The organism is Pseudothauera rhizosphaerae, from assembly GCF_004801305.1.
Taxonomy (GTDB): domain Bacteria; phylum Pseudomonadota; class Gammaproteobacteria; order Burkholderiales; family Rhodocyclaceae; genus Pseudothauera; species Pseudothauera rhizosphaerae.
Genome location: NZ_SSOD01000006.1, coordinates 115,344 through 170,324 on the forward strand (window position 1 = coordinate 115,344; position 54,981 = coordinate 170,324).

The 54,981-nt window shown below is 68.7% G+C and carries 56 protein-coding genes and 2 tRNA genes (2 of these 58 running past the window's edge); 19 read left to right on the forward strand and 39 right to left on the reverse strand.

The features are described 5' to 3' along the window. Positions 1-294: the 3' portion of an outer membrane lipoprotein-sorting protein gene (locus tag E6O51_RS09325; RefSeq protein ID WP_136384717.1), read on the forward strand. The gene continues 477 nt to the left of window position 1, outside the view; only the last 294 of its 771 coding nucleotides appear in the window; its start codon lies off the left edge, out of view; the stop codon is at positions 292-294. A 101-nt stretch (positions 295-395) separates the two neighbouring features. Here the strand turns inward: E6O51_RS09325 and E6O51_RS09330 are convergent, their stop codons facing one another. Next, positions 396-1,403: an NAD-dependent epimerase gene (locus tag E6O51_RS09330; RefSeq protein ID WP_136384718.1), complete on the reverse strand. Its 1,008-nt coding sequence runs from the start codon at positions 1,401-1,403 to the stop codon at positions 396-398. A gap of 82 nt (positions 1,404-1,485) precedes the next feature. Here E6O51_RS09330 and E6O51_RS09335 point away from each other — a divergent pair, with 82 nt between their 5' ends. From E6O51_RS09335 to E6O51_RS09345, 3 genes are read left to right on the forward strand one after another with little or no spacing between them, the layout of a single operon-like run. Next, positions 1,486-3,207 (forward strand): Na/Pi cotransporter family protein, encoded by a 1,722-nt coding sequence (locus E6O51_RS09335; protein WP_269140101.1) that lies wholly within the window; start codon positions 1,486-1,488, stop codon positions 3,205-3,207. A gap of 55 nt (positions 3,208-3,262) precedes the next feature. Continuing rightward, positions 3,263-3,751: a D-glycero-beta-D-manno-heptose 1-phosphate adenylyltransferase gene (gene rfaE2, locus E6O51_RS09340; RefSeq protein ID WP_136384719.1), complete on the forward strand. Its 489-nt coding sequence runs from the start codon at positions 3,263-3,265 to the stop codon at positions 3,749-3,751. Positions 3,752-3,793: 42 nt separating this feature from the next. Continuing rightward, a complete protein-coding gene (locus E6O51_RS09345) occupies positions 3,794-4,114 on the forward strand; it encodes a GNAT family N-acetyltransferase (RefSeq protein ID WP_136384720.1) in 321 nt (106 codons plus the stop codon). On the opposite strand, the gene E6O51_RS09350 is transcribed toward E6O51_RS09345, so the two are convergent. Genes E6O51_RS09350 through E6O51_RS09365 form a run of 4 tightly spaced genes read right to left on the reverse strand, consistent with a single transcriptional unit; the run spans position 4,097 to position 10,456 of the window. Beyond that, positions 4,097-6,814, reverse strand: coding sequence for a PAS domain S-box protein (locus E6O51_RS09350; RefSeq protein ID WP_136384721.1), 2,718 nt, complete (start codon positions 6,812-6,814; stop codon positions 4,097-4,099). The genes E6O51_RS09345 and E6O51_RS09350 overlap by 18 nt on opposite strands. Beyond that, on the reverse strand, positions 6,811-7,950 hold the full coding sequence (locus E6O51_RS09355; RefSeq protein ID WP_168735238.1) for an ABC transporter substrate-binding protein: 1,140 nt from the start codon (positions 7,948-7,950) through the stop codon (positions 6,811-6,813). The genes E6O51_RS09350 and E6O51_RS09355 overlap by 4 nt, the downstream gene beginning before the upstream one ends. Further along, entirely contained in the window at positions 7,928-10,147 is a 2,220-nt protein-coding gene (locus E6O51_RS09360; RefSeq protein ID WP_136384723.1) for a GGDEF/EAL domain-containing response regulator, read from the reverse strand. Before E6O51_RS09360 ends, E6O51_RS09355 begins: the two co-directional genes overlap by 23 nt. A 39-nt stretch (positions 10,148-10,186) precedes the next feature. Further along, on the reverse strand, positions 10,187-10,456 hold the full coding sequence (locus tag E6O51_RS09365; RefSeq protein ID WP_136384724.1) for a hypothetical protein: 270 nt from the start codon (positions 10,454-10,456) through the stop codon (positions 10,187-10,189). Between the two features lie 151 nt (positions 10,457-10,607). Here E6O51_RS09365 and recQ point away from each other — a divergent pair, with 151 nt between their 5' ends. After that, positions 10,608-12,434: a DNA helicase RecQ gene (gene recQ, locus E6O51_RS09370; protein WP_230976747.1), complete on the forward strand. Its 1,827-nt coding sequence runs from the start codon at positions 10,608-10,610 to the stop codon at positions 12,432-12,434. 103 nt (positions 12,435-12,537) lie between these two features. Here recQ and E6O51_RS09375 read toward each other — a convergent pair whose 3' ends face one another. After that, a complete protein-coding gene (locus E6O51_RS09375; protein WP_136384726.1) occupies positions 12,538-12,879 on the reverse strand; it encodes an FKBP-type peptidyl-prolyl cis-trans isomerase in 342 nt (113 codons plus the stop codon). 254 nt (positions 12,880-13,133) lie between these two features. On the opposite strand from E6O51_RS09375, the gene E6O51_RS09380 reads away from it, so the two are divergent. The 3 genes from E6O51_RS09380 (at position 13,134) to E6O51_RS21845 (ending at position 15,992) form a co-directional block, all read left to right on the forward strand. Further along, positions 13,134-15,047: a type IIL restriction-modification enzyme MmeI gene (locus E6O51_RS09380; protein ID WP_230976748.1), complete on the forward strand. Its 1,914-nt coding sequence runs from the start codon at positions 13,134-13,136 to the stop codon at positions 15,045-15,047. Positions 15,048-15,067: 20 nt separating this feature from the next. Then, the gene (locus E6O51_RS22245) at positions 15,068-15,742 is read left to right on the forward strand and encodes a hypothetical protein (protein ID WP_230976749.1); all 675 of its coding nucleotides are present in this window, start codon (positions 15,068-15,070) and stop codon (positions 15,740-15,742) included. Positions 15,743-15,827: 85 nt separating this feature from the next. Further along, positions 15,828-15,992: a hypothetical protein gene (locus tag E6O51_RS21845; protein WP_168735239.1), complete on the forward strand. Its 165-nt coding sequence runs from the start codon at positions 15,828-15,830 to the stop codon at positions 15,990-15,992. A gap of 88 nt (positions 15,993-16,080) precedes the next feature. On the opposite strand, the gene E6O51_RS09385 is transcribed toward E6O51_RS21845, so the two are convergent. The 3 genes from E6O51_RS09385 to E6O51_RS09395 form a co-directional block, all read right to left on the reverse strand. Further along, positions 16,081-16,395 carry a type II toxin-antitoxin system RelE/ParE family toxin gene (locus E6O51_RS09385; protein ID WP_136384727.1) on the reverse strand — a complete coding sequence of 105 codons (315 nt, stop codon included), beginning with the start codon at positions 16,393-16,395 and terminating at the stop codon, positions 16,081-16,083. A gap of 4 nt (positions 16,396-16,399) precedes the next feature. Continuing rightward, on the reverse strand, positions 16,400-16,663 hold the full coding sequence (locus E6O51_RS09390; RefSeq protein WP_136384728.1) for a ribbon-helix-helix domain-containing protein: 264 nt from the start codon (positions 16,661-16,663) through the stop codon (positions 16,400-16,402). Between the two features lie 171 nt (positions 16,664-16,834). Further along, a complete protein-coding gene (locus E6O51_RS09395) occupies positions 16,835-17,482 on the reverse strand; it encodes a hypothetical protein (RefSeq protein ID WP_136384729.1) in 648 nt (215 codons plus the stop codon). 187 nt (positions 17,483-17,669) lie between these two features. On the opposite strand from E6O51_RS09395, the gene E6O51_RS09400 reads away from it, so the two are divergent. Continuing rightward, entirely contained in the window at positions 17,670-17,882 is a 213-nt protein-coding gene (locus tag E6O51_RS09400; protein ID WP_136384730.1) for an AbrB/MazE/SpoVT family DNA-binding domain-containing protein, read from the forward strand. Continuing rightward, positions 17,882-18,271 carry a type II toxin-antitoxin system VapC family toxin gene (locus E6O51_RS09405; RefSeq protein WP_136384731.1) on the forward strand — a complete coding sequence of 130 codons (390 nt, stop codon included), beginning with the start codon at positions 17,882-17,884 and terminating at the stop codon, positions 18,269-18,271. Before E6O51_RS09400 ends, E6O51_RS09405 begins: the two co-directional genes overlap by 1 nt. Before the next feature lie 202 nt (positions 18,272-18,473). Here E6O51_RS09405 and E6O51_RS09410 read toward each other — a convergent pair whose 3' ends face one another. Beyond that, positions 18,474-19,226, reverse strand: a complete 753-nt coding sequence (locus E6O51_RS09410) for a hypothetical protein (protein ID WP_136384732.1) — start codon at positions 19,224-19,226, stop codon at positions 18,474-18,476. Positions 19,227-19,378: 152 nt separating this feature from the next. Continuing rightward, complete coding sequence (locus E6O51_RS09415) at positions 19,379-19,666, reverse strand: helix-turn-helix domain-containing protein (protein WP_136384733.1); 288 nt, start codon at positions 19,664-19,666, stop codon at positions 19,379-19,381. Positions 19,667-19,844: 178 nt separating this feature from the next. Here E6O51_RS09415 and E6O51_RS09420 point away from each other — a divergent pair. The 4 genes from E6O51_RS09420 (at position 19,845) to E6O51_RS09440 (ending at position 24,074) form a co-directional block, all read left to right on the forward strand. Then, a tRNA-Met gene (locus E6O51_RS09420) sits at positions 19,845-19,919 on the forward strand. A gap of 675 nt (positions 19,920-20,594) precedes the next feature. Next, positions 20,595-20,670, forward strand: a tRNA-Phe gene (locus E6O51_RS09430). 159 nt (positions 20,671-20,829) lie between these two features. Next, positions 20,830-22,416 carry a TROVE domain-containing protein gene (locus E6O51_RS09435; RefSeq protein WP_136384735.1) on the forward strand — a complete coding sequence of 529 codons (1,587 nt, stop codon included), beginning with the start codon at positions 20,830-20,832 and terminating at the stop codon, positions 22,414-22,416. Positions 22,417-22,877: 461 nt separating this feature from the next. After that, the gene (locus tag E6O51_RS09440; RefSeq protein WP_136384736.1) at positions 22,878-24,074 is read left to right on the forward strand and encodes an RtcB family protein; all 1,197 of its coding nucleotides are present in this window, start codon (positions 22,878-22,880) and stop codon (positions 24,072-24,074) included. Between the two features lie 42 nt (positions 24,075-24,116). Here the strand turns inward: E6O51_RS09440 and msrA are convergent, their stop codons facing one another. The 5 genes from msrA to E6O51_RS09465 form a co-directional block, all read right to left on the reverse strand. After that, positions 24,117-24,677, reverse strand: a complete 561-nt coding sequence (msrA, locus tag E6O51_RS09445) for a peptide-methionine (S)-S-oxide reductase MsrA (RefSeq protein WP_136384737.1) — start codon at positions 24,675-24,677, stop codon at positions 24,117-24,119. Positions 24,678-24,747: 70 nt separating this feature from the next. Further along, positions 24,748-28,692, reverse strand: coding sequence for a translocation/assembly module TamB domain-containing protein (locus E6O51_RS09450; RefSeq protein ID WP_230976750.1), 3,945 nt, complete (start codon positions 28,690-28,692; stop codon positions 24,748-24,750). A gap of 6 nt (positions 28,693-28,698) precedes the next feature. After that, on the reverse strand, positions 28,699-29,487 hold the full coding sequence (gene trpC, locus E6O51_RS09455) for an indole-3-glycerol phosphate synthase TrpC (protein WP_136384738.1): 789 nt from the start codon (positions 29,485-29,487) through the stop codon (positions 28,699-28,701). Next, positions 29,484-30,524 (reverse strand): anthranilate phosphoribosyltransferase, encoded by a 1,041-nt coding sequence (trpD, locus tag E6O51_RS09460; protein WP_136384739.1) that lies wholly within the window; start codon positions 30,522-30,524, stop codon positions 29,484-29,486. The genes trpC and trpD overlap by 4 nt, the downstream gene beginning before the upstream one ends. Next, entirely contained in the window at positions 30,521-31,102 is a 582-nt protein-coding gene (locus E6O51_RS09465; RefSeq protein ID WP_136384740.1) for an aminodeoxychorismate/anthranilate synthase component II, read from the reverse strand. Before E6O51_RS09465 ends, trpD begins: the two co-directional genes overlap by 4 nt. Positions 31,103-31,365: 263 nt before the next feature. Here E6O51_RS09465 and E6O51_RS09470 point away from each other — a divergent pair, with 263 nt between their 5' ends. The 3 genes from E6O51_RS09470 (at position 31,366) to E6O51_RS09480 (ending at position 32,356) form a co-directional block, all read left to right on the forward strand. Next, on the forward strand, positions 31,366-31,581 hold the full coding sequence (locus E6O51_RS09470) for a helix-turn-helix domain-containing protein (protein ID WP_168735240.1): 216 nt from the start codon (positions 31,366-31,368) through the stop codon (positions 31,579-31,581). Positions 31,582-31,657: 76 nt separating this feature from the next. Next, entirely contained in the window at positions 31,658-31,972 is a 315-nt protein-coding gene (locus tag E6O51_RS09475; protein ID WP_136384742.1) for a S24/S26 family peptidase, read from the forward strand. 156 nt (positions 31,973-32,128) lie between these two features. Then, positions 32,129-32,356 (forward strand): hypothetical protein, encoded by a 228-nt coding sequence (locus E6O51_RS09480; RefSeq protein WP_136384743.1) that lies wholly within the window; start codon positions 32,129-32,131, stop codon positions 32,354-32,356. 26 nt (positions 32,357-32,382) lie between these two features. Here E6O51_RS09480 and E6O51_RS09485 read toward each other — a convergent pair whose 3' ends face one another. The 12 genes from E6O51_RS09485 to E6O51_RS09540 all read right to left on the reverse strand — a co-directional run bounded on the left by E6O51_RS09485 (position 32,383) and on the right by E6O51_RS09540 (position 45,721). Beyond that, the gene (locus E6O51_RS09485; RefSeq protein ID WP_136384744.1) at positions 32,383-33,201 is read right to left on the reverse strand and encodes a BKACE family enzyme; all 819 of its coding nucleotides are present in this window, start codon (positions 33,199-33,201) and stop codon (positions 32,383-32,385) included. Further along, on the reverse strand, positions 33,198-34,562 hold the full coding sequence (locus E6O51_RS09490; protein WP_136384745.1) for an aspartate aminotransferase family protein: 1,365 nt from the start codon (positions 34,560-34,562) through the stop codon (positions 33,198-33,200). The genes E6O51_RS09485 and E6O51_RS09490 overlap by 4 nt, the downstream gene beginning before the upstream one ends. Positions 34,563-34,603: 41 nt before the next feature. Continuing rightward, the gene (trpE, locus tag E6O51_RS09495; RefSeq protein WP_136384746.1) at positions 34,604-36,079 is read right to left on the reverse strand and encodes an anthranilate synthase component I; all 1,476 of its coding nucleotides are present in this window, start codon (positions 36,077-36,079) and stop codon (positions 34,604-34,606) included. Positions 36,080-36,333: 254 nt separating this feature from the next. Next, complete coding sequence (locus E6O51_RS09500) at positions 36,334-37,011, reverse strand: phosphoglycolate phosphatase (protein WP_136384747.1); 678 nt, start codon at positions 37,009-37,011, stop codon at positions 36,334-36,336. Further along, the gene (rpe, locus tag E6O51_RS09505; RefSeq protein WP_136384748.1) at positions 37,008-37,706 is read right to left on the reverse strand and encodes a ribulose-phosphate 3-epimerase; all 699 of its coding nucleotides are present in this window, start codon (positions 37,704-37,706) and stop codon (positions 37,008-37,010) included. Before rpe ends, E6O51_RS09500 begins: the two co-directional genes overlap by 4 nt. Before the next feature lie 56 nt (positions 37,707-37,762). Further along, entirely contained in the window at positions 37,763-40,120 is a 2,358-nt protein-coding gene (locus tag E6O51_RS09510) for a GspE/PulE family protein (RefSeq protein ID WP_136384749.1), read from the reverse strand. 93 nt (positions 40,121-40,213) lie between these two features. Beyond that, positions 40,214-40,981, reverse strand: coding sequence for a 3',5'-cyclic-nucleotide phosphodiesterase (locus E6O51_RS09515; protein ID WP_136384750.1), 768 nt, complete (start codon positions 40,979-40,981; stop codon positions 40,214-40,216). A 130-nt stretch (positions 40,982-41,111) separates the two neighbouring features. Beyond that, positions 41,112-41,834, reverse strand: a complete 723-nt coding sequence (locus tag E6O51_RS09520) for an FHA domain-containing protein (RefSeq protein WP_136384751.1) — start codon at positions 41,832-41,834, stop codon at positions 41,112-41,114. 65 nt (positions 41,835-41,899) lie between these two features. Then, the gene (locus tag E6O51_RS09525; RefSeq protein ID WP_230976751.1) at positions 41,900-42,649 is read right to left on the reverse strand and encodes a Stp1/IreP family PP2C-type Ser/Thr phosphatase; all 750 of its coding nucleotides are present in this window, start codon (positions 42,647-42,649) and stop codon (positions 41,900-41,902) included. 180 nt (positions 42,650-42,829) lie between these two features. Further along, positions 42,830-43,723 carry a succinate--CoA ligase subunit alpha gene (gene sucD / locus E6O51_RS09530; protein WP_136384753.1) on the reverse strand — a complete coding sequence of 298 codons (894 nt, stop codon included), beginning with the start codon at positions 43,721-43,723 and terminating at the stop codon, positions 42,830-42,832. A 13-nt stretch (positions 43,724-43,736) separates the two neighbouring features. After that, positions 43,737-44,897, reverse strand: a complete 1,161-nt coding sequence (gene sucC / locus E6O51_RS09535) for an ADP-forming succinate--CoA ligase subunit beta (protein WP_136384754.1) — start codon at positions 44,895-44,897, stop codon at positions 43,737-43,739. A 269-nt stretch (positions 44,898-45,166) separates the two neighbouring features. Then, a complete protein-coding gene (locus E6O51_RS09540; RefSeq protein WP_136384755.1) occupies positions 45,167-45,721 on the reverse strand; it encodes a DUF2889 domain-containing protein in 555 nt (184 codons plus the stop codon). Between the two features lie 208 nt (positions 45,722-45,929). Here E6O51_RS09540 and E6O51_RS09545 point away from each other — a divergent pair, with 208 nt between their 5' ends. Continuing rightward, positions 45,930-47,858, forward strand: a complete 1,929-nt coding sequence (locus tag E6O51_RS09545) for a type IV pilus assembly protein FimV (protein ID WP_136384756.1) — start codon at positions 45,930-45,932, stop codon at positions 47,856-47,858. A 2-nt stretch (positions 47,859-47,860) separates the two neighbouring features. Here the strand turns inward: E6O51_RS09545 and E6O51_RS09550 are convergent, their stop codons facing one another. After that, positions 47,861-48,607, reverse strand: a complete 747-nt coding sequence (locus E6O51_RS09550; protein ID WP_136384757.1) for a Nif3-like dinuclear metal center hexameric protein — start codon at positions 48,605-48,607, stop codon at positions 47,861-47,863. A gap of 73 nt (positions 48,608-48,680) precedes the next feature. On the opposite strand from E6O51_RS09550, the gene E6O51_RS09555 reads away from it, so the two are divergent. Continuing rightward, complete coding sequence (locus E6O51_RS09555) at positions 48,681-49,853, forward strand: Do family serine endopeptidase (protein ID WP_136384758.1); 1,173 nt, start codon at positions 48,681-48,683, stop codon at positions 49,851-49,853. A gap of 75 nt (positions 49,854-49,928) precedes the next feature. Here the strand turns inward: E6O51_RS09555 and tatC are convergent, their stop codons facing one another. The 10 genes from tatC to hisB form a co-directional block, all read right to left on the reverse strand. Continuing rightward, complete coding sequence (gene tatC / locus E6O51_RS09560; protein WP_136384759.1) at positions 49,929-50,708, reverse strand: twin-arginine translocase subunit TatC; 780 nt, start codon at positions 50,706-50,708, stop codon at positions 49,929-49,931. Further along, positions 50,705-51,199, reverse strand: a complete 495-nt coding sequence (tatB, locus tag E6O51_RS09565; RefSeq protein ID WP_136384760.1) for a Sec-independent protein translocase protein TatB — start codon at positions 51,197-51,199, stop codon at positions 50,705-50,707. The genes tatC and tatB overlap by 4 nt, the downstream gene beginning before the upstream one ends. 77 nt (positions 51,200-51,276) lie before the next feature. Further along, the gene (gene tatA, locus E6O51_RS09570) at positions 51,277-51,510 is read right to left on the reverse strand and encodes a Sec-independent protein translocase subunit TatA (protein WP_136384761.1); all 234 of its coding nucleotides are present in this window, start codon (positions 51,508-51,510) and stop codon (positions 51,277-51,279) included. A gap of 10 nt (positions 51,511-51,520) precedes the next feature. Continuing rightward, positions 51,521-51,868 carry a histidine triad nucleotide-binding protein gene (locus tag E6O51_RS09575; RefSeq protein ID WP_136384762.1) on the reverse strand — a complete coding sequence of 116 codons (348 nt, stop codon included), beginning with the start codon at positions 51,866-51,868 and terminating at the stop codon, positions 51,521-51,523. A gap of 10 nt (positions 51,869-51,878) precedes the next feature. Next, positions 51,879-52,205 carry a phosphoribosyl-ATP diphosphatase gene (locus E6O51_RS09580; protein ID WP_136384763.1) on the reverse strand — a complete coding sequence of 109 codons (327 nt, stop codon included), beginning with the start codon at positions 52,203-52,205 and terminating at the stop codon, positions 51,879-51,881. Continuing rightward, the gene (gene hisI / locus E6O51_RS09585) at positions 52,202-52,600 is read right to left on the reverse strand and encodes a phosphoribosyl-AMP cyclohydrolase (RefSeq protein WP_136384764.1); all 399 of its coding nucleotides are present in this window, start codon (positions 52,598-52,600) and stop codon (positions 52,202-52,204) included. Before hisI ends, E6O51_RS09580 begins: the two co-directional genes overlap by 4 nt. Next, positions 52,597-53,355, reverse strand: coding sequence for an imidazole glycerol phosphate synthase subunit HisF (gene hisF / locus E6O51_RS09590; protein WP_136384765.1), 759 nt, complete (start codon positions 53,353-53,355; stop codon positions 52,597-52,599). Before hisF ends, hisI begins: the two co-directional genes overlap by 4 nt. Further along, entirely contained in the window at positions 53,355-54,101 is a 747-nt protein-coding gene (gene hisA / locus E6O51_RS09595; protein ID WP_136384766.1) for a 1-(5-phosphoribosyl)-5-[(5-phosphoribosylamino)methylideneamino]imidazole-4-carboxamide isomerase, read from the reverse strand. The genes hisF and hisA overlap by 1 nt, the downstream gene beginning before the upstream one ends. Before the next feature lie 56 nt (positions 54,102-54,157). Continuing rightward, on the reverse strand, positions 54,158-54,796 hold the full coding sequence (gene hisH / locus E6O51_RS09600) for an imidazole glycerol phosphate synthase subunit HisH (RefSeq protein WP_136384767.1): 639 nt from the start codon (positions 54,794-54,796) through the stop codon (positions 54,158-54,160). A 54-nt stretch (positions 54,797-54,850) separates the two neighbouring features. Then, positions 54,851-54,981, reverse strand: the end of a protein-coding gene (gene hisB / locus E6O51_RS09605; protein WP_136384768.1) for an imidazoleglycerol-phosphate dehydratase HisB. It continues 457 nt past the right edge of the window; the window shows 131 of its 588 coding nt (coding positions 458-588); its start codon lies beyond the right edge, outside the window — the gene reads right to left on this strand; it ends in the stop codon at positions 54,851-54,853.

Genomic DNA, 54,981 nt, shown 5'->3' on the forward strand with positions numbered 1-54,981 from the left:
CTGGATCTGGCCGCCGCCGATCGCGGCGTGACCTACGCGCGGGTCAAGTACTGGGTCCGGGAGGACAACGCCTGGCCGGTCAAGGCGGAGTTCTACGCCCTCTCCGGGCGCCTGCTGAAGACCTGCCGCTACCTGGATTTCCGCGAGATGGCCGGCCGCGTGCGCCCCACCCGCCTGGTCATGGAAGACGCGCTGAAGGCCGGCGAAACCTCGGAACTGACCTACGAGGCGATGAACCTGCGCGACCTGCCCGAACGCATGTTCACGCGCGAATACCTGCGCCGGCTGGGCTGACGCCCCTGCGGGGGTACTGTAGGAGCGGGCTTGCCCGCGATACGGCGGTTCCAGCTACAAATGACGCCGCATTCGCGGGCAAGCCCGCTCCTACCGACGGCTCAAGCGCCGTAATACGCCCGATACCACGCAACGAAGCGCGCCACCCCCTCGCTCACCGGGGTGGCCGGCGCGAAGCCCGTCCATGCGTTCAGTTCCGCAGTGTCGGCATAGGTCGCCGGCACGTCGCCGTCCTGCAGGGGCAGGAAGTTCTTTTCCGCCTTGCGCCCGATGGCCGTCTCGATGGCCTCGATGAAGGCCATCAGCTCCACCGGATCGTGGTTGCCGATGTTGAACACCCGGTAGGGGGCGTTGCTGCGGCCCGGATCGGGGCGGTCGGCATCGAAGCCGGCATCCGCCTCGGCCACGTGGTCCAGCGTGCGGAGCACCCCTTCGACGATGTCGTCGATGTAGGTGAAGTCGCGCCGCATGCGGCCGTGGTTGAACACGTCGATGGGCCGCCCTTCCAGCATCGCGCGGGTGAACAGGAACAGCGCCATGTCCGGCCGGCCCCACGGCCCATACACGGTGAAGAAGCGCAGGCCCGTGGTGGGCAGGCCGTAGAGGTGGCTGTAGGTGTGGGCCATCAGCTCGTTGGCCTTCTTGGTGGCGGCATACAGGCTCACCGGGTGATCCACGCTGTCGTGCTCGGAGAAGGGCATCTTCGTGTTGCCGCCGTACACGCTGGAACTGCTGGCATACACCAGGTGGCCCACCTTGCCGTGGCGGCAGCCTTCCAGGATGTTCATGAAGCCCACCAGGTTGCTGTCCACGTAGGCGTGGGGGTTCTGCAGCGAGTAGCGCACCCCGGCCTGGGCGGCCAGGTGGATCACACGGTCGAAGCCCTCTTCGGCGAACAGGCGTTCCATGCCGGCGCGGTCGGCCACGTCCAGCTTCACGAAACGAAAGGCCGGATGCGGGGTCAGGCGCGCCAGGCGGTCTTCCTTCAGGCGCGGATCGTAGTAGTCGTTGAGGTTGTCCAGGCCGACCACCTCGTCGCCGCGGGCGAGCAGGCGTTCGGAGGTGTGCATGCCGATGAAGCCGGCGGCGCCGGTGACGAGGACTTTCATGCGCGTCGATCTCGCGTGCGGGAACAGGCGCCGATTATCGCATGCCGCACTTTGCGCAACGCGGCGCGCGTATTACGCTTCCGTGAAAAACCGCGCGTCGGCGCACCACGAGGAGACGCCCCTGGAAGCCACCGAACCCTCGCTGTACACCGTGATCGCCGGTACCTTCGGCGGCATCGGCCTGTTCCTGCTCGGCATGCACCTGCTCACCGACGGGCTCAAGCTCGCCGCCGGGCGCGCGCTGGAAGGACTGCTGGAGCGCTTCACCTCCACCCGCCTGCGCGGGCTGGGCGCGGGCATCCTGATCACCGCGCTGGTGCAATCCTCCACGGCGGTCACGCTGGCCTGCATCGGCTTCGTCAATACCGGCCTGCTGTCCTTGCGCAACGGCCTGTGGGTGATCTTCGGCTCCAATCTGGGTACCACCACCAACGCCTGGCTGGTGGCCTGGCTGGGCTTCGGCTTCAAGATCAGCGCCTTCGCGCTGCCCTTCGTCGGCATCGGCGCCACGCTGATGCTGGCCGCGCCGGGCATGCGCACGCGCGCGCTGGGCCGCGCGCTGGCCGGCTTCGGCGTGCTGTTCCTCGGCATCGACGTGCTCAAGGACACCTTCTCCGCCTTCGGCGAGGAGATGAACGTCGAGGACTACCTCGCCGGCGGCCTGCTCGGCCAGTTGCTGCTGGTGCTCATCGGCACGCTGATGACCATCCTGATGCAGGCCTCCGGCGCGGTCATCGCCATCGTCATCACCGCCGCCTCGGGCGGCCTGCTGTCCATCGAGGCGGCCTGTGCGCTGGTCATCGGCACCAACATCGGCACCACCTTCACCGCCATCCTGGCGGCCATCGGCGCCACCTCCAACGCACGCCGGCTGGCCGCCTCGCACGTGTTCTTCAACCTGATCACCGGCGTGGTGGCGCTGCTCATGCTGCCCATGCTGATCGCCCTGCTCGGCCTGATCCGCGACTGGTTCGGCAACGCGAGCGACCCGGCCACCACCATCGCGCTGTTCCACACCGCCTTCAGCGTGCTCGGCGTGCTGCTGATGGTCCCGCTCAGCAACTGGCTGCTGCGCACACTGGAAGGCCACTTCAAGAGCCGCGAGGAAGAAGTCGCCCGCCCGCAGTATCTGGACGCAAACTCCGCGGCGGTTCCCGACCTCGCCCTGCGCGCGCTGCGCATGGAGCTGAACCGCAGCCAGGCGATGGCCACCGCCTGCCTGCGCGGCGCGGCCGCCGAGCAGGCGGGCGAAGCCGCCATCCGCCGGCAGCGCGACACCCTGCAGACCTTGTCGGCCGCCATCGCCGGCTACACCGGCAAGCTCAACACCGAGCACCTGCCGCCGGTGCTGGTGGACCATCTCGCGCGCAGCCTGCGCGTGCTGCAGTACCAGGAGAACGCCGCGGAAAGCAGCCTGCAGGCCGCCGACCAGGCCGCCAGCCTGAGCCCGCTGACCCCCACGCTGCACGGCGCGCTCACCGCCTTCGCCACCGCCGCGGACGCCCTGGCCGACGCGGCGGACACCAGCCGCGCGGAGTTCGGCGGCGAACAGGTCAACCAGCGCCTGCGCGAGACCGAGGAAGATTATGCCCGTCTCAAGGAAGCCCTGCTGGCGGCCGGCGCCCATGCCCAGATGAGCATCCGCGACATGCAGGACCACCTGCGCCACGCCAGCCTGCTGCGCCGCGCCGCGCAGCAGACGGCCAAGGCGGCGCACTACCTCGCCGCCCTGGACGCCGGCGTGGCGCCGCCGCCGGACGGCGCCGCCGACACCGACCAGGCCGCGGTGGCCGAGGCCGCGTGAAGCCTGTCGGGACCGCCTGCTACAATCCTCGCCCGCCCCCTTCCCCGCCGCGCCGATGGACTACCCCCGCCCCGCCTTCGAAGACAAGATCTGCCCGCCCGCGGCGCTCGCCGGGCGCGCCGGCTCGCTGGCGCGTCCGCTGGTGTTCACCAACGGCTGCTTCGACATCCTGCACCGCGGCCACGTCACCTATCTGGCCCAGGCGCGCGCGCTGGGCGCGGCCATGGTGGTGGCGCTCAACACCGACGCCTCCGTGCGCCGCCAGGGCAAGGGCGACGACCGCCCGGTCAACCCGCTGGAAGACCGCCTGGCGGTCATGGCCGCGCTCGAATGCGTGGATCTGGTGACCTGGTTCGACGAGGACACGCCGCTGGCGCGCATCCTCGAATGCCGTCCGGAGGTGCTGGTCAAGGGCGGCGACTGGGCGCCGGAGCGCATCGTCGGCACCGCCGAGGTGCGCGGCTGGGGCGGCAGCGTGCATTCCATCCCCTTCCTCCACGAACGCTCGACCACCGACCTGATCCGCCGCATCCGCAGCCTGTAGGAAGCTGCACCGGACTCGCCCGCATACCGCAAGGAGCCACCCATGGCCGACATCGAAATCACCCGCGAGGACTCGCCCACCAGGGGCCGCTGCGTGGGGCGCATCGCCGGCATCGAAGGCGAGGCCGAACTGACCTTCAGCAAGGCCGGCCCGGAACTGCTGATCGCCGACCATACCGGGGTGCCCGACACCATGCGCGAAACCGGCGCGGGCACCCGGCTCGCCCAGCGGCTGGTGGATGACGCCCGCGCGGGCGGCTACAGGATTCTCGCCCTGTGCCCCTTCGTGCGTGCGCAAACCCAGCGCCATCCCGAGGCTGGACGTGGTGCGGATCCCCTGAGGCGCCTACGGGGCGGTTGGTGAATCCGCCTGCGTCCGCGGTGCGCTGCGAGGGATGCGCAGGCGCATGCAGGTGCCCTTGCCGGGCGTGCTGTCCACGGCGATGCTGCCGCCGAGCAGGCCGGTGACCAGGTTGTGCACGATGTGCAGCCCCAGCCCGCTGCCGCCCTGCCCCAGGCGGGTGGTGAAGAAGGGATCGAAGATGCGGCGCAGGTTCTCGGGGGGGATGCCGCAGCCGTCGTCGCACACCTCTATCGCCACCGCCTCCGCGCCCGCGGCGCGGCCGCGCACGGTCACCGTGCCGCTGTCCCGCCCCGCGAAGCCATGCACGAGGGCGTTGTTCACCAGGTTGGCGAGCGCCTGGCCGAGGGGGCCGGGGTAGCTGTCGAGCAGCAGGCCGGGCTCCACGTCGGTTTCCAGTTGCCACGGCTGGCGCCGGAACGACGGGCGCAGGGTCAGCGCGATCTCGTCCACCACCTCGGCCAGTTCGAATTCGCGGCGCTGGGAACTGGCCTGGTCCACCGCCACCTGGCGGAAGCTCGCCACCAGCTCGGCGGCGCGCTGCAGGTTGCGCTCGATGATCTCGGTGCCGGCCTCGGTGTCGGCCAGGTACTGCTCCAGCGCCGAGCGCTTGAGCCCGGATTCCAGTTCGCGGCGCAGGCCGCGGGTATGGTCTGCCACCGTGTTGGCCGCCATCAGGCCGTTGCCCAGGGGCGTGGACAGCTCGTGCGCCACGCCCGCCACCAGCGCGCCGAGGGCGGCCATCTTCTCCGCCCGCAGCAGCTCTTCCTGGGCGCGGCGCAGGTGGTCCAGCGCGGCGGCCAGTTCCCCGTTGGAGCGCTCCAGTTCCGCGGTGCGCTCGGCCACGCGGCTCTCCAGCGTCTCGTTGAGTTCGCGCAGGCGGTCGATGGCCTCGCGCCGCCCGGTGACGTCCACGTCCATGCACACGAAGTAGCGGCCGCCCTCGCGCGCGGGGATGGAGAAGGTCGTGAACAGGATGTAGCGCGTCTCCCCGCTGCGCGTGCGCACCGGTACTTCCTGCGGCCCTTCGGCGACGCCGTCCGCAGCCACGCGGCCGAACATGGCCCGGAACTCGCGCATCTGCTCGGGCGAAAACAGCAGCTCGTCGAGGCTGCGGCCCAGCGCCTCCTCGGCCGTATAGCCGTACAGCAATGTGGAGCCCGGATTCCAGTACAGCACGCGGCCGCCCGCGTCGTACCACTGGATGGCCACGGTGGTGGCGGCTTCCAGCGTGGCGCGCAGGCGCTCCTCGCTGCGGGCGAGGGCCTCGCCTGCCTGCCAGCGGTCGGTGATGTCGCGGCCGATGGCGCCGTAGCGCCGCGCCCCGCCCTCGTCGCTCCCCGCATGCAGCGTCCACGCCACGCGGCAGGTCCTGCCCGCGCTGTCCACCATGGGGCATTCGAAGGCGACGCTGGCGGCCCCGGCCGCGAGCTTGTCGTACAGATCGCGCTGCCAGTCGTCCTCGTCGAAGCTCAGCCAGCGCTTCATGGGCTGGCCGGCCACCTCGTCCTCGGCGATGCCGAGCAGGCGGCACAGGGCCGGGTTGGCATAGGTGAGGTGCCAGTCGGCGTCCAGGCGCACGACCAGTTCGGTGGTGTTCTCCACCAGTTCCCGGTAGGCGGCCTGGCTCGCCGTGGCCTCGGCCTCGCGGGCGTGCACCGCGCTGCCCATGCGGGCGACCGCCGCCGCCAGGCCGTTGATCTCGGCCACCCGCGACGGCCGCCATGGCAGTTCATAGCGGCCCTCGCCGATGTCCCCCGCGAAGGCAGACAGGCGGGCGAACTGGCGACCGAAGTAGCGCGCCTGGATGGCCGAGCCCGCCAGAGCGAGCAGCACGGCGATCACCAGCGCGCCCACCATCAGCAGGCTGGCGCTGCGCGCCGGCTGATAGGCCAGCGCCTGCGGCCGCATCACCAGCACCCGCCAGTCCAGGTGGGGCACCGTGGCGATGGTGGCGAGCATCGCTTCGCCCTCGAAGCTCAGGTGTACCACCTCGCCGGAGAAGGGCTCCGGCATGCGGACGAAGTCCAGGTCGCCGAAATCCTGCTGGCGCCCGCGCAGTTCGTCGCGCGAATCGGCCAGCGCCCGCCCGCGGCGGTCGAGCAGCAGGGTGCGCAGGCCGCTGTCGTCGGACGTCGCCGTCATGCGGTCGATCAGGCGGGTGAAGGCCAGTTCGCCGATCAGCGTGTACTGCCCGGCGCGGCGTGCCACGGCCACGGTGAAGCCGCCCTCCACGGTGGACAGGAAGGTGTCGGTCCAGTGCAGGCCGTCGGCGGCACGGGCGCTGCGCCACAGGGGATGGGCCGACAGGTCGGTGCCGAGCAGATCGCTGCGCAGCGCCCGGCGCGGGGGCGGCAGGCCGACCGCGATCACCCGGCCGTCGCCATCGACCAGGTAGAGGGAGGAGAAGCTGCCCGGCTGTTCGAGGAAGCCGTCCAGCATGGCGTAGAAGAGCTGCGGGTCCAGGGCGCGTTCGACGGCCAGCATGCGCGCCATGCCTTCGAGGGCAAAGGCCGGCCCGGCCAGATGGGCCTGGACCTGGCCGGCGATCGCCTCCCCCAGCTCGGTCTGGCGCCGTTCCAGTTCGCGCACGGTCTGCGGCATCAGCCAGTAGATCACCAGCGGATAGACGACGACGAAGGTGACCAGCGCCACCAGCGCGGAGCGCAGGAACAGCAGGCGGGACAGGGGCCAGGGCTTCATCGTCCGCCCCCCGGCCGGTAGGGAACGAAGCGCCCGTCGCGCACCACGGTGAAGCGGACCGGCCGGCTCGCATCGCCGTAGCGGTCGAAGACGACGGGCTGCTGCACGCCGTCGAAGCCGCGGGCCAGCAGACGCGCCTTCAGCGGACCCTCGCCCTGCTCCGCCAGCGCGGCGATCGCTACGCTGGCCGCGTCGTAGCCGGCCACGCTGGCAAAACCGGGCGCGGCGCCGAAGCGCTGCTCGTAGGCGGAGCGGAAGGCCCGGAAGCGCTCCGTGTCGTCCTCCCGGTCGAAATACTGGGGCGCGAACAAGCCTTCTACCGCCCGGCCACCGAGTTCGACCAGGCGCTCGGTGGCCGCCCAGTCCGCCACCAGTGCACCCACCCGCCCGTCCTGGCGGCGCAGGATCTGCACCACGCGCGCCGCATCCACCGCACCTGCCACCACGACCAGTGCATCGGGGCCGGCCTCCAGCAGGCGGGCGACACGTGCCAGCAGGCTGTCGTCCACGGCGGAACTGAAGCCCTCCTGCGCCACCACGGCACCGCCGGCGGCCACCAGCGCAAGGCGGAACTGCGCCGCCCAGTCGGCGGTGTAGGCCAGGTTGCCTTCGTCGATGATCAGCGCCGCCCGCCGCACGCCCTGCTCGCGGGCGAGAAAATCCGCCGCCGCGCGGGCGTACTCGGTGGTGGCCGAGATGACGCGGAAGAAGTTGTCGTCGCGCCCGGAGAAGCGCGAACCGGTCACCGTGGGCGAGATCAGCACCACCCCGGCCGCGTCGGCGAGGGGAATCAGCACCTCGGCCATGGCGCTCGTCATCGGCCCCACGACGACCTGCACGCCGGCGGCGATCAGTTCGCTCATGGCCTGGCGGGCGGTGTCGGCATCCTGGGCGTCGTCGCGCACGATCAGTTCGATCGGCCGCCCATGCACGCCGCCGGCCCGGTTCGCCCGTTCCACCGCGAGCTGGGCGCCGTCCTTGCCTTCACCGCCCAGGTCCGCCACCCGCCCGGACAGGCCGCCCACGAAGCCGATGCGCACCGGCTCGGGCGGCGCGCAGGCGGCCAGCGCCAGCAGCGCGCACGCGGCCGCCAGCCGGCCGCGCCAGTACGCTTCAGGCGCTGCCGGCCGCGGCATGGGCATCCAGCCAGGCGTGCCAGTCCTCGGCCGGCATCGGGCGGGCGAACAGATAGCCCTGCCCGAGCTGGCAGCCCAGTTCGCGCAGACGTTCGACCTGGGCCGCTTCCTCGATGCCCTCGGCGATCAGTTCGATGCCCAGCCGCCGCCCCAGTCCGCACACCAGCGAGGCGATCTCGCCCCCGCGCCCGGCGTGGCCGAGTTCGTGCACGAAGGCGCGGTCGATCTTGAGCCGGTCCACGTTCATGCGCTGCAACTGGCCGAGGGAGGAATAGCCGGTGCCGAAGTCGTCGATGGCCAGTTCCAGCCCCATGGCGCGGATGTGCTCGAACAGTTCGATCATGCGCGCCGCCTCGCCCATGGCCACCGACTCGGTGATCTCCAGCTCGATCTGCCTCGGGTCCACACCCGATTCGTCCAGCGCGCCGCGCAGGCGGTCGAGGAAGTGCGGGTCGCGGAACTGGGTGAGGGAGACGTTGATGGCCATGCGCACGCCGCCGTGGCCGCGGACGGCCATCGCCGCGGCCTCGCGGCAGGCGCGCCGCAGCACCCATTCGCCGAGCGCGACGATCAGGCCGGACTGCTCGGCCAGCGGGATGAAACGGTCGGGCGGGATCATGCTGCCGTCCTCGATGCGCCAGCGCAGCAGCGCCTCGGCGCCGACGCAGCGCCCGCAGTCCAGGTCGATCTGCGGCTGGAAGACCAGGAACAGGCGCTCGGCGGCGAAGGCGTCGCGCAGTTCGCGCAGCAAGCGCACGCGGTCGCGGATCTCCTCGCCCATGCTGCGGGTGTAGGTGGCGATGCTGCCGCGCTCGGCCTGCTTGGCCTGCTTGAGCGCGAGGAAGGCGTTTTCCAGCGTCTCGGTGCCGTCGCCGTCGCCGCCGACTTCGGCCAGCGCCACCAGGCCGCCGGTCACCGACACCGAGATCGCCTCCCCGTCTATCGTCAGCGGCTCGCCGAACAGGCGTTGCAGGCAGCCTTCCGCCGGCAGCCCCTGCGGCCAGAACACCGCGAAGATGTCGCTGCCCACGCGCGCCACCACGCTGTCGCCGCAGCCCTGCCGCAGGCGCTCCACCGCCGCCTGCAGCAGGCGGTCGCCGTAGCGGTGGCCGAAGGTGCCGTTGAGATCGCCGAAATGGTCGATGTCCAGCACTGCGAGCACGCCCGGCCCCGCGGGCGTGAGGGCCAGATAGGCGTCGAGCCGTTCCACCAGGAGGCGGCGGTTGGGCAGGTGCAGCAACTGGTCGTAGTAGGAATAGCCGTTCAGGCGCTCGACCAGGCCCGCGTTGTCCAGGCACATGGCCACGTTGGTGCAGAACACCTCGATCAGCGCGGGGTCCAGGTCGGCGTCGGCCTGCTCGGCGTCCATCCACGCGGCCAGACAGCGCCCCTCGCGCCCGCCGAAGTAGAGCGCCATGCCGTACCCGGCCTCGACCACGTTCTCCCGCCCCGCCAGCGCGCGCCGCAGCATCTGCCTGACCGGACTGTGTTCGAGGGCGTCGAGGGGCTGGCCGATGGAGCGCTGGAAGCGCCCCGCGGCCGCCACCACCACCGCTTCCTCGGCCGCGTCGCGGCGCGCACACACCAGGCCTTCGGGCTGCAGGCCGAACAGGCCGGCGATCTGCGTGATGATGCCGGCGGCGAATTCGGCCAGCCCCTCGGTGCGCAGCAGCGCGGCGCTGCCGTTGACGATCTGGGCCAGGCCGCGCCGGCTGGCGTTGACGATGCGCAACTGCTGGTAGGTGCGAATGGCCGCGGTCAGCGCCGCGTACAGCCGGCTGCGGGAGAGCTCGGACTTGTTGCGGTAGTCGTTGATGTCGTAGTCGCGGATCGCATCCAGCTCGGGCGCGTAGCCCGGCTGCCCGGTGCGCAGGATGATGCGGGTATCGCGCAGGCCGTAGCGGTTGCGGATTTCGTCCACCAGCGCCAGGCCGGCGTCCTGCGTCTCCATCACCACGTCGAGCAGGACCACCGCCAGCTCGGGGTCGCGGGCGAAGCAGCCGCGCGCCTCTTCCGCCGAATGGGCATGCAGGAAGTGCAGCCGGCGTCCCACCACTTCCACGCCGGCCAGCCCCAGCTCGGTGCTGCGGTGGACGTCCTCGTCGTCGTCCACGATCAGCACCTTCCACACCGGGCGCGATCTCTCCGCGGCGGCCGGCGGATGCTCGTCCGCGAACTCGATCAGATCATCGCTCATCTGCCCCCCTGTTCCCCGCGACCGACCGCCCGCGGCCGGTCAGTCCCTCGTTCCCCGGCGCGCGCCCTCCTGCTCCCACCACGTCGTGCCGAGGCGTTCTTCGAAGGCGGGAAACTCCCTGTCGTGCTCCATGAACAGAGCCATCAGCGTCCTGGCGTGCTCGGGCGGAAAACCCTGCCGCCCGCCGTCGCGGGAATCGTTCAATACCCTGCTGATGAACTGGCGGCACTCGCGCGTGCCCCAGGTCTGTTCGATCTTCGCCAGGTGCGGATAAGCGGCGAACAGTCTGGTGGTGTCCGTTTTCGACATTTCGTTTTTCCTCTCGACTTCCGTGCAGCCGATGCATGCGCAAATATCGGCGTCATTGCGGCGGCGGTCAAGTACGACAACTGACTTGCGCCGCAGGCGAATGTGCAGCGCCGCGCGCGAAAGGGCGGACAGCCCAAGTAGAATACGCGCGATGAACGCACCCCATCCGGCAACCGCTCCCGCGCGCCACATCCTCGAACACGTCTTCGGCTACACCGCCTTCCGTGGCGAACAGGAAGCCATCGTCGAGCACGTGGCGGCCGGTGGCGACGCCCTGGTGCTGATGCCCACCGGTGGCGGCAAGTCGCTGTGCTACCAGATTCCGGCGCTGCTGCGCTCGGGCACGGCCATCGTCGTCTCGCCGCTGATCGCGCTGATGCAGGATCAGGTCAGCGCGCTGGTGGAAGCCGGCGTGGCCGCGGCCTGCCTTAACTCTAGCCTGTCACTGGAAGAATCCCGCGCCGTGGAGCGCGAACTGTTCGCCGGGCGGCTGGACCTGCTCTACGTGGCGCCGGAGCGCCTGCTCACCCCGCGCTTCCTCGACACCCTGGACGAACTGCGCGACACGCACCGGCTGGCGCTCTTCGCCATCGACGAGGCGCACTGCGTGTCCCAATGGGGCCACGACTTCCGCCCCGAATACCTGCAGCTCTCCGTCCTGCCCGAGCGCTACCCCGGCATCCCGCGCATCGCGCTCACCGCCACCGCCGACCAGCTCACGCGGGAGGAGATCGCCCGCAACCTGCGCCTGGAAAACGCCCGCCGCTTCGTCTCCAGCTTCGACCGCCCCAACATCCGCTACCGCATCGTGGACAAGGCCGATCCGCGTCGGCAACTCCTCGCCTTCATCCGCGAGGACCATCAGGATGAAGCCGGCATCGTCTACTGCCTGTCGCGCCGCAAGGTGGAGGAAACCGCCGCCTGGCTCGCCGAGCACGGCGTCGACGCCCTGCCCTACCACGCCGGCCTGCCGGTGGAAGAGCGTTCAGCCAACCAGGTGCGCTTCCTGCGCGAGGACGGCATCGTCATGGTCGCCACCATCGCCTTCGGCATGGGCATCGACAAGCCGGACGTGCGCTTCGTCGCCCACCTGGACCTGCCGCGCTCGGTGGAAGGCTACTACCAGGAAACCGGCCGCGCCGGCCGCGACGGTCTGCCCGCCGAAGCCTGGATGGCCTGGGGCGCGGCCGACGTGGTGCAGCAGCGCCGCATGATCGACGAATCCGAAGGCGGCGAGGACTTCAAGCGCCTGGCGCGCGCGCGCCTCGATGCCTTGGTGGGCCTGGTGGAATCCACCACCTGCCGCCGCCAGCACCTGCTCGACTACTTCGGCGAGGCCAGCGGCCCCTGCGGCAATTGCGACAACTGCCTGGAGCCGCCGCGCACCTGGGACGCCACCGATGCGGCGCGCAAGGCCCTGTCCTGCGTCTATCGCACCGGCCAGCGCTACGGCGCCGGGCATCTCATCGACGTGCTGCGCGGCGAACGCAGCGAAAAGGTGATCGAACGCGGCCACGAGGCGGTGAGCACCTTCGGCATCGGCGCCGACGTGGACGACAGGACCTGGCGCAGCCTCTTCCGCCAACTCGTCGCCCGCGGCCTGCTCGCCGTGGACCACGAACGCTACGGCGCGCTGGCCCTCACCGACGCCGCCCGCCCCCTGCTGCGCGGCGAAGACGAATTCATGCTGCGCCTGGTGCCGGAGAAACGCGGCCGCACCAAGCGCCGCAGCGCCTCCACCGAGATCCCCGCCGGCATCCCCACCACCCTGTTCGACCGCCTGCGCGCCTGGCGCGCCGAAACCGCGCGGGAACGCAACGTGCCGGCCTACGTCATCTTCCACGACGCCACCCTGCGCGAGATCGCGCTGGCCCGCCCGCACACCCTGGCCGAACTGGGCGGCATCAGCGGCATCGGCGACCGCAAGCTGGAAGCCTACGGCGCCGCCATCCTGGAGATCGTCGCCGAGGCCGGCTGAGCGCTTCAGCGTATGGTTCGCCGATGCAGGAGCGGGCTTGCCCGCGATGCGGTGATCGTTTCTCCGTAGGCCGCATCGCGGGCAAGCCCGCTCCTACCGTGCCTCAGCGCACGCCCAGCAGTTCCACCTCGAATACCAGCGTCGCATTCGGCGGAATCACCCCGCCCGCGCCGCGCGCACCGTAGCCCAGTTCCGGCGGAATGGTGAGCTTGCGTTTGCCGCCCACCAGCATGCCCTGCACGCCCTCGTCCCAGCCGCGGATCACGTAGCCGGCGCCGAGCGGGAATTCGAAGGGGTCGTTGCGATCCTTGCTGGAATCGAACTTCTTGCCGTCGGTGAGCCAGCCGGTGTAATGCACGGTCACGGTCTGGCCCTTGGCGGCAGCCGCGCCGCTGCCGACTTCCAGCTCCTCGATGACGAGGCCGCTGGCGGTGGTCTGGGACATGGAAACTCCTGGACGTCTGTCTGTGGATGGGAAGGCCGGATTCTACGCCCCCACGGCTACAATCCCCTTCCCCCCGTCATGGAACCCGCCCGCGTGACTGCCACCGCCGAACACATTGACGCCTTCATCGCCCGCTGGCAGAACGCCGGCGGCAGCGAGCGGGCCAACTACCAGCTTTTCCTCACCGAACTCTGCACCCTGCTCGACCTCCCCCGCCCGACCCGGCGGGCGACGACACCCGCGACAACGCCTACGTGTTCGAACGCCGCGTCGTACTGCGTGCGCCAGACGGCAGCGCCAGCAACGGCTTCATCGACCTCTACCGCCGCGGCGCATTCGTCTGCGAAGCCAAGCAGACCGGCAGGACGCTGGACACCTCCGGCTGGGACAAGGCCATGCTGCGCGCCCACAACCAGGCCGACCAGTACGTGCGCGCCCTGCCCGCCGACGAAGGCCGGCCGCCCTTCATCCTCGTGGTGGACGTGGGCCGCAACATCGAGCTCTACGCCGGATTCTCCCGCTCCGGCGCCACCTACACGCCCTTTCCCGACCCCCGCGCCCACCGCATCCGCCTCGAAGACCTGCGCCGAGACGACATCCGCGAGCGCCTGCGCGCCGTCTGGCTGGACCCGGCCAGCCTCGACCCCGCACGCCGCTCCGCCCGCGTCACCCGCGACATCGCGGAGATGGTGCTGTGGATCGGCTACCTGCAATGGCACATCCGCAGCATGGGCCAGGCCACCGTGCCCGAACCCATGCTGCGCGACTTCCGCAACATCGAAAACCGCGACGCGCTGATCGCCTACGAGCGCGAAGAACTCGTCACGGACGAAGCCGGCCGTCCCGTCACCCGCTGGGACGGCGAAAGCTACCGGACCAGCCCCGTCACCGGCGAACCCGTGCCGGACGAAACCGCGCAGATGCCGCTGTACCGCTACGTGGAACCGAGAAAGGCCGAATGGCCACAGGCGGATCACATCGTGGGGAATCCGCCGTTCATCGGGAACAAGCGCATGCGCGCCGCGTTGGGCGACGGCTACGTGGACGCCGTACGTGACACCCGGCCGGAAGTGCCTGAATCTGCCGACTTCGTCATGTACTGGTGGCACATCGCGGCCGAGACCGTGCGCGCTGGGGAGGCGAAGCACTTCGGCTTCATCACCACCAATAGCATCAAACAAGCGTTCAACCGCCGCGTGGTCGAAGCGCAACTGCGCGCGAACGACCCACTGTCCATCGTCTTTGCCATTCCCGACCATCCATGGGTGGATGCCGCCGACGGTGCAGCGGTGCGTATTGCCATGACGGTCGGTGAGGCGGGCACACACGACGGACGTATACTGCAAGTTCGCGAGGAAACAGCCACCGATCAGGACGAGGTGGCCGTACAACTGCAGGAAAGTACGGGCCGCTTGTTCCCTGACTTGAAAATCGGCGTCAATGTCGCTGCGGTACGTCCTCTCACCGCAAACAGCGCCATCAGTAATCGCGGCGTGATTCCGCACGGCGAAGGCATGACGGTCACCGAGGAGCAAGCAACTGCGCTCGGTCTCGGCGTCGTAGCGGGTTTGGATGCGAGGCTACGTCCCTACCGTAATGGTCGCGACCTGACACAGACCCCACGCAATGTTCGCGTCATTGACATGCATGGTCTCAGTGCCGAGCAAGTACGCGAGCAGTTTCCTGCGGTATATCAATGGCTATCGGAGCGCGTTAAACCCGAGCGAGACCAGAACAAGGACCGAGACCTTCGCGAAAAGTGGTGGCTCCATAGGAGAAACAACGAGGATCTACGGAATTCGATGCGGGGCATAAACCGATACGTTGCAACGGTGCAGACCAGCAAGCATCGACTGTTCACTTTCCTTGATGTCGCTGTTCTGCCTGATGACAAGCTGATTGCCATTACCATGGATGACTCGACATGGCTTGGTGTCCTGTCGTCGCGGATTCACGTTGTTTGGGCGCTGGCTACAGGCGCAACACTCGAAGATAGGCCGGTCTACAACAAAACGACCTGCTTCGAAGCGTTCCCTTTCCCATCGATTGGCAATGACCTCGCGGCGAGCGAAGCGAGCCGCGAGGTCGCAGACCGAGCGAAATCGCGGAAATCGCCGAACAGATCGATGCCTACCGCAAGCGCCAGCAGGCCCAACACCCGGAACTGACGCTGACCGGCATCTACAACGTGCTGGAAAAACTGCGGGCGGGCGAACCGCTCTCCGCGAAAGACAAGCTCATCCACGAACAGGGCCTCGTCTCCGTGCTGCGTGAACTGCACGACGCCCTGGACGCCGCCGTCCTCAAAGCCTACGGCTGGTCCGACCTCGCCCCCGCGCTGGTCGGCCGCCCCGGCGCCACCACCCCGCTGCCCGACAAGCCCGAAGACCAGGCCGAAGCCGAGGAAGAACTCCTTTCCCGCCTCGTCGCGCTGAACGCCGAACGCGCCGCCGAAGAAGCCCGGGGCCACATCCTATGGCTGCGCCCGGACTACCAGAACCCGGCCGTTTCCGCCGGCTCCGGCTCCGCTCCCTTCGGCTCCGCTCAGGGAGCGGGGGGTCGCTGGCTGAGCGAAGCAGAAGCCAGCGAAGCCCAACAAACCCCGCTCGATCTCCCGCCGGACGATGCCGGGGCACCGAAGCCGGCCCAGCCCCCCGCCGCCGGCAAACAGCCCTGGCCCAAAACCATGCGCGAACAGGTCGCCGCCGTCCGCACCGCGCTCGCCCACCAGCGCCTTCCGCTGGAGGCCATTGCCGGCCAGTTCAAGCGCTCGCCCAGGGCCCCGGTCCTGTCCGTCCTCGAAGCCCTGGAAGCGCTGGGCATGGTGAAGCAGGAGGACGGGCTATACGGCCTGCAGGGTTGAACGTGGACGCCATTGCGCAGGCGAGGTAAAGCTATGTGGATGATCGCCCCCCCCCGAATTCGGCGTACCCATCGAAAAATGGGAGTTGTGGCGCGCGTCGCTGCTGGAGCTGGATCAGACGGACGAAAGCGTGATTGCCGCGATCAGCTATGCCGATGCCACTATCGAGCGCAAGCGTCGGTTCGACGCGGAATACGGCGTACCGGGCTATGACGCGATCCGTGCAAAGCGGCCCCCGACGAAACCGTGATCAGCTTCGGCGTCGACGCCAGCAGGGCCGTGCCTTGCGCTGCACCCTAGACAGCCCGGCGCGGGGCGTTTCATTCTGTCAGGAGTTCTTACAGCCCGAAGTCTTCCCGGAACCGGTCGATCTGGTGCATGCGCTCGTGCAGGATGGTGACGATGCCGATGTCTCCGCCGGACAGGCGGCGCCAATAGACGAAATGCCGTTCGTGGCGGAAGAAGTACCCTTCGACGCCGAACTCGGCGGGTATGGGCCTAGAGTTCACCGCGTGGGTTGCGATTCGTTCGAAGGCTTCGAACAGGCTCGTGATGTAGCGGTCGGCCTGTTCCGTTCCCCAGCGATCCCGCGTGTAGCGGTAGATTTCGTCGAGACGGAAGGAGGCCGCCTCCTGGATGCGGACGCGGGCCATGCGTTCAGCCCTTGTTGCGTGCGATGACTTCGGCCGCCGTCAGGGGCTGGTAGGAGGATTCGGGGGCCGCGAAGGCATGGGCCAGTTCGGCCTTGAGCCGGTCGACCCTTTCCTGTTCCACGCGCGCCCTGTCGCGGCGGATGAGGTCGCGGATGTATTCACTGACGTTTTCGTAGGCGCCCTCCTCGCCCACGTTCGCGGCCACGAAGTCGCCGAGCGCGCCGTTGAGACGGACCGTCAGGGTTGTCGGCTGTGTGGTTCGGGTCATGATGCCTTCCTCCGGGGGTATGAACGTATTCAAGATAACCAATAACGAATACGCCAACAAGTCGCGGAGGCAGCGACCGACCCGATTTCCATCCCGCGCGATGGGGCTGGTGCCTGTGGCGCCCTGCCGGCACTGGCATTCCATTTCCCGCACCACCTGCGGGGCTGCCGCTTACTCGTCATCGCCAGACAGGCAGTCGACAACCCAGTAGCCCAGCACCCCGAGCCCCAGCGTACCCATCAGGCCGATGCCCGATTTGTGCGGCTCGCGTGCCGCAAGAACGGTTCGCAGGCGTTCGAGTGCGGGCGGTTCGGTAAACGTCAGCGGCACGGACAGTTCGACGGGCCTGTCCGAGGGCGCCCCGTTCCGCCAGATCACCCCGAGGGGGTCGTCCAGGGTGTGGATGAGCTGGTCCAGCCAGTCCCGCAGTTCGTCCAGATTGTGGCGACAGACCCATGAGAGCAGGTCGTGTACCAGCATATCGTCCCCCGCGGTGGACAGGGACTCCGCCCACTCGTATTCCCCCACCGCCATGTCGGCCGCAGCCTCCAATCGCCCAACCCACCGCTGGGCTTCGGGTTCACCGCTGCCGGCGTTTCCGACGACGTGCTCCATGAGGTCGTTGACGGCGGTGGAGATCCGTTCCAGCGCGTATCCGAAGGTACGCACGTGCATGTACGCCTCGCCCGCCATGTCGGCCTCGAATACGGTCCGTGGAGCGGGCGTGGTCAGCCGTTTCGACAGGCGCCGCGCCACCGGCCGCATGGCCTGGACCATGAAGGCCAGATTGGATGACAGGATGGGTTCTTCTCCGCTCATGGGGGCATCCTCGCCTTTTGGACGGGGGAGACATTCTTCCCCCTCCGGAGTCTCACACGATGAGCCTGTGCCTTCCGCACAAACCGGCGGAGCGCGTGCCTTGGAAAAGGGCGGACATGCGGCTGGCCGCCCAGGGCAAAGTCACTTATTCTTACCAAACCGCAATCGATATTCAGAGGGTACGACCATGTCCGCTACCGCCACCCTGTCCAGCAAGTTCCAGATCTCCATTCCCAAGGCCGTACGCGAGGAACAGCACTGGCAGGCCGGGCAGGAGTTCGTTTTCATCCCCAAGGGCAAGGGCGTGCTGGTGATGCCCGTACCCGAACTGGACGAACTGGCCGGCATCGCCCAGGGCGTCCGCACCGACGGCTACCGCGACCGGGAAGACCGCTACTGATGGCGACGCCGCCGCGCGTGGTCGATACCTCGGCCTGGATCGAATGGCTCACCGGCAGCGCGCTGGGCAGGACGCTCGGCGGGCAGTTCCCGGACAAGCCCCGGCTCATCGTTCCGACCATCGTGCAGCTCGAACTATCGAAGTGGCTGGTGCGCGAACTCGGCGAAGACCGGGCCGACCAGGTGATCGCCTACACGCAGAAATGCGTGGTCGTGCCGCTGGATACCGCCATTGCGCTGCGGGCGGCGGACCTGCACCGCGCCCGCAGGCTGGCCACCGCCGATGCCATCGTCTATGCGACGGCACTGCGCGGGGGCGCCGAACTGCTCACCTGCGACGCCCATTTCGAAGGGCTGCCGGGCGTGGTCCTGTTTACCAAGACGGCCTGAATCCCGCCGGTTGCCGGGGAGGATCGGCCCGCAGGTCGGGACGAGCGCAGCGAAACCCAACACGCAGCGCACACTCCCACCGGAAGATGTCGGGCTTCCTCCGTCAGCCCAACGCGCCGTTCATTCGTCCCCGCCCATGGCTCACCGTCCTTCCGGCTCGCAATTCCGTGAACTGCAATGCCTCCGGGTCATTACGCATCCCTCATTCACAATCGCAATCGTCGCCGAACAGCATGCCGGCAATGCCGACGCCCAGTACGACGGCGCCCAGCGTCCCCCAGAAACCGAGCCCGGCTTTGGGGCAAGCCGGCAGCGGGGCGAATCCGCCCGAACCGTAGTCCGTTCGTACCGCAGGCCGGGCGGACGGCAGGGTATTCCGGTGCCGTTGGGCCGTCAGCAACTCCCGCTGCGCGATCCAGACTCCCAGTTCGATGCGCTGCGGCGCCAGCGTCGAGGTCAGCCTGACGCGCAATTCCACGCGGCCCGTCGTCGGCAAACCCCGCCGCCGCAACGCGCCCACGGGATCGGCGATGGAGTCCGTCAGCTCTTCCAGCCAGCAGAGCACATTGCGCAGGTGATGGCGATAGGTATCCAGCAGAAGCCCGTGCGCGTGAGCATCCTCGCCTGGCACCCGCAGGGCGGCAATCCGCGTATGGCCATTCATGAGCGGCAGAAGGACGGCTTGGAAATCCTGAGCCGCGCCGAGAATTTCCGCGTCGCCGCAGCGGTCCAGCGCCGCGAGCCGCCCCATGGGTTCCAGCGCGGCGGCGCAGATGCGCCGGACGTCCAGGTCGATGGCATCCAGGCTGTGCCGCGCGGTGGCGGCAAAGTCCGCGTCGAACCCGGTTTGCGCCACGGACGTTTCCAGATGCCGCGCCAGGGCGGCCCGCAGCGGGCGCAGGGCCTGGCCGAGCAGGACGACATGGCCGGGCAGCACGGAGGTTTCGTTTTCCATGGAGCGTCTCGCGGGGATAAGGATGCGGCCATTGTTCTACCGCCGGTGGCTCACACAGTGAGCCTGCGCCCCGCGCACAATCCGGCCATGTTTGTGATTGCGGCGTTCGCCGGTCTGTTGGAACAGCCGTGGCCCCGACCCAGCGAGCGCCGTCAGGCGCTGGGAACGGTTTCCTGCCGGTTTTCCGTCGGGGTCACGGCGATGAGGTCTTCGATGCCGCACCGGAGCACGGCGACCAGTCCGCCCAGCACGGCGGTGGACACATGGGTGGATTGGCCGTCGACGATGCGGATCAGTTGGGGGACGGAAATATCGACGCCTATGGTTTTCAACATCCGTTGCAGGGCCGCCACGGAGCGGATGCCCCGTTCGGCCATGACGACGCGGATGCGAAAGGCCAGGGTGACCGGGCTGCCCTGGGCGGGGACGGGGCGGAGCATGGGGCGATTCCTCAGGACGGGAAGGGGTTCGGACGGACTGTTGTGCGCGCAGTGTAGCAAAACACCCTAATCAGCAAAAATCTTTCATAAAACGATTGACCATCGCAGAATCTGTCCGTATGATCCGCCGACATTCTTTCTTCATTGCCCCTTCGGGGCGGCAAGCACAAGGAACAGACGCGGGGCAGCGCAGTGGCAGCGTGCCGGGCTCATAACCCAGAGGTCGGCGGTTCGAATCCGTTTCCCGCATCCAATTATCATGAAAACCATGTCCATCGCTTCGATACCGACCAGCCGGCAGGCCGCTTTCGGCGCCTGCCCGGCCGTGGCTTGCCGCCTGGCGGGCGAGCGGGCCATGGGCTCGATGGGCGGCGAATCGCGATTTACCGGCTTTGGCACAGGCAAGGGCCAGGCGGGTTACGGCCATTGGCGGAATCCGGGTGCGCGGAGATTCAGGCGGGAGCGCGGCATGGCATAGCCATCCCTCCCACGGCGGCAGCAATCGCCCAGCCCGGATCTCCGCAAGGAATCCGGGCTTTTTGTTTTTCGGCATGAGGAATAGCGCCATGCATCACAAACGCAAACGCAGCAAGAACGCCCGCGCCGGGTGCCTGCTGTGCAAGCCCAACAAGATGAACGGGTGGGCAAAGCACCGGGAACTGGGCCATTGCGGGTTTGGAAAACTGCGGCGGGAAGCCGCCGCGCGGGAAATGCTCAGGGAGATGAAACCATGAAACCCAGGACGAAACCGCGTAACCCCTACGTGGCCAGCGCTAAGTTCCGCAAGGCCGGAGCGCATGGAAAAACGGAAAAGGCGCAGCGGCGGCAGGCAAAGGCCGCGCTCCGCCGCGAGTCGAAGCGTGTGCCGGAGTACTTGCAGCAGCGCATTGCTGGGAGTGTGCCGCTGCCAATGCTTCGGCCGGCCCAAGCCTCTCTGGCGTAAGTGGTCTGCGCGCCTGTCTGAAGAACAGGAGGACGCCGTTCGATTCGGCGGGGAGGCACCAGCTTGGATGGTGTTCGTGGTGTAGTGGTCTGCATGTCTGGCTGTGACCCAGAAGGTACCGGATCGTAACCGGTCGAACACCCCAGTCCGGCAGGCTCATTCCGTGAGCCTGCCACGGGACGACAATGCCCCTGCAATGGCAGGAAAGGAGAACAAGAACATGGCAAACACGCAACTCTTCGCATCCAGCCGGGGGCGCCTGCTACCGGCGGCCGATGCCGGCAACGAGGCGGGCGGCAGCGCGTACCGGCTGCCCGCCCCTGCCCGGCTCGCCCAGTATCTGATGACGGGGACGCTTAACGGCACCTTCTACGCCGACGCGGCGGCCCAGCTCGACGCGCTGCTCGGGCTGGCGGAAGAAGTCGACGCGGAATTCCTCGCCCGGGCGGCCATTTACGCCCGGCAGCGGGGATACATGAAGGACGTACCGGCGCTGATCGCCGCCATCCTGACGCGCAAGGACAGCCGCCTGGCGCGCATCGTCTTCGAGCGGGTCATCGACAACGGCCGCATGCTGCGCAACTTCGTGCAGATCGTGCGCTCCGGCCGGACCGGGCGGAAGTCGCTGGGCACCGCGCCCAAGCGGCTGGTCCAGCGCTGGCTTGAGCAGGCCGACGACCGCCGCCTGCTCAACGCCTCCGTGGGCAACCAGCCTTCGCTGGCCGACATCGTGAAGATGATGCATCCGCGCCCGGCGGACGCCACCCGCGAGGCCTTCTACGGCTGGCTGATCGGCAAGTCCGTCGACGAGAGCAGGCTGCCGGAGATCGTGCGCGCCTTCGAAGCGTTCAAGCGCGGCGAAGGCGCGATGCCGGACGCGGAGTTCCGCCTGCTGACCGGCGCGCCACTGAGCACGGCGCAATGGACGGACATCGCCCTGCGCGCGCCGTGGCAGATGACGCGCATGAACCTCAACACCTTCGCCCGCCACGGCGTGTTCGGCGGCGAGGCGGACGAGGTCGTCGCCCGCCGCCTGTGCGATCCGGAAGCGATCCGCCGGGCGCGCGCCTACCCGTACCAGTTGCTGGTGGCGCATGCCCAGGCCGTGCCCGAGGTGCCGGCGGTCGTGAAGCTGGCCTTGCAGGATGCGCTGGACGCCTCGCTCGCCAACGTGCCGGAACTGCCCGGCCGGACCTGGGTACTGGTGGATGTGTCGGGCTCCATGGGCTCGCCGGTCACCGGCTATCGCCGGGGTGCGACGACGGCGGTGCGCTGCGTGGATGTGGCGGGTCTGATCGCCGCGGCGGTGTTGCGCAGGAATCCGCTTGCCGGGGTGATCGCCTTCGATACCGCCGCGCGGATGCTGGATCTCAACCCGCGCGACAGTGTGGCGACCAACACCGGCCGGACCGCGGCGCAGCTCGGTGGCGGCACGGCCGTCTCCAGCGCCTTCGCCCTGCTGAACCGCGAGGCCGCGCAAGGCGACACCGTGATCCTCGTCTCGGACAACCAGTCCTGGGCGGATACGGGCAGAGGGCCGACGGAGACGATGCGCCAGTGGGAAGCGTTCCGCCAGCGCAATCGGGATGCCCGGCTGGCGTGCATCGACCTGCAGCCCTACGGCACCGTACAGGCCGCGCCGCGGGATGACGTGCTGCACGTAGGCGGCTTTTCAGACGCCGTTTTCGATCTGCTGGCGAGCTTCGCGGCCGGGCAGATGGGGGCGGATTTCTGGATCAAGGAGATTGATGAGGTGAAACTCGAAGAGGCTCACGGCGCGAATGCGGACGGGACTGCATCGGACTGATAATCCGTGGGCTCTGCCCGCGCACAACCCGTCGATTGTTGTCGCACCACCCTTTACGCAGCGAATGCCGTCGACACTACATCTCGATAACCGTGGGTCGGAGGTTCGAGTCCTCCCGCGATCCAGCGCACCGGATCGTGTGGCTCAGTCGGTAGAGCAACGGGGGCGCAAGCCCTGCGTGCCGGCAACCTTGTCGCTGCAATTTTTCGCGACGAATGCATTGGTCAATACATCCATAGCGCTCCAAACGCACCACTGCCATCCAGTGGATTGACCACCCTCTTGTCGTCGCACCCTTTTCGGGGCGAATGCCGTTTCGACTACATCCGACAGGCAGCACCGGCAGCATGGTCGGGAAACCGTGCGGGCATCCCTTCGGGGATGCCGGGAGCCGCCGGCAAAAGGCTCCCCGCCGGAACGATCTTGTCGCCCCACCCATTTGATACAGGGAGCAGTGTTTCATGCCCATTCGTGAAGTCATCGCCAGACAGCGCGTCCCGATCAAGATCTGGACCGAAGACATCGACGACAGGTCGCGGCAGCAACTGGCCAACATCGCCAGCCTGCCCTTCGTCCATCACCATGTCGCGGCTATGCCGGACGTGCACCTGGGCATAGGCGCGACCATCGGCTCGGTCATCGCCACCCACAGGGCGATCATTCCGGCGGCAGTCGGCGTGGATATCGGCTGCGGCATGGTGGCCTGCCGCCTGTCGCTGACGGCGAACGACATCGACGAGAAATCGCTGAAGAAGGTCTTCGACCAGATCAGCCGCGACGTGCCGGTCGGCCGCGCCCAGCACAAGGACGCGGACGTGCTGCTGCACGCGGCCATGCCCTTCGAGGCGCGCCTGGACAGGATGACGGAGAAGCATCCGCAACTGCTCAAGGCCTTCGGCAAGTTCTCCAAATGGATGAACCAGATGGGCACGCTGGGTGGCGGCAACCATTTCATCGAGGTCTGTCTGGATGAATCCGGCCAGGTCTGGGTGATGCTGCACTCGGGCAGCCGCGGCATCGGCAATGCGCTGGCGGATTACTTCATCCAGTTGGCGCGCGAGGACATGGAGCGCTGGATGATCCATCTGCCGGACAGGGATCTCGCCTATTTCCCCGAAGGCAGCGAGCACTTCGACGACTACGTCGAGGCGGTGAGCTGGGCGCAGGAATACGCGCTGCAGAACCGCGAGTGCATGGTCGATCTGGTGCTGAAGGCGCTGGGCCGCCATCTGCCGGAGTTCGACGTGACCAGCGAGGTGGTCAACTGCCACCACAACTACGTGGCGCAGGAAAACCACTTCGGCACCAACGTGTGGGTGACGCGCAAGGGCGCGATCCGCGCCCGCGAGGGCGATCTGGGCATCATCCCCGGCAGCATGGGGGCGAAGAGCTACATCGTGCGCGGCCTGGGCAATCCCGAGAGCTTCACGTCGAGCGCCCATGGCGCGGGCCGCCGCATGAGCCGGACCGCGGCGGAAAAGCTGTTCACCGCGGCCGACCTCGCGCGCCAGACCGACGGGGTGATCTGCCGCAAGGACAACGGCGTGGTGGACGAGATTCCCGGTGCCTACAAGGACATCGATACGGTAATGGAAAACCAGAAGGATCTGACCGAGACCCTGCACACGCTCAAGCAGGTGCTGTGCGTGAAGGGGTGAGCCGACGAGACTGCGGGGAAGCCCCCGCCCGCCCCCGGCGGATCACCCCTTGCGCCGGCGCGCGGCGAACTTCTCGCGGAACTTGGCCACCTTGGGCGCCACCACGTACTGGCAGTAGGGCAGGTCGGAGTGGCGCACGAAATACTCGTGGTGCTCGACTTCAGCGGGCCAGAAGGTGCCGGCGCGCTCCACCCTGGTGACGATGGCCGACGGGAAGATGCGCGCTTCACCCATCTCCTCGATCACCGCCAGCGCCTCGTGCAGTTGCGCGTCGCTGGTGGCGAGGATGATGGAGCGGTACTGGGCGCCGATGTCGTTGCCCTGGCGGTTGAGCGTGGTGGGGTCGTGGATGGTGAAGAAGATTTCCAGCAGGTCGCGGAAGCCGATGGCCACGGGGTCGTATTCGATGCGCACCACTTCGGCATGACCGGTGCCGCCTTCACAGACCTCGCGGTAGGTGGGTGCTTCCAGGTGGCCGCCGGCATAGCCGGAGGTCACGGCCCGTATCCCCTCCACCTCACGGAACACCGCCTCCAGGCACCAGAAGCAGCCGCCGCCGAGGATGGCGGTTTCGGTTACCGGGGTTGTCAGGTTCTCGTTCATGGCGTCCTCCTCTGTCGGGTCTGTTCTGATCTCGCAAGCTAAGACCGTGCCATCACGGAAGCATTCCGGCTCATCGGAAGGAAAATGTGTAATAGGCGTCGATGGCGTTGTCGGTGCCGCCGCGGGCCACCAGCGACACCCGCCGGCTGAGCTGGTAAGTGAGCTTGACCAGGCTTTCGGCGCCGCCCAGGCTCTGCTCGAAGGACAGGAAGACGTCCGAGGACAGCCGCTTGCCCAGCGTGAGCACCTGCCCCCCGACGGTGCCCCCGCCGTCCACGGCGGTGCCGCTGCCCACCACGCGGCTGGTGGCGCGGCGCGACACGCCGCCCACTTCGCCTTCGCCGATGGAGAATTCGTCGAAGCCCAGGCTGCGGGAGAGCTGGTCGGTCATGCCGCCGCCGGGGCCGCCGAGGAGCGCCTGCGCGGCGGGCAGCAGCAGGCCGAGGTCGGCACCGGCGGCGGCGTCCGGCGCGCGGCCGAGGACGATCCACGACAGCTTTTCCGGGTCCGGCACCGAGGGCTCCGACACCAGCCGCACCTGGGGCCGGCGTGCGGTGCCGACTACGGCCACGCCCGCTTCCACCGCCAGGCCCTTGCGCAGGGCGACGACGTTGAGGCCGGGATTGTCCAGCGCGCCCTGGAAGTTGATCAGGCCGCGCTCTATGGTCAGGTTCTGCCCATAGCCACGGAAGGTGCCGCCCGCGGTGGCGATGGTGCCGGTGGCGGCCAGGGGACGGCCATCGCTGCGGCGCAGGTGGAGTTCGCCGGTGAGGCGGGTATCCACACCCAGCGCCGACAGGTAGAGGTGGTCGCCGAGGGCCACGCGGATGTCGGCTTCCACACCCAGCCCGCCGCCGCTGGCGGGTTCGCGGCCGAGCACGACCACATCGTCGGACAGGCTGGGGGCCGGGGTGTCGGCGATTTCCACGTAGCCCGCATCGGCGCGGAAATCGGCGTCGAGACTGAGCGTGGTCCAGGTGGAACGGGCTTCACCCGTGCCGGACAGGATCAGCCAGCGGTCGGGGCGCTGCAGCAGCGGCAGGCGGTCGGCGCGGAAGGCGAAGTGCCCGGCGCCGCTGTCCAGCGCGATCTCGCCGCTCGCGGTGAGCGTGCCCGGCGTGGCGGTGAGCCGGTCCACCGGCGGGCGCGGATCGTGGGGGCGCACCCGGTTGGGGGAGACGAAGGCCAGGCGCGCGAGGCGCAGGCGGTCGCGGTCGAACTGGGCGGCGATCTCGCCGCCGGACAGGTGCAGGCCCTGGTCCACGAGGGCGATGGAGATGTCGCGCCCGGCGATGCGCCCGCTCGCCAGCGGATCGGCGGGCGTACCGGCCACGGTGAATTCGGCTTCCAGGCTGCCCGCGGTGTCCACGTTCTGCTGCATCAGCCGCCCCATCCAGGCGATGGACGGCATGGCGAGACGCGCCGAGCCGAGCAGTTCGCCGTCCGGCACCAGGCGCCAGCCGCCCGCGGGCGCACGCTCGGCCAGGGCGGTGGCCGAGCCGGACAGGGTGCCGAACTCGCTGCCGCGGGCGTCCAGCGACAGGGCCAAACGGTTGTCGCGGGCGGTGAGCCAGGCCTCGAAATGCTCCAGGCCCAGGCGGGTGCTGATCTCGCCGCTCACCTCCAGGTCGCCCGACTCCCGGTACAGGCGCAGTTCGCCTTCCACCGCGTCGGCCAGACGCAGGTCCCACTCCGCGCCCAGCACCAGTGCCCCCGGCCCGCGCCGCCGGCGGCCGTCGGCGCGCTGGTGCAGGCCGAAGGACAGCCCCGTCAGCGTGCCGCGCAGTTCCGCGGCCCGGGGCGTCCACAGGGTGCGCGCCAGGCGGATACTGCCCTGCCCGCCGGCATCCAGTTGCGCGGGGCCGAGTTCGACGCGCTCGGGGCCGGCCTGCAGGTCGGCGGGCTCGACCAGACGGGCCGGAAACACGCCCGTACTTTCCAGCCGGCTCAGTCGTCCGCGCCAGTGGAGCGCGGCGTTCCTGCCCTCGCCCTCGTGCAGGCCGCCGTCCAGCTCGGCCGTCACCGTGTCCTCGCCGCGCACGGCGGACAGGCCGACGCGATGAGTGCTCCGCGTACCCGCCGCGGCGAGGTGGGCGGTATCCAGCCAGGCGGCGCCTTCTCCATCCGCCGCGCCCAGGCCGGAGAGCCCGAGCGCCAACTGGAACGGCCCCTCCAGCCCGGCGTCGAGGCGGCCCTGCCCGTTGGCGCCGACCAGATACACGCCGCCCGGCAGCGTCAGGCGCTCGGCGAAGAGGGCGAACTCCCCCGCCGGTTCGGCGGGCGTGCCGGTCAGCATGGCCGACACGCCGAGCCGCCCGCCGAGGCCGAATCCCAGCGCGGCCAGCCGCGGCGCGTCCACCGCCACGTGCAGGCGGTCGCCGGGCGCGCCCCAGGCGCCGGCGAGCAGCACCCGGTTGCCGGCCAGCGCCAGCGCCAGGTCGGCATCCGTGAGCCGCGTGCCCTCCAGCTTCAGCCGCCCGCCGCCCGTGAACGCCTGGCCGGACAGTAGGCTGTCGGCCAGTTTGAGGTCCAGTTCGGCCCGCAGCGGATCGCCGAGCCGGCCGCGCGCCGCTGCGTCGAACCCCAGCCGGCCGGCCGGCAGTTCGGCCTGCACCCGCTGTGGGTCCAGGCCGCGCAGCGCGGCGGTGAGGTCGAACGCGGGCGCGGTGGCGTCGGCGCTGCCGTCCAACGCAAGACGGGCATCCAGCTTCGCGCCTTCCGCCTGCAGGCGCAGGGCGAGGTTCTGCTGCGCGCCGGCCGCCTCCGCGGTGACTTCGCCGGACACGGAGAGCTCCGGCAGGGCCGCATGCAGCAGGGCGGGGACGATGCGGGTCAGGGATATCTCGGCCTGCAGGCGGCCGGGGAGCAGGCTGGGCGGCGCGTCCTCCTCCCCTTCCTCCGCCGCGGGCGGCGGCGTCCAGGCGAGCCAGCCGGTCAGCCGGCCGTCGCCGGGCAGGAGGGCTTCGAGGGCATCGACCCGCGTCTGCCGGGTGTGCCAGTGCAGACGGCCCGCGATCCGGGTGAAGGGCAGGCGGTTCGCGTCCAAGGTGCCGGGCAGAGCGTTGTCCACGCTCAACGGCCCGGCCAGGGCCCATGCCTGTGCGGCATCGTCGCCGGGAGCCGCCGCTTCGCCCTGCAGGTCGGCGTTCAGGCGCAGCGCGGCCTGGGGCGCGCCTTCGACGAAGGCGGCCGGGTCCACCTCGCCGAGGGCGAGCTGCAGGCGACGCACCGGTACGGCGGCGAAGGGCGCGGCGAGCACGTCGGCCTGCCCGGCCAGGCCCTCGCCCTGGGCGTCGAGGCGCAGTCGCGGCGCGAGCAGGTCGCCGGCCAGCTCATAGCGCGCGGCGAAGGGGCGCTCGGCGAGCCGGCCTTCCACCCGCCCCAGGCCGGCCAGCGCGAAGGGCGCATCGCCCGCCAGCTCGAATTCTTCGAGCACCACGCGGACGCCCGGCAGATCGAGGGCGAGGTCCGCGACCCGGTGCCCCTCCGCTCCGCCCCGGGCGGTGCCGGAGATGTGCTCGACGGCGAAGAGCGGCGCGGCGTCGGCTTCCGCCTGCCAGGGCAGCACGGCCACACGGTCCACCTGCAGGCGGTCGAGGGCGAACGCGAACGGCAGGCGCAGCGATGCGGGGGGCGTGGGCGGCGCGGTGGACGGGCTTTCGTCCGGCGCGCTGGCGATGGCGAGTCCGGCCGCCGCCAGGCGGTCGATGTGCACGCGCCCGGACAGCAGCGCGGCCGGCTGCCAGTCGAACTGCAGTCCCTCGACGGCGACGCGCAGCGTGGGGTTGTCGAAGCGCAGGCTACCGACCGCCAGCGGGCCGAGCAGGCGACCGGAAGCCGCCGAAGCCGAGAACTGCCCGCCGCTGGCCCAACCCGCCAGGCGCAGGGCGGCGTGCAGGCCGGATTCGCTGCCCAGCAGCCACGCCAGCGCGAGCAGCGCGGCGACGGCGAGGCCGGCCGCGGCGAGCCAGGGGCGGCGCGCGGCGGGCGGGGTGGCGTCCTGCGTCCCGCCCACGATCCGTCAGCCGAACAGGGTGCGCAGGCCCTCGCCGGGGTCGTCGGCGCGCATGAAGGCTTCGCCGACCAGGAAGGCGTTGACCGCATGGGCGCGCATCAGCGCCACGTCGTCGGGGCGCAGGATGCCGGATTCGGTGACCACGATGCGCCCGGCCGGGATGCGTGCGAGGAGATCCAGCGTGGTCTGCAGGGAGACTTCGAAGGTGCGCAGGTTGCGGTTGTTGATGCCGACGAGCGGCGTGGCGAGCTGCAGCGCGAGGTCCAGCTCGGCGCCGTCGTGCACCTCCACCAGCACCCCCATGCCGAGGCGATGGGCGATGGTTTCCATCTCGCGCATCTCGGCCACGGACAGGGAAGCGGCGATGAGCAGGATGGCGTCGGCGCCCATGGCGCGCGCTTCGTACACCTGCCAGGGGTCCACCAGGAAGTCCTTGCGCAACACCGGCAGCGCGCAGGCGGCGCGGGCGGCCTGCAGGTATTCCGGCGCGCCCTGGAAGAACTGGCGGTCGGTCAGCACCGACAGGCAGGCCGCGCCGGCGGCCTCGTAGGAGGCGGCGATCTCGGCGGGACGGAAGTCCTCCCGCAGCACGCCCTTGGAGGGGCTGGCCTTCTTGATCTCGGCGATCACCGCGGGGCGGCCGAGGGCGATCTTGGCGCGCAGCGCGCCGACGAAGTCGCGGGCCGGCGGCTGGGCGGCGACGGCGCGCTCGATCCCGGCCTGGGGCACGGCGGCCCGGCCGGCGGCGACTTCCTCGCGCTTGACGGCGTTGATGCGCGCCAGGATGTCGCTCATGCAGCACTCCCGAACTGCTGCGTGAAGCGCACGAACTCGTCCAGCTTGGCGCGGGCCGCGCCGCTGGCGACGGTCTCCCGCGCGCGCAGGATGCCGGCGCCGATGGAATCCACCAGGTTGGCGGTGTAGAGCGCCACGCCGGCGTTGAAGATGACGATCTCGCGGGCCGGGCCGGGCTTGTTCTCCAGCGCGCCCAGCAGCACCTGGCGGGATTCCGCGGCGTCCTCCACGCGCAGGTTGCGCGTGCCGGCCATGGCCAGGTCGTAGTCCTCGGGGTGGATCTGGTACTCCGTCACCTCCCCGTCCTTCAGCTCGCCCACCAGCGTGGCCGCGCCCAGGCTGGCTTCGTCCATGCCGTCCAGGCCGTGCACGACCAGCACGTGGTTGGCGCCCAGGCGCTGCATCACGCGGGCCTGGATGCCGACCAGGTCGGGATGGAAGACGCCCATCAGCGTGTTGGGCGCGCCGGCAGGGTTGGTGAGCGGCCCGAGGATGTTGAAGAGGGTGCGCACGCCCATCTCGCGCCGCACCGGGGCGACGTTCTTCATCGCGGCGTGGTGGGCGGGGGCGAACATGAAGCCGACGCCGGTCGCTTCCACGCAGGCGGCGATCTGCTCGGGGGTGAGGTCGAGCCGGACGCCCAGCGCCTCCAGCACGTCGGCCGCGCCGGACTTGGACGACACGCTGCGCCCGCCGTGCTTGGCGACCCGCGCGCCGGCCGCGGCAGCGACGAAGATGGTGGCCGTGGAGATGTTGAAGGTGTGCGAGCCGTCGCCGCCGGTGCCGACCACGTCGAGGAAGTGGTCGTGGGGCGGGGCCACGCGCACCTTGAGCGAGAGCTCGCGCATCACCGTGGCCGCGGCGGTGATCTCGCCGATGGTCTCCTTCTTGACCCGCAGGCCGGTCAGGATCGCAGCGGTCATCACCGGGGAGATTTCGCCCGCCATGATCTGGCGCATCAGCGAGAGCATCTCGTCGAAGAAAATCTCCCGATGGTCGATGGTGCGCTGCAGGGCCTGCTGGGCGGTGATCGTCATTGCACGGTCTCCCGGGTCTGTTCGAGGAAGTTCCGGAGCAGGTCGTGGCCGTGCTCGGTGAGGATGGATTCGGGGTGAAACTGCACGCCCTCCACCGCCAAAGTCTTGTGGCGCACGCCCATGATCTCGCCGTCGTCGGTCCAGGCGGTGATCTCCAGGCAGTCCGGCAGGCTGGCGCGCTCGATGGCGAGCGAGTGGTAGCGCGTGCAGGTGAGCGGGTTGGGCAGGCCGCGGAACACGCCGGCGTCGATGTGATGCACGGGCGAGGTCTTGCCGTGCATCAGCTTCTGCGCATGCACGATGCGCCCGCCGAAGGCCGCACCGATGCTCTGGTGGCCCAGGCACACGCCGAGGATGGGGATTTTCCCCGCGAACTCGCGTATGGCCGGCACCGAGATGCCGGCCTCGGCCGGCGTACACGGGCCCGGGGAAATCACCAGGTGGTCCGGCTTCAGCAGCCCGATCTGTTCCAGGGTGATCTCGTCGTTGCGATACACCTTGACCTGCTCGCCCAGCTCGCCGAAGTACTGCACCAGGTTGTAGGTGAAGCTGTCGTAGTTGTCGATCATCAGCAGCATGGTTTGATACCCGCCTTGGTACCCGCATTTTCGCGCGCCGGGAAGACGCGCCGTACGGAAACCGCTGATTATACCCGCCGGGCTACCCACCGGCCTTTCCCGCGCCGCCGACACCCCGGGAGCCGTCCATGCCGGCATGACGAACGGCCCGAGGCCCGGATGACGTCTGCACCAATCCCCGGCAAGAAGGAAATATCGGCCTGCCGATGCCCATTCGAGGACCGAATCGATGCAACGATCAGCGGCGATATCAGAATGCCGATATGAGAACTTTCGGATCACGCCTCAAGGCGGCGCGCAAGGAGGCCGGACTGTCGCAGGCGCAGCTTGCCAGGACGGTGGGCATGTCGCAGGGCAACCTGTCCGACATCGAGAACAATCACGTTCCGACATCGACTTTCACCCCCAAGCTCGCTGCAGCGCTCGGCGTCGAAGCACTCTGGCTCGCGGAAGGGCGAGGCGGGAAGCGAAGGCCATGACAGGCCGTCCTACTATGCGGACCGAACGGCGTCAGTTCCCGTGCATAATCTCCCGGTATTCTTGGCCGAGGAAGTCATGGCGAAACGCTATGCGGACGAGTTCGTCTGGATCGCTCAGGAAGCCCTGGCCGGTCCGGGCGCCATGTCCGTTTCCAAGGGATTCCACGTGTGGATCGACCGCCTGGCCGAACACCGCGCGGGCGACATCGTGCTGGCGCGCATCGCGGGCGGCCCTCCCGTGCTGCGCCGGATCATCGCCGTCCAGGGCGCCGAGTACCTGACGACCGACGCCCCGGACAGCGCGCAGCCGCTCGATGGCAGTTGCGAACTGGTGGGCGTCGCTCTGACCTGCTATCCCCCTCCGCTCAAGCGCCCCAGGCACAAGCGCTGACCCCGTGCCCGGCGGCAAAGTGCCCTGAACCGGGCGCTTCATGCGAAATGCGTCACGCCAGAATATCGACACATCGATTTACACGAAATATCGTTAATGCGATATTTGCCTTTTCTGCCGTTTCGCTGCCGCAACTGCGGCAGGAAAGGAACCCCGATGCGAAGGCCGGTCCTGCCGCTGCCACTGAATCGAAGGCTGCAACTCAATTTCCTCGGCACCATCCGTCCGGAATACAAACCCGCGGGCTGCGACCTCTCGGAACCCGTCAGCGACGAGGCCATCGGCGCCCTGGACGCCCCCGACGCCATCCCCGCGGGGTCCGTATACCGTGCGCCCTCCAACGGCATGGTCATGCAGCGCAGCGTGCATCGGCCGGGCTGGTGATGGGCCACCCGCAGCGGCGGTACGAATCACGGGGCGATGCCGAACATTCGCCGCACCGCGGCCGGGTCGGCAACAGAGAAACCCAGTTGGACGAGGATGCCCGCCAGCCGCCCGACCTGCTCGGCGTTGCCGGCGAGCGGCGTGCCGTCGGCGGCAACGAGATTGTTCTCGAAGCCGACCCGGCAGTGCCCGCCGGCCAGCGCTGCCTGCACCACGCAGGCCAGTTCCTCGCCCCCGAAGGCGCACACGCCCCAGCGCCAGCCTTGGGGCAGGAAAGGCAGGTAGTTGAGGATGTCCGCGGGGCGGCTGACGGAACCGGCGTAGCGGCCGAGCACGATGAGCACGTACGGTTCGGCCTGGGGCAGCCAGCCATCCTCCCACCAGCGGCGCAGCACGGCGAGCTGTTCGGGGCTGTAGACGATGTACTGGGGCACGGTGCCGGCGGCGGCCGTGTCGGCGAGGAAGCCGCGCACTGTGGCGGTCTGGCCGGCGTCGTCCGGGTCCAGCAGCTCCTGCAGGTTGAAGGTGATCATCTCCGGCGCCAGCTCGCGCTGCACCCGCATCATGTCGGCCGGCGAGAAGATCCCCACCCGCTCGGTGGTGGGCTGCAGCACGATGTCGCAGGCTTCCCGCACCGCCGCCAGGGTGTCGCGGTAGCGCGCCGGGTCCAGGCTGTGGCGGCCATCGGCGTCGCGCACGTGCAGGTGCAGGATGGAGGCGCCGGCGGCGCGGCAGGCGCGCGCCTCGGTGACGATCTCGTCCAGCGTGAGGGGGATCGCGGCATGGTCGCCCTTGCCGCGGCGCGCGCCGTTGGGGGCGACGGTGATGGCCACCGGGACGCTCATGGCAGCATGGCCGCGGCGATCCTGTCGCGCAGCTTGTAGACCGTGGCGTCCAGGGACTTGACCAGCAGGTCCACCAGGCGTCCGATCTGCTGCTTGGTGATGATGAAGGGCGGCGCGATCAGTACGTGGTCGCCGCGGCGGCCGTCCAGCGTGCCGCCCATGGGATAGACGATGAGGCCGTTGGCGAAGGCAGTTTCGCCCAGCACGCGGTGGAAGCCCAGTTCCGGTTCGAAGGGCTGCTTGGTGGCGCGGTCGAGGACGAATTCGATGCCGACGAAGAGCCCCCGGCCGCGGATGTCCCCCACGTGCGGGTGGTCGAGCAGGGCCTCGCGCAGGCGGGCGATCAACTCCTCGCCCATCTTCCTGCTGCGCTCGATCAGCTTGTGCTGCTGGATGTACTTGATGACCGCCACGCCGGCCGTCGCCGCCAGCGGATGGCCCATGTAGGTGTGGCCGTGCTGGAAGATGTTGCGGCGGTTGTGGAAGGTGTCGACGATGTGGTCGTGCACCAGCGTGGCGCCGATGGGCACGTAGCCGGCGGCCAGGCCCTTGGCCAGGCAGATCATGTCCGGCACCACGCCGAACTGCTTGATGGCGAACCAGGAGCCGCAGCGCCCCAGGCCGGTCATGACCTCGTCGGCGATCAGGAGCACGTCGTAGCGGTCGCAGATCTCGCGGATGCGGCGGAAGTAGTTCTCGTGGGGCACCAGCGCGCCGGCGGTGGCGCCCACCACCGGTTCGGCGATGAAGGCGGAGACCTTCTCGGGGCCGACTTCGAGGATGGCGCGCTCCAGGTCGTCCGCGCACTCCAGCGCACAGTGGGCCGGGTCCTTGTCGAAGGGACAGCGGTAGCAGTAACAGGGCGCCACGCGCGGGCGCTGGTAGAGCATGGGCTCGTAGAGCGCGCGCCGCCAGCGGTTGCCGCCGGCGGCCAGCGCCCCCAGGGTGTTGCCGTGGTAGCTCTGCTCGCGGCCGATCACCATCCATTTTTCCGGCCGCCCCATCTGCACCCAGTAGGCGCGCGCCATCTTGATGGCGGATTCCACCGCCTCCGAGCCGCCGGAGACGAAATAGGCGTGGTTGAGCCCGCCCGGGGACAGGTCGGCGAGGAGTTCGGCCAGTTCTTCCTGCGGGGCGTTGGTGAACTGGCTGGTGTGGGCGAACTCCACCCGGTCGAGCTGGGCCTTGAGCGCGGCGACGATTTCCGGCACATCGTGGCCCAGCGCGGAAACCACCGCGCCGCCACAGGCATCCAGGTAGCGCTTGCCCTTCTGGTCGAACAGGTAGGCGCCCTCCCCGCGCGCGATCACCGGATAGACGGTGAAGGGGTTGCGGTAGAAGACGTGGGTGTCCTCGTTCATGCCGGTCTCCTTGCGGTGCGGGGCGCGCCCGCTGCGCGGGATCAGTCGATGCGGGTGTCCAGCCCGGCCTCGGCCATCTCGGCGGCGCGCAACTGGGCGCGGGCCTTGTTGCGGGTCTCCTGCCATTCGAATTCGGGGTCGGAATCGGCCACGATGCCCGCGCCGGCTTGGACGTGGAGCTGGCCGTCCTTGATCACCGCGGTGCGGATGGCGATGGCCAGGTCCATGTCGCCGTGGAAGCCGATGTAGCCCGCGGCACCCGCGTAGATGCCGCGCTTGACCGGCTCCAGTTCGTCGATGATCTCCATGGCCCGCACCTTGGGCGCGCCCGACACGGTGCCGGCCGGGAAGCTCGCCCGCAGTACGGCCAGCGCGTTGAGCCCTTCCTTGAGCTTCGCCTCCACGTTGGAGACGATGTGCATGACGTGGGAGTAGCGCTCGATGGCGAACTGCTCGGTCACCCGCACGCTGCCCACCTCGGCCACCCGGCCGGCGTCGTTGCGCCCCAGGTCCAGCAGTTGCAGATGTTCGGCGCGCTCCTTCTGGTCGGCCAGCAGATCCCGCTCCAGGGCCAGGTCTTCTTCCGGGGTGGCACCGCGCTTGCGGGTGCCGGCGATGGGGCGCACGGTCACCTGGCCGTCCTCCAGGCGCACCAGGATCTCCGGCGAGGCGCCGACGACGTGGAAGTCGTCGAAGTGGAAGTAGAACATGTAGGGCGAGGGGTTCAGGGTGCGGATGGCCCGGTACTGGGCCAGGGGGCTGGCGCCGAAGGGCTTGCTCATGCGCTGGGACAGCACCACCTGCATGACGTCCCCGTCCACGATGTACTGCTTGGCGCGCCGCACCGCATCCTTGAAGGCTTCCTCGCCGAAGCTGGAGACTTCCGGCTGGGACTCGCAGCGGGTCTCCGCGGGAATCTGCACGGGGGCACGCAGGCGGGCGAGGAGTTCCTTGAGGCGCTTCTGGGCGCGCTTGTAGGCGCCGGGCACCTCCGGCTCCGCATACACCACCAGGGTGAGTTTGCCGGAGAGGTTGTCCACGATGGCGATCTCTTCGGAGAGCAGCAGCACGATGTCCGGCGTGCCGACGGGGTCTTCCTTCTCCGTCCGGCCCAGGCGCGGCTCGATGTAGCGCACCGTGTCATAGCCGAAGCAGCCCACCAGGCCGCCGGCGAAGCGCGGCAGGTGGTCGCGCGGCGGCACCTTGATACGCTCCATGAACTCGGCGACGAAGTTGAGCGGGTCGCCGTAGTCGCGCCGCTCCACCAGGCGGTTGCCCGTGAGCAGCAGCGCGGAGCGGCCGTACACCTCGATGCGGGTGGGCGAGGCGAGGCCGATGAAGGAATAGCGCCCGAAGCGCTCGCCGCCCTGCACGGATTCGAGCAGGTAGGTCCACGGCTCGTTGGCGAGCTTCAGGTAGATGGAGAGCGGGGTGTCGAGATCGGCGAAGGTCTCGAGGGTGACCGGAATGCGGTTGTAGCCCTGGGCGGCCAGGGCGTTGAATTCTTGCTCGCGCATGGAGACTCCACGGAAGGCGGTGCGGTACGGACGGGCGGTGGTTGCGGGTGCGGCGCCGGGGCGGCCCCGGCCACCCGCTGCGGGTGGGTGCGTTTATCGGCCCGCAGGCCACCAGCGCCAGCCCTGGCGGGCGGCGTGGTCGGGAAGCCTGATGCTGTTGTCCGAAGCCCGGTCTGTGGGAGTCACGATGCGGTCCGGCGGGAGGGTGGCGAAAATGGAAAGATTGTGCGGGCGGACCGGCCGAATCCCTTGTGCTACAAGGGTTGCAGGCGGTCCAGCGCCTCGAGTGCGGTCGATAGTAGCCCATCGCAATCGATGCTGTCCACCGGCATACCCTCGCTGTATCCGTAGCTCACCAGCAGCACCGGCATGCCCGCCGCGCGGGCGGCCAGCGCGTCGTTGGCCGAGTCGCCGATCATCACCGAACGGTTCGCCGCGACGCCCAGCAGTTCGCAGCCGTGGAAGAGCATCGCGGGGTCGGGTTTCTTCACCGGCAGGGTATCGCCGGCCACCACCGCGCCGAAGTACGCGACCAGCCCCATGCGTTCGAGCAGCGGAAAGGTGAAGGCCTCGGCCTTGTTGGTCACCACCGCCAGCCTGCGGCCCTGGGCGCGCAGGATTTCCAGGGTGTCGAGCACGCCGGGGTAGATGCGGGTGTGGCTGCCGTTGACCGCGCCGTAATGGCGGCGGAACACCGGCAGCGCGGCTTCGATCTCGGCCTCGGTGGCGGAGGCGTCCTCGGTGAGGCAGCGCCGCACCAGGTTGGGAAAACCCTTGCCGACGAAGCTGTGGATTTCCGCCAGCGAACGCCGCGGGCGGCCCAGTTCGGCCAGCATGCGGTTGGCGCCTTCGGCCAGGTCGGCGATGGTGTCCAGCAGCGTGCCGTCCAGGTCGAACAGCACCCCGTCGGCGGGATAGCGCAGGGCACTCATCGCGGGCCGCTGCCGGCCAGCGCGGCGCGCAGGGCGGCGATCACCGAGTCGTAGCGGTGGGGGTCCTCGGCCCGGCCCGCGCCGAACACCGCCGACCCGGCGACGAAGGTGTCCGCGCCCGCCGCGGCGATCTCGGCGATGTTGTCCACCTTCACCCCGCCGTCGATCTCCAGCAGGATGCGCCGCCCGCTCTTGGCCTCGTAGGCGTCCAGCTTCTCCCGCGCCGCGCGCAGCTTGGACAAGGTTTCGGGGATGAACTTCTGCCCGCCGAAGCCGGGGTTCACGCTCATCAGCAGCACCACGTCGAGCTTGTCCATGACGTGGTCCATCCAGTTCAGCGGCGTGGCCGGGTTGAACACCAGGCCGGCCTGACAGCCGGCGTCGCGGATCAGCCCCAGGCTGCGGTCCACGTGTTCGGAGGCTTCCGGGTGGAAGGTGATGACGTTGGCGCCGGCCTTGGCGAAGTCCGGGATGATGCGGTCCACCGGCTTGACCATCAGGTGCACGTCGATGGGGGCGGTGACGTGGGGGCGGATGGCCTCGCACACCAGCGGGCCGATGGTGAGGTTGGGCACGTAATGGTTGTCCATCACGTCGAAATGGATCCAGTCGGCGCCGGCGGCGATGACGTTCCTGACCTCCTCGCCCAGGCGGGCGAAATCGGCGGACAGGATGCTGGGGGCGATGCGGAACATGGGGAGACTCCGGGCGGGGTTCAGCGCGGAATTCTATCCCGAAGCGCGCGCCGGCTTCAGCGCATGCACACCTTGCGCACCTGGGCGAGGTCGGTGATGCCGGCGAGCACCTTTTCGATGCCGTCCTGACGCAGCGTGCGCATGCCCTGCTCCAGCGCCCGGGCGAACAGTTCCCTGACGTGGGCGCGCTCCTGCACGAGTTGGCGGATCGCGTCGGTGCCGATCATCAGTTCATGCAGGCCCACGCGGCCGCGGTAGCCCTTGTTGCACTCCTGACAGCCGACCGGCCGGTACAGCGTGAAGCGGCCCTGTTCGTCCGCCCAGTTCGCGCGCCATTCGGACAGCACGCGGACGCGGGCCACGTGGGGGTCCTCCTGAAACTCGGGGGTCAGGTGCATGTCGGCACAGTATTCGTCCAGCAGGTGGCCGATTTCGGCCTCGTCCGGATGGTAGGCTTCCCGGCACTGGGTGCACAGCCGCCGCGCCAGGCGCTGGGCCAGCACGCCGAGCAGGGCATCGGAGAAGTTGAAGGGGTCCATGCCCATGTCGAGCAGGCGGACGATGGATTCCGGCGCGCTGTTGGTGTGCAGCGTGGTCAGCACCAGGTGGCCGGTCAGCGAAGCCTCGATGCCGATGGACATGGTCTCCTGGTCGCGCATTTCGCCGACCATGATGATGTCCGGGTCGGCGCGCAGGAAGGCGCGCATCAGCACGGCGAAATCCAGCCCGGCCTTGCGGTTGACCTGCACCTGGCGCAGCCCCTTCTGGGTGATTTCCACCGGGTCCTCGGCGGTCCATATCTTTGCCTCGGGCGTGTTCAGGAACCCCAGGATGGAATGCAGCGTGGTGGTCTTGCCCGAGCCGGTGGGGCCGCAGACGAAGAAGATGCCGTAGGGCTGGCTGATGACTTCGCGCAGGCGGGCGTGATTGGCGGACGAGAGGCCGAGCCTGTCCAGCGGAATGGGCTCGTTGCTGGCCAGGATGCGCATCACCACGTCCTCGGTGCCGCCCGCGGTGGGCAATGTGGCCACGCGCAGCTCGATGTCCAGCGGGGCGTACTTGCGGAAGCGGATCTTGCCGTCCTGCGGCCGGCGGCGCTCGGAGATGTCCAGGTCGCACATGATCTTGATGCGCGTGACGAGCGGGTTGCGGTAGCTCGCCGGCACCTCTATGTAGGGCACCAGTGCACCGTCGCGGCGGAAGCGGATCAGGGTCTTGTCCTTGCCGGGGCGCGGTTCGATGTGGATGTCGGAGGCGCCCTGGCGGTGGGCGTCGATGATGATCTTGTTCACCAGCTTGACGAGTTCGTTGTCGACCGCGGCATTGACGTCGTCGCTGATCGAAGCCTCGTGCTCCTCCTCCGCCAGGTCGGAGAGCAGGTCGTCCACCGAGGCCGCGTCCAGCGAGGACTCGAAGAACTGGTTCACCGTGCGCTCGAACTCGTCGCGCGTGGTGACGCGGAAGGCCAGCCGCGCACGCGGGAATACGTTGTTGGCGATGCGCGAGGTGCGAATCTGCTCCGGGTCTACGGCCATGATGACCAGCCCCTCGCGGGCTTCCTCCAGCGGCAGCCAGTGGGTCTGCTGCACGTACTCGCGCTTGATGTGGCGCAGCAGGTCCATGGGCTTGATGCGATCGGCCCGGTAGGGCTCGTAGGGCACGCCGTAGAAGCGCGCCGCCGCCTCGCCCAGCTCCCCATGGGACAGGCCGTAGTCGTCGATCAGCATGCGCTCCGTGGACATGCCCTGCTCGCGGGCGAGCCGGGTGGCTTCGCCGAGCTCATCGACGGTGACGCGGCCGTCGGCCACCAGCCCATCGAAGCGCGAGCGCAACGCCGCCGGCGCGGTCCTGTGCTTGGCGAAGGCCACGCCGAGCGCCTGCACCAGACCGAGCAGGCCTTCCTCGGCAACCGTGGAGAAGCGCCCGCCATCCTTGGCGTTCATGAACTGGATGACACCTTCGAGCTGGCCGCTCTCCGGTTCGACGATGGGGGCGGCGAGCATCGCCTGGGTGTGGAAACCCGAGCGCTCGTCCACGTCCTTGCGGAAGTGCAGCGCGGGCGACAGGGCGTGCAACTCGTCCTCGTCGTACACGTCGGCGATGTTGACCAGGGTGCGGCGGCAGGCGACGTAGCCGGCGATGCTCTGCTCGTCGATGGGCAGGCGGATGTTGCGCACGGCGCGCAGGCCGATCTTGACCTTGGTCACGATGGCGTCGCCGCCGTCGTCCAGCGTGTAGATGCTCAGGCGCTCGGCATCGAACAGGGCGCAGATGTCGCTGGCCAGCTCGAAGACGATCTGGTCGATGTCGAGGGCCGAGTGAATGCGGTTGGTGATCGCCTGCAGGCCCTTGAAAAAGGCGAGGCGCCGGGACACGTCGCCGCCCGCAGCCGTTCTGGTATGGGATGCATTCATGCGCGTTCCTGCCTTGTTGGGGCGCCGCACCCGGTGCATCGGCACACCGCCCGGCGACGATACGGAAAGTGGACCGTGCCCGCCCTGCCGGGTTCAGAACGCCAGCACCTGCCCCTGTTCGAGCGCGCGCGGCCGCAGGCGGCCGCGGTAGCCATCGAGCTGCGCCATGATGCGCTCGCCGACGCCCGGCTTGAGGTGGCTGACATGGACCTGCGGCGACACGGTGATCTCGTCCAGCATCGCCGCCAGCAGGTTCGGGCACAGGTGGCGCGAGGCGAGCGCCAGGCCGTGCTGCTCGTCGGGGAAGGCGGTCTCCACGATCAGGTGGCGCAGCGCGGGCTGCTGGTTGATGGCCGCGATCAAGGGCTTGCTGTAGGTGGTGTCGCCCGTATAGAGCAATTGGCCGGCGCCGCTGTCCAGGCAGTAGCCGACGGCGGGCACCGTATGGTGCGCCGGCACCGAGGTGATCGCCCGCCCGCCCAGGCGCACGCGCTCGCCGACCTTGATGGACTGAAAGCGCAGGTAGGGGCGATGGCGGTTGGGGATGGCGGTGAAATCCGGCCAGATCAGCCAGTTGAAGATGTGCGAGCGCAGGATGCGGATGGTTTCCGGGGTGCCGTAGACGGTGAGCGGAAAATGGCGCGCTTCGCCGACGGAATCCACCAGCAGCGGAATGGAGGCGATGTGGTCCAGGTGGGCGTGGGTGACGAAGACGTGGTCGATCGCCCGCAGCGCATCCAGTTCGAGGTCGCCGACGCCGGTACCGCAGTCGAGCAGGATGTCGCCATCGACCAGAAAGCCCGTGGTCCGCGACCTGGCTCCGCCGATGCCACCACTACAGCCGAGTACCGTCAGTTCCATGCGGGAATTCCACCAGCCGGCTCGCGGCCGGTCGAAAGGCTGCACGCCACACCGGCACCAAGCCTAACACCGGCGTCCCGCGTCATGGGCTGCACAAAATCACACCCGTGGCCATCTCCGGCACAGCACTTCAGGCGCGCAGGAAGAACTCCATCTTGATCCCCGCGATCTCGATGATGTCGTGGTCTTCCAGGCGGCGCGCCTGGGCATCGAGGGTGCCGCCGTTGACGGTGGGGAAGGTCGCGCCTTCCACGTGGGTGATGTAGTAGCCGTGCGGGCGGCGCGTGATCACCGCGACCTGGTTGCCCGGCTTGCCCAGCGTGGTCAGGGACTTGGTCAACACCAGCTCGCGTCCGGCGTTGGCCCCGCTCAGCACCTGGATGATGCCGGTGGGCAACTCGGACGCAGCCGCCTCGTCGCCGCGCTCCAGCGCCTCGGGAGTGAACACCTGGGTGGCGGTGTGGGTGCGCTCCGCAGTGGGCGTGAACGCGTCCACCTCCGGCCTGCCGATGGTGTTGACGGTGCCGGTGGCGATCAGGTCGAAGGAACCCAGGCCGGAGGGCGTCGCATCCACGAGGAACTTGAGGCGGTACTTGCCCAGTTCGATCACGTCGTGATTCTTGAGCACGTGCTTCTTGACCTGCTGCCCGTTCACGTACGTGCCGTTGGTGCTGTTGAGGTCTTCGAGGAAGGCGTCGTTGAGAATGCTGACGATCACCGCGTGATGGCCGCTGATGGCCAGATTGTCGATCTGGATGTCATTGTCCGGTTTGCGGCCGATGGTGGTTTTCTCCTTCTTGAGAATGACCTCCTTGAGCACCAGACCGTCCATACTGAGGATCAACTTCGGCATCGCCCTTCACCCATTCATTCATTCCGGCCCGGACCTGCGCCGGGCCACCCGCGCATGCGCGCGCTTCAGTTCACCGCGCAGGCCAGCACCACGGTGACGTTATCCCGTCCGCCGGCCGCATTGGCGAGCGCCACCAGTGCCGCCGCGCGCTCGTCGAGACTCCGGTCGCCGGCCAGCGCAGCGGCGATCACGTCGTCGCCGACCATGTCGGTCAGACCGTCCGAGCACAGCAACAGCAGGTCACCCGCCTGCAGGTCGGTGTGCGCCACTTCGACCTCCACGTCCGGCGCCACACCCAGCGCCCGCGTGAGCATGCCACGAAACGGCGCCTTGCTGGCCTGCTCCGCGGAAATCATGCCCCCATCGACCAGTTCCTGCAACATGGTGTGGTCATGGGTGAGCTGTTCCAGCGCACCACCGCGATAGCGGTACAGGCGCGAATCGCCCACGCCCGCGAACACCAGCCCGTCCGCATCCGCCACCAGGGCCACCAGGGTCGCCCCCATGCCGAGAAAGCCGCGTTCGCGGGCGGCCGCGTCGAGCACGGCGGAATTCGCACCGTTCACCGCCGCGAGCATCCCCTGTTCGCAATCGCCGTCCCCCGCCGCTTCGGCGAAATGGCGCTCCATCTCGCTGCAGAAGGTATCGACCACGATGCGGGCCGCCACGTCGCCGCCGCGATGCCCGCCCATGCCGTCGGCCAGCACCGCATAGGCGCGCTCCGGCACGATCCGGAACGCGTCCTCGTTGCGCGTACGCTGGCGGCCGATGTCACTGAGCGCGGCCCAGCGAACACCGAGGGAAGAGGCTGGCATCCGATACTCCCGGACAGGCTGGCAGCCGGAGGAACGAGGCATGCTGGGGCTCCGGCACATGCGCCGCATTCTAGCAGCGGGCGCGACGGGCTGTCGCGCGCACTGCGCGAACTGTGCCGCGGCGGGAGCAAAAAAAGGCGCCGGTTTCCCGGCGCCCTTTCCAGCCAGCGTGCGCTGCGTTTACAGCAGGGACTTCAGCAGCTTGCCCATCTCGGACGGGTTGCGCGTCACCTTGAAGCCGCAGTCTTCCATAATGGCGAGCTTGGAATCGGCCGTGTCGGCACCGCCGGAGATCAGCGCGCCGGCGTGGCCCATGCGCTTGCCGGCCGGCGCGGTGACGCCGGCGATGAAGCCGACCACCGGCTTCTTCATGTTGGCCTTGCACCACTGGGCGGCTTCCGCTTCGTCCGGACCGCCGATCTCGCCGATCATGATCACCGCGTCGGTGTCCGGATCGTCGTTGAAGGCCTGCATCACGTCGATGTGCTTGAGGCCGTTGATCGGGTCGCCGCCGATGCCGACCGCGGAGGACTGGCCCAGGCCCAGCTCGGTGAGCTGCGCCACGGCTTCATAGGTCAGCGTGCCGGAGCGGGACACGACGCCGATGCGGCCCTTGCGGTGGATGTGGCCCGGCATGATGCCGATCTTGATCTCGTCCGGGGTGATGAGGCCCGGGCAGTTGGGCCCCAGCAGCAGGGTCTTCTTGCCGCCGGCGGCTTCCTTGGCCTTCATCTTGTTGCGCACGACCAGCATGTCGCGCACGGGAATGCCTTCGGTGATGCAGATCGCGAGATCCAGGTCGGCTTCGACCGCTTCCCAGATCGCATCGGCCGCGCCCGCGGGCGGCACGTAGATCACCGACACGGTGGCGCCGGTGGCCTGCCTGGCGTCCTTGACCGAGGCGTAGATGGGCACGTCGAAGATCTTCTCGCCGGCCTTCTTCGGGTTCACGCCGGCCACGAAGCAGTTCTTGCCGTTGGCGTACTCGATGCACTTCTCGGTGTGGAACTGGCCGGTCTTCCCGGTGATGCCCTGGGTGATGACCTTGGTGTCCTTGTTGATCAGGATGGACATTCGCAACGCTCCTTTACTTGACCGCAGCGACGATCTTGGTCGCGGCTTCCGCCATGGTGTCGGCGGCGATGATCGGCAGGCCCGACTCGGCGAGAATCTTCTTGCCGAGGTCTTCGTTGGTGCCCTTCATGCGCACCACGAGCGGGACGGAGAGATGCACTTCGCGCGCGGCCGCGACCACGCCGGTGGCGATGGTGTCACAGCGCATGATGCCGCCGAAGATGTTGACCAGGATGCCCTTGACCTTGGGGTTCTTGAGCATGATCTTGAACGCTTCGGTGACCTTCTCGGTGGTGGCGCCGCCGCCCACGTCGAGGAAGTTGGCCGGCTCGGCGCCGAACAGCTTGATGGTGTCCATGGTGGCCATGGCGAGGCCGGCACCGTTCACCAGGCAGCCGATGTTGCCGTCGAGGCTGATGTAGGCCAGGTCGAACTTGGAGGCTTCGATCTCGTCGGCGTCTTCTTCGTCCAGGTCGCGGAACTCGACGATTTCCGGGTGGCGGAAGAGCGCGTTGGAGTCGAAGTTGAACTTGGCGTCCAGGGCCTTGATGTTGCCGTTGCCTTCGAGGATCAGCGGGTTGATTTCCGCCAGCGAGGCATCGGTTTCCATGTAGCAGGTGTAGAGCTTCTTGAAGGCGTCGATGGCCTGCGGAATGGAGGCCTCCGGCACGCCGATGCCCTTGGCCAGTTCGGTGGCCTGCGCGTCGGTCAGGCCGACGAGGGGATCGACGAACACCTTGATGATCTTCTCGGGGGTGTTGTGCGCCACTTCCTCGATGTCCATGCCGCCCTCGGAAGAGGCCATGATGGCCACCTTCTGGGTCGCACGGTCGGTCAGCGCGGCAACGTAGTATTCCTTCTTGATGTCGGCGCCTTCTTCGATCAGCAGGCGGCGCACCTTCTGGCCTTCGGGGCCGGTCTGGTGGGTCACCAGTTGCATGCCGAGGATTTCGCCGGCCAGCTTGCGCACCTCATCCAGCGAGCGGGCGAGCTTCACGCCGCCGCCCTTGCCGCGCCCGCCGGCGTGGATCTGGGCCTTCACCACCCAGATCTTGCCGCCCAGTTGCTCGGCCGCCTTGACTGCTTCATCCACCGAGAAGCTCGGGATGCCACGCGGGGTGACGACGCCGTACTTCCTCAGCAGTTCTTTTGCCTGATACTCGTGAATCTTCATGGTTGCCCTTCGATCGAAGCCGCGGCGCGAACACGCCCGCGAACAGGTTGATGGGTCGTCTCGGAGCCCTGCGCCACGATGCCTGCCAGCCTCCCTCGCCCGACATCTGCATCGCCTGCGGAACGACCGCCGGGGCCGTCTCCGGCCCGGCGGCGGACGGCCCGGACGGGCCGCATCCGCTGCAGGACCGGCGGATTATAACCGGATTTGCCCACCACAACCGGCCCGTGCCCGCAGTGCACCATCACAGGCTGCGGGCGCCTCGGGGCTCAGTTCTCCCCGTCCGTGCCGCGATACCACTTGGGGTAGTGCAGGCGCACGACCGCACTGGAAGTCTCCAGCGCGTGGCAGCGGTCGAGCTGGAAGGGCTTCTCGCCGGTGTCCTCATTGTCGCGGCGGAAAGTCGCGAAGGTCTGGATGGCCGCGGTCGGCAGGCTCGACAGCAGTTCGGTGATGTGCGAGCAGCCGCGCACGTCGGCGAACATCTCGCCCACGGTCTTGCGGAAGCCGCGCACCAGGTTCAGGCCGACGAGCTGGCCATAGGCCGGGCCGATGGTGTCGCAGCCGCCCGGATAGGGCACCCAGTCGGAACAGGCCTCGGCATCGACGATGGTGAAATCGGGCGCGAGGGTGACGCGCACGCGCATCTCGTGCACGGGGTCGCCGGCACGGCGCACGCCGGAAGCGATCGGGTAATCCAGATCCTTCACGTCGGCCAGGCAGGCCTCGAGTTCGAGCAGGCCGTCGTCGCGGCGAAAGCCCTCGACCACGATGCGGCGGGTATGGACCCGCTGGCGCGGGCGCTTGGGGGGAGAAAGCGGCATTCTGGACGTACGGTAACGTATGGTTCCGGCGATCTTACCGCGATTTCGCCGCACGGATGGCACCCGTTCCGCCGATCCCGCGGGTTCGTAAGCTAAAGTGACTTTATGCACAGGCAGGATGCGATTCGGCACACTGCCTTCTAGAATGGCTTGAGAATTGAAGCATGGACCTTCCCACGTGCCCGTTCGGCCGCCAGCTACGCGGATCATGACAAGAAGAACACCCACGCTGCTTCCCCTGTTTGCCACGGTGGTGGTGCTCCTTTTCCCATCGGCGGCGGCGGCCGTGGCCTTGGGCGAAGTGCTGTCCCTGTCGACGATCGGCGAACCGCTGCAGGTCGATCTGCGCCTCTCCGGCGGCAGCGTGGACGAAGCCGGGCAATGCCTGCGGATCGTCCCGGGCGCCGTGGATGCCGGCCCCTGGGTCGAGCGCGCCCGCATCTCGGCCGCCCACCGCCGCGACGGCGGCGTGATCAGCATCACCAGCCCCGTACCGGCGACCGAACCCGTGCTGAAACTCGGCATCGAGGACGCCTGTGACTCGCGGCTGCGCCGCGAATACACCTTGCTGCTGCCCTTTCCGGAACAGCCGTCGCTACCGCGGGCCGCCGCGCCGGTAGCCGCCCGTGCGGCGCAGCCGCGCACTCCCCCCGCTCCCGCCCCGGCCCCCGGTTCGCAGCGGCAGGAAGGCTACCAGCAATGGACCGCCGCCGCGGGCGAATCGCTGGACGGCATCGCCCAGGCCCTCTACCCCGAGGACCGCGCGCTGCAGGAGCGTTTCATCGCCGCCACGGCGCGCGCCAACCCCGAGTTGTTCCCCGGCGGGGATGCCCGTTCCCGGCCTCTGCCGGCTGGAACGGAGGTGCTCGTTCCGCCCCCCGGCCGCGTCACCGCCCCGCCGCCCGCGCGGCAGGCTGCCGCACGCCCGGCCCCTCGGCCGGCACCCGCGCTTGCGCGCCCGGAAAGCCCGCGCCCGATGGGGGAAGACCGTCTCCTCGTCAGTGCCGCAACCCCGTCCGAAACGGAAGGGGCGCCCGCCACCGCGCTGCGCCTCGACCCCGGCGCCAACGCGGATGACCGCGAGCGCCAGATCGTCGCCGCGGTGGACCGCAGCATCCACGACCAGGTCGAGCTCCTGGAGCGCATCCGCGAGCTCGAACGCGTACAGGCCGCGCTGATCGCGCGCGCCAACCAGTTGGGCGTCGACATCCCGTTGCCGCCGGGGCTGGCCTCCAGGGCTGAGCCGCAGCCCGCGCCCGAACCGGCGCCCGCTCCCCTGGAAACAAGCGAGGAAGCGCCCGCCGGCGACGTGCCGCGCATCGCCCCGCCTCCGCCTGTCGCCAGGGAGTCCGGCAGCGACTGGCCGACCTATCTCGTTCTGTTCGTTGCCGTGATCGCCGGGATTCTCGGCCTGCAGCGCCTGCAGGGACGCCGCCGGCAACAGGGGGGAAAGCCGCTCCATCCGTCCCGCACCGCGGCACCGGCCGCCACCCCCGCGCGGTGGCCGGAAGAAACCAGGGCGACGGCGGGGCTGGAAACCGCGCGCACCGCCACGCCGGCGCAAGGGCCTGCGCCGACTCAGACCGCGCCCCCGACGCCGCAGCCCGGCTACGAATGGGCGGTGCCCTCCGTCATGCCGCTGCCGGCCGCGGTCGAGCTCGACAGTGCCGAGGAGCACGAATCGGCGGTCGAGCTGGCGGAGATCATGATGAGTTTCGGCCGCGTGCAGGGTGCGGCGGAGACGCTGGCCGAGTTCATTCGCGGCAATCCCCGCCAGGCGGTCCAGCCCTGGCTGAAGCTGCTCGACGTGTATCGCGCGGCCGGCATGCGGGCCGAGTTCGACGGCCTGGCGCGCCAGCTCAACAAGACCTTCAACGTCAAGGCGGTGACCTGGGACAACTACGACGAGGCACGCGCCGCCGTCCAGTACCTCGAGGACATGCCGCACATCATCGACGAACTGGCCCGCACCTGGGGCACCCCCGAATCCCAGGCCTACGTCGAACGCCTGCTGCGCGACAATCGCGAGGGCACGCGCCAGGGCTTCCCGCTCAGCGTGGTAGACGAACTGCTGCTGCTCTCCGCCGTGCTGGAGGACGAACTCGGACGCTACAAGCCGCTGGACAAAGCCGCCTAGCTTCAGGCCGGATTGTCGAGATCGACGAACTCGGCCTCCAGCCCCAGTTGTTCGGCCAGGTGCTGCGCCAGCGCCCGGGCGCCGTAGCGCTCGGTGGCGTGATGGCCGGCGGCGACGTAGGGCACACCCGATTCGCGCGCCAGATGCACCGTCTGCTCGGAGATTTCGCCCGACACGTAGAGATCGGCCCCGGCCGCGATGGCCTGTTCGAAATAGCCCTGGGCGCCGCCCGTGCACCACGCCACGCGCCGCACCACACGCTCGCCGTCGCCCACCAGCAGCGGGTCGCGCCCCAGGCGCGCGGCCAGCGAGCGGCTGACCTGGGTCGCCGTCTCGGGATGGGGCAGCCTGCCGGTCCAACCCAGGTCCTGATCGGCGAAGCGCCCCTCGGGCAGCCAGCCCATCAGCCGGCCGAGCTGGGCGTTGTTGCCGAGTTCGGGATGCACGTCCAGCGGCAGGTGATAAGCGAACAGGCTGATGTCATGGGACAGCAGGGTTTTCAGCCGCCGCCGCCGCAGGCCGGTGACGCGCCCGTCCTCGCCCTTCCAGAAATAGCCGTGGTGGACCAGCAGCGCGTCATGACTGCCCGCCACCGCACGGTCGAGCAGGGCCTGGCTGGCGGTGACCCCGCACAGCACGCGGCGCACTTCGGGGCGTCCTTCCACTTGCAGCCCGTTTGGGCAATAATCCTTCAGGCGCGGAGCTTCCAGCAGTTCATCGAGATAGGTCCGCAGCGCTTCGAGTTGCATCCCCGCCTCCGTACACTCATCGGTTTCGGCATGCCGGCGGACCCTTCCGCCGACCGACGCAAGAAAGCACATTATGCGCCGCCTCTGGCTCATCTTCTCCCAGGCCGTGACGATCAGCGTCGCCGTCCTGTTCGTGGTCAGCACCCTCAAGCCGGAATGGCTGCGCGGTGCGGCGCCGTCCTCGGTGGTGGCGATCTTCGAGGCGCCCGGGAGCACGCCGGAAGGCGAGGCAAGCGTCGCCCAGGGCTCCTACGCCGTGGCCGCCCAGCGCTCCATGCCCGCGGTGGTACACATCTTTACCAGCAAGGAAATCCGCACCCCCCGCCATCCATTGCTGGATGATCCGGTGTTCCGCCACTTCTTCGGCGATCCGTCCGAATCGGCGCCGCGCCAGCGTTCGGCGGGTCTGGGCTCGGGCGTCATCGTCAGCCCGGACGGCTACGTGCTGACCAACAACCATGTCATCGAGGCGGCCGACGAGATCGAAGTCGCCCTCAACGACGGACGCAAATTCCCGGCCCGCCTGGCCGGACGCGACCCCGAGACCGACCTCGCGGTGCTCAAGCTGCAGACCGACGCCCAGCTTCCGGTGATCGCCTTCGCACCGCCCGACTCCCTGAGCGTGGGCGACGTGGTGCTGGCCATCGGCAATCCCTTCGGCGTCGGCCAGACGGTGACCATGGGCATCATCTCCGCGCTGGGGCGCACCCACCTGGGCATCAACACCTTCGAGAACTACATCCAGACCGACGCCGCGATCAACCCGGGCAACTCGGGCGGCGCACTGGTGGACAGCGGCGGCAACCTGGTGGGCATCAACACCGCGATCTATTCGCGCACGGGCGGATCGCTCGGCATCGGCTTCGCGATCCCCGTCTCCCTGGCGCGCAACGTGCTCGAACAGATCGTCGCCACCGGCGAGGTCACGCGCGGCTGGGTGGGCGTGGAAATCCAGGAGATCACCCCCGAGCTGGCGGAATCCTTTGGCCTCTCCGATCCCAACGGCGCGCTGATCGCCGGCGTGCTGCGCGGCAGCCCGGCCGAACGCGCCGGCATCCGCCCGGGCGACGTGCTGATCGGCGTGGACGGCCGCAACGTGCGCGACACCAAGGGCATGCTGGAGATGGTGGCGGCCCTGCCGCCGGGCAACGTGGCCCGCTTCCGCATCCGCCGCGCCAGCGGCGAACTGGATCTGAACGTCGAGGTCGGCCGCCGTCCGACGCCGGCCGTCACGACACGCAACTGAGCCTGTAGGAGCGGGCTTGCCCGCGATGCGGCGTCATTTGCACTCGGAACGGCCGCATCGCGGGCAAGCCCGCTCCTACCTTTCGCCCGGTCCGTGTGCTTCGATGCGGTCCAGTTCGGTCCCGCCGGCCGGTGTGGCGGGTTTGGTGACCATCCTGGCGATCACCAGGCCGAGTTCATAGAGTAGACACATGGGCACCGCGAGCATGATCTGCGACACCACGTCCGGCGGGGTGACGATGGCGGCGATCACGAAAGCGCCGACGATGACGTAGGGCCGCGCCTCCTTCAGCTTCTCCACGCTGACGATGCCGGCCTTGGCCAGCACGACGACGATCACCGGCACCTCGAAGGTGAGGCCGAAGGCGATGAACAGCGTCATCACGAAGGACAAATACTGCTCGATGTCCGGCGCGGGCACGATGCTCTTGGGGGCGAATTCGGCGATGAACTTGAATACCGTGCCGAACACGAAGAAGTAGCAGAACGCCATGCCGAGCAGGAACAGCAGGGAGGTGCCGAGCACCAGCGGAATCGCCAGGCGGCGCTCGTGAGCATAGAGCCCCGGCGCGATGAAGGCCCAGGCCTGGTAGAGCACCACCGGCAGCGCCAGCACGAAGGACACCATCAGCGTGACCTTGACCGGCACGAAGAAGGGCGTGACCACCCCGGTAGCGATCATGTGGGTGCCTTCCGGCAGGGTGTCCATCATCGGTAGCGCGAGCAGGTCGTAGATGTCGCCGGCCCAGGGCATCAGGCAGACGAACACCACCAGCACGGCGACGATGGCGCGCAGCAGCCGGTCACGCAGCTCCACCAGATGGGAGACGAAGGTTTCCTGGGCGTCGCCGCTCATGTCTTCTCCACCGGCTGGCGGGCCGCGGCCGGGTCGAGGCCGAGTTCGAGTTGCGGGCTGGGGGTTTCGGGCCCGGCCGGCACCGTTTCGGGCGGCGCGGCCGGCGTGTCGCTCCCTTCGCCGGCCGGCAGTTCGCCGCCGGTGGCGGGCGGCTGCGCGGCGGCTTCGCCCTGCCCGGCGCTGTCATTGCCGGCAACCGTCGCTTCGAGTTCCGCTGCGGTCTTGTGGAGGTCGGCTTCCACGCTGGCCACCTCACCGCGGATCGAGCCTTCCAGGTCGCGCGCCTGGTCCTGCACCTGCTGCTGCAGCTTCTTCAGCTCTTCGAGCTGCATTTCGCGCTGGATGTCGGACTTCACGTCGCTCACGTAGCGCTGCAGCCGGCCGAGCAGATGCCCGGCGGTGCGAGCCAGCTTCGGCAGGCGCTCGGGCCCGACGACGACCAGCGCCACTACGGCGATCACCAGCAGCTCGGAAAAGCCTAAATCGAACATTTTCTACCGCCCGGACAACAAAACGAAGGGGCGCACTGGCGCGGCGCCCCCCTTATCGCTCAACCAGTCCGCAGGCTTCAGGAACCGGCCTTCTCGACCTTTTCCTTGGCCTCCGCGTCGATGACCTGCCCCTCGGCGATCTTCTGCTGCTTGCCGGCGTCGGCAGCGCTGTCGGCTTCCTTCATGCCGTCCTTGAAGCCCTTCACCGCACCACCCAGATCCTGGCCGATGTTGCGCAGCTTCTTGGTGCCGAACACCAGCAGCACGATGACCAGCACGATCAGCCAGTGCCAGATGCTCAATGAACCCATTCCAGTCTCCTTAACGCTTCAACATGCCCGGAAGGATTTCCGGTCCACCGAGGACGTGAACGTGCAGATGATACACCTCCTGCCTGCCCACCCTGCCGGTGTTGATGATGGTTCTGAACCCGTCCGTGGCGCCTTGTTCCCGCGCAAGTCTGCCGGCCACGGTCATGACCCGGCCCATGATCGCCTCGTGCTCTTCGGAAAGCTCGGCCATGGACGGGATGTGGGCCTTGGGGATCACCAGGAAATGCACCGGCGTGAGCGGCCGGATGTCGTGGAAGGCGAACACGAGGTCGTCTTCGTAGATCTTGTTCGCCGGAATCTCGCCCTTGACGATGCGGCAGAAGATGCAGTCGCTCATGCGCGTCTCCTCAGCCCTGGGTGCGCGATTTCTTCTCGTCGATGCCGGACACGCCTTCGCGGCGGCGGAACTCGGCGAGCACGTCGTCCACCGACAGGCCGAAATGCGTCAGCAGCACCAGGGAGTGGAACCACAGGTCGGTCACCTCCCACACGATGTGGAGCATGTCCTTGTCCTTGGCCGCCATGATGGTCTCGGCCGCCTCCTCGGCGACCTTCTTGCAGATCGCGTCGGTGCCCTTGGCGTACAGGCTGGAAACGTAGGAGGAGTCCGGGTCGGCCTTCTTGCGTTCGGCCAGCGTGGCGGCGACGCGGTGCAGCACTTCGATGTCGATCATTTGTAGATGTCCTTCGGGTCTTTCAGAACCGGTTCGACGGCCTCCCAGCGGCCATCGGCGAGATATTTCTGGAAGAAGCAACTGTGACGGCCGGTATGGCAGGCGATGCCGCCCACCTGCTCCACCTTGAGCAGCACCACGTCGTTGTCGCAGTCGATGCGGAGCTCGACCACCTTCTGCACGTGGCCGGACTCCTCGCCCTTGTGCCACAACTTGCGCCGCGAACGTGACCAGTAGATGGCCTCGCCGGTCTCGGCGGTGCGCTGCAGGGCCTCGCGGTTCATCCAGGCGAACATCAGCACGTCGCCGCTGCCGGCTTCCTGGGCGATCACCGGCACCAGGCCGTGCTCGTCCCATTTCACCTCGTTGAGCCACTTGCCGTTGAGCCCGCTCACAGTCTTACCTCGATGCCGCGGCTGCGCATCAGCTCCTTGGCTTCGCGCACCGTGTGTTGTCCGAAATGGAAGATGCTGGCCGCCAGCACCGCGTCGGCCCGGCCCTCGGTGACGCCCTCCACCAGGTGCTCCAGCGTGCCCACGCCGCCGCTGGCGATCACCGGGATGCGCACCGCGTCGGAGATGGCGCGGGTCAGGCCGAGGTCGAAGCCGGCCTTGGTGCCGTCCCGGTCCATGCTGGTGAGCAGGATCTCGCCGGCGCCGAGGGATTCGACCTTCTTTGCCCATTCGATGGCGTCCAGGCCGGTGTTGTTGCGCCCGCCGTGGGTGAACACTTCCCACTTGCCCGGCGCGGTCTCTTTGGCGTCGATGGCCACCACGATGCACTGGCTGCCCACCTTGCCGGCGGCGTCCGCCACCACCTGGGGGTTGTTCACCGCCGCAGTGTTGATGCTGACCTTGTCCGCGCCCGCGTTGAGGAGCCGCCGCACGTCCTCCACGGTGCGCACGCCGCCGCCCACGGTGAGCGGAATGAAGACCTGCTCGGCCACCTGCTCCACCACGTGCAGGATGATGTCGCGCGCATCGGAGCTGGCGGTGATGTCGAGGAAGGTGATCTCGTCCGCGCCCTGTTCGTCGTAGCGGCGGGCGATCTCCACGGGATCGCCGGCGTCGCGCAGTTCGACGAAGTTCACGCCCTTGACCACGCGCCCGGCATTGACGTCCAGGCAGGGAATGATGCGCTTGGCGAGCATCAGGCGCCGCCGGAGAGCGAGTCGGCGCGCGCCTGGGCGGCGGCGAAATCGAGCGTGCCCTCGTAGATCGCACGCCCGGTGATCGCCCCCATCACGCCTTCGGCCTCCACCGCGCACAGGGCGTCGATGTCCACCAGGCTGGCGATGCCGCCGCTGGCGATGACCGGGATGCGCAAGGACTGCGCCAGGCGCACGGTAGCCTCCACGTTGACCCCGGAAAGCATGCCGTCGCGGCCGATGTCGGTGTAGATCACCGCCTCGACACCGTAATCCTCGAATTTCTTCGCCAGGTCCACCACGTCGTGGCCGGTCATCTTGGACCAGCCGTCCACGGCCACCTTGCCGTCCTTGGCGTCCAGGCCGACGATGATGTGGCCGGGGAAGGCACCGCAGGCATCGTGCAGGAAGCCGGGGTTCTTCACCGCGGCGGTGCCGATGATGACGTAGGAGATGCCGTTGTCCAGATAGCGCTCGATGGTGTCCAGGTCGCGTATGCCGCCGCCGAGCTGCACCGGGATGTCGTCGCCGACTTCGTCGCAGATGGCGCGGATGGCGGCTTCGTTCTTGGGCTTGCCGGCGAAGGCGCCGTTGAGGTCCACCAGGTGCAGGCGGCGCGCGCCCTGCTCGATCCAGTGGCGGGCCATGGCGGCCGGCTGTTCGGAAAACACCGTGGCTTCGTCCATTTCGCCCTGCTTGAGGCGGACGCAATGGCCGTCCTTGAGGTCGATGGCGGGAATCAGCAGCATGACGGGTACGTGGAGTGGTATGAACGGGAAGGGGCGGCAAGCGCGGCGCGAGGCCGTCAGGGCGCCCAGCGGATGAAATTGGACAACAGCCGAAGGCCTGCCGCCGCGCTCTTCTCCGGGTGGAACTGGGCCGCGAAGATATTAGCCCGAGCCACCGCACTGGTAAAGCGCAGGCCATAGTCGGTATGGGCGGCGGCGAGCGCCGGATCGGCCGGAGCAACGTAGTAGCTATGCACGAAGTAGAAGCGCTCGCCGTCGCCGATGCCTTCCCACAGGGGATGGGGGGCGGCCTGCCAGACCTCGTTCCAGCCCATGTGCGGCACCTTGAGCCGGCTGCCGTCGGCCGCGACCATGCGCGCGTCGTCGAAACGCACCACCTCGCCGGGCATGACGGCGAGGCCGGGCACGTCGCCCTCCTCGCTGTGCTCGAACAGCATCTGCTGGCCGATGCAGATGCCGAGGAAGGGCTTGTCCCGCGCCGCCTCCAGCACCGCCGCGCGCAGGCCGCGGGCGTCCAGTTCGCGCATGCAGTCGGGCATCGCCCCCTGGCCGGGAAACACCACCCGCTCGGCCGCGCGCACCACGGCGGGGTCGGAGGTGATGACGACGGGGCTGTCGCCGGCGACGTGTTCGATGGCCTTGGCCACCGAGCGCAGGTTGCCCATGCCGTAGTCGATGATGGCCACCTTGGTCATCACGAGGTTCTCGCTAGAAGGAAGAGGAATCGGAGCCCGTGAGGCGGAACCGCGTCAGAGCGCACCCTTGGTGGATGGAACGGTGCCGGCGGCACGCTCGTCGCATTCGGCGGCCATGCGCAGCGCACGGCCGAAGGCCTTGAACACGGTCTCACACTGGTGATGGGCGTTGTCGCCGCGCAGGT

Bases quoted from the DNA above. Each gene is read 5' to 3' on its own strand.
- E6O51_RS09470 (WP_168735240.1), top strand. From the start codon at position 31,366: ATGAGAACTTTCGGATCACGCCTCAAGGCGGCGCGCAAGGAGGCCGGA.
- E6O51_RS09550 (WP_136384757.1), bottom strand. From the start codon at position 48,607: ATGCAACTCGAAGCGCTGCGGACCTATCTCGATGAACTGCTGGAAGCT.
- E6O51_RS09490 (WP_136384745.1), bottom strand. From the start codon at position 34,562: ATGAACGAGGACACCCACGTCTTCTACCGCAACCCCTTCACCGTCTAT.
- E6O51_RS09365 (WP_136384724.1), bottom strand. From the start codon at position 10,456: ATGTCGAAAACGGACACCACCAGACTGTTCGCCGCTTATCCGCACCTG.
- E6O51_RS09355 (WP_168735238.1), bottom strand. From the start codon at position 7,950: ATGCCGCGGCCGGCAGCGCCTGAAGCGTACTGGCGCGGCCGGCTGGCG.
- E6O51_RS09515 (WP_136384750.1), bottom strand. From the start codon at position 40,981: ATGGAACTGACGGTACTCGGCTGTAGTGGTGGCATCGGCGGAGCCAGG.
- E6O51_RS09475 (WP_136384742.1), top strand. From the start codon at position 31,658: ATGGCGAAACGCTATGCGGACGAGTTCGTCTGGATCGCTCAGGAAGCC.
- E6O51_RS09415 (WP_136384733.1), bottom strand. From the start codon at position 19,666: ATGCTCCGCCCCGTCCCCGCCCAGGGCAGCCCGGTCACCCTGGCCTTT.
- recQ (WP_230976747.1), top strand. From the start codon at position 10,608: ATGAACGCACCCCATCCGGCAACCGCTCCCGCGCGCCACATCCTCGAA.
- E6O51_RS09525 (WP_230976751.1), bottom strand. From the start codon at position 42,649: ATGCCAGCCTCTTCCCTCGGTGTTCGCTGGGCCGCGCTCAGTGACATC.
- hisH (WP_136384767.1), bottom strand. From the start codon at position 54,796: ATGACCAAGGTGGCCATCATCGACTACGGCATGGGCAACCTGCGCTCG.
- trpD (WP_136384739.1), bottom strand. From the start codon at position 30,524: ATGACGATCACCGCCCAGCAGGCCCTGCAGCGCACCATCGACCATCGG.
- hisA (WP_136384766.1), bottom strand. From the start codon at position 54,101: ATGCTGCTGATTCCCGCCATCGACCTCAAGGACGGCCATTGCGTCCGC.
- sucD (WP_136384753.1), bottom strand. From the start codon at position 43,723: ATGTCCATCCTGATCAACAAGGACACCAAGGTCATCACCCAGGGCATC.
- E6O51_RS09510 (WP_136384749.1), bottom strand. From the start codon at position 40,120: ATGAATGCATCCCATACCAGAACGGCTGCGGGCGGCGACGTGTCCCGG.
- E6O51_RS09385 (WP_136384727.1), bottom strand. From the start codon at position 16,395: ATGGCCCGCGTCCGCATCCAGGAGGCGGCCTCCTTCCGTCTCGACGAA.
- E6O51_RS09500 (WP_136384747.1), bottom strand. From the start codon at position 37,011: ATGAGTGCCCTGCGCTATCCCGCCGACGGGGTGCTGTTCGACCTGGAC.
- E6O51_RS09540 (WP_136384755.1), bottom strand. From the start codon at position 45,721: ATGCCGCTTTCTCCCCCCAAGCGCCCGCGCCAGCGGGTCCATACCCGC.
- E6O51_RS09520 (WP_136384751.1), bottom strand. From the start codon at position 41,834: ATGCCGAAGTTGATCCTCAGTATGGACGGTCTGGTGCTCAAGGAGGTC.
- E6O51_RS09440 (WP_136384736.1), top strand. From the start codon at position 22,878: ATGCCCATTCGTGAAGTCATCGCCAGACAGCGCGTCCCGATCAAGATC.
- tatB (WP_136384760.1), bottom strand. From the start codon at position 51,199: ATGTTCGATTTAGGCTTTTCCGAGCTGCTGGTGATCGCCGTAGTGGCG.
- E6O51_RS09545 (WP_136384756.1), top strand. From the start codon at position 45,930: ATGACAAGAAGAACACCCACGCTGCTTCCCCTGTTTGCCACGGTGGTG.
- E6O51_RS09390 (WP_136384728.1), bottom strand. From the start codon at position 16,663: ATGACCCGAACCACACAGCCGACAACCCTGACGGTCCGTCTCAACGGC.
- E6O51_RS09485 (WP_136384744.1), bottom strand. From the start codon at position 33,201: ATGAGCGTCCCGGTGGCCATCACCGTCGCCCCCAACGGCGCGCGCCGC.
- E6O51_RS09410 (WP_136384732.1), bottom strand. From the start codon at position 19,226: ATGGAAAACGAAACCTCCGTGCTGCCCGGCCATGTCGTCCTGCTCGGC.
- E6O51_RS09435 (WP_136384735.1), top strand. From the start codon at position 20,830: ATGGCAAACACGCAACTCTTCGCATCCAGCCGGGGGCGCCTGCTACCG.
- E6O51_RS09555 (WP_136384758.1), top strand. From the start codon at position 48,681: ATGCGCCGCCTCTGGCTCATCTTCTCCCAGGCCGTGACGATCAGCGTC.
- rpe (WP_136384748.1), bottom strand. From the start codon at position 37,706: ATGTTCCGCATCGCCCCCAGCATCCTGTCCGCCGATTTCGCCCGCCTG.
- E6O51_RS09575 (WP_136384762.1), bottom strand. From the start codon at position 51,868: ATGAGCGACTGCATCTTCTGCCGCATCGTCAAGGGCGAGATTCCGGCG.
- E6O51_RS09465 (WP_136384740.1), bottom strand. From the start codon at position 31,102: ATGCTGCTGATGATCGACAACTACGACAGCTTCACCTACAACCTGGTG.
- rfaE2 (WP_136384719.1), top strand. From the start codon at position 3,263: ATGGACTACCCCCGCCCCGCCTTCGAAGACAAGATCTGCCCGCCCGCG.
- E6O51_RS09580 (WP_136384763.1), bottom strand. From the start codon at position 52,205: ATGATCGACATCGAAGTGCTGCACCGCGTCGCCGCCACGCTGGCCGAA.
- E6O51_RS09350 (WP_136384721.1), bottom strand. From the start codon at position 6,814: ATGAAGCCCTGGCCCCTGTCCCGCCTGCTGTTCCTGCGCTCCGCGCTG.
- E6O51_RS09395 (WP_136384729.1), bottom strand. From the start codon at position 17,482: ATGAGCGGAGAAGAACCCATCCTGTCATCCAATCTGGCCTTCATGGTC.
- E6O51_RS09330 (WP_136384718.1), bottom strand. From the start codon at position 1,403: ATGAAAGTCCTCGTCACCGGCGCCGCCGGCTTCATCGGCATGCACACC.
- E6O51_RS09480 (WP_136384743.1), top strand. From the start codon at position 32,129: ATGCGAAGGCCGGTCCTGCCGCTGCCACTGAATCGAAGGCTGCAACTC.
- E6O51_RS09375 (WP_136384726.1), bottom strand. From the start codon at position 12,879: ATGTCCCAGACCACCGCCAGCGGCCTCGTCATCGAGGAGCTGGAAGTC.
- msrA (WP_136384737.1), bottom strand. From the start codon at position 24,677: ATGAACGAGAACCTGACAACCCCGGTAACCGAAACCGCCATCCTCGGC.
- E6O51_RS09405 (WP_136384731.1), top strand. From the start codon at position 17,882: ATGGCGACGCCGCCGCGCGTGGTCGATACCTCGGCCTGGATCGAATGG.
- tatA (WP_136384761.1), bottom strand. From the start codon at position 51,510: ATGGGTTCATTGAGCATCTGGCACTGGCTGATCGTGCTGGTCATCGTG.
- tatC (WP_136384759.1), bottom strand. From the start codon at position 50,708: ATGAGCGGCGACGCCCAGGAAACCTTCGTCTCCCATCTGGTGGAGCTG.
- E6O51_RS09345 (WP_136384720.1), top strand. From the start codon at position 3,794: ATGGCCGACATCGAAATCACCCGCGAGGACTCGCCCACCAGGGGCCGC.
- trpC (WP_136384738.1), bottom strand. From the start codon at position 29,487: ATGAGCGACATCCTGGCGCGCATCAACGCCGTCAAGCGCGAGGAAGTC.
- E6O51_RS09400 (WP_136384730.1), top strand. From the start codon at position 17,670: ATGTCCGCTACCGCCACCCTGTCCAGCAAGTTCCAGATCTCCATTCCC.
- E6O51_RS09360 (WP_136384723.1), bottom strand. From the start codon at position 10,147: ATGAGCGATGATCTGATCGAGTTCGCGGACGAGCATCCGCCGGCCGCC.
- trpE (WP_136384746.1), bottom strand. From the start codon at position 36,079: ATGCGCGAGCAAGAATTCAACGCCCTGGCCGCCCAGGGCTACAACCGC.
- sucC (WP_136384754.1), bottom strand. From the start codon at position 44,897: ATGAAGATTCACGAGTATCAGGCAAAAGAACTGCTGAGGAAGTACGGC.
- hisF (WP_136384765.1), bottom strand. From the start codon at position 53,355: ATGCTCGCCAAGCGCATCATTCCCTGCCTGGACGTCAATGCCGGGCGC.